Source organism: Sphingobacterium tabacisoli (assembly GCF_017908035.1).
Lineage (GTDB): Bacteria > Bacteroidota > Bacteroidia > Sphingobacteriales > Sphingobacteriaceae > Sphingobacterium > Sphingobacterium tabacisoli.
On sequence record NZ_JAEQMU010000004.1, the window covers coordinates 57,672 to 115,342 of the forward strand.

Annotated in this window: 43 protein-coding genes (2 of these 43 cut by a window edge); 13 read left to right on the plus strand and 30 right to left on the minus strand. The window is 40.7% G+C overall.

The features are described from left to right. The 3 genes from JKG64_RS14655 to JKG64_RS14665 form a co-directional block, all read right to left on the minus strand. Window positions 1-339, minus strand: partial view of a RagB/SusD family nutrient uptake outer membrane protein gene (locus JKG64_RS14655; RefSeq protein ID WP_210355076.1) — the start only. 1,677 nt of this gene lie to the left of the window's left edge; the window shows 339 of its 2,016 coding nt (coding positions 1-339); it begins with the start codon at window positions 337-339; its stop codon lies beyond the left edge, outside the window. 31 nt (window positions 340-370) lie between these two features. Continuing rightward, the gene (locus JKG64_RS14660) at window positions 371-3,847 is read right to left on the minus strand and encodes a SusC/RagA family TonB-linked outer membrane protein (RefSeq protein WP_210355077.1); all 3,477 of its coding nucleotides are present in this window, start codon (window positions 3,845-3,847) and stop codon (window positions 371-373) included. A gap of 248 nt (window positions 3,848-4,095) precedes the next feature. Next, window positions 4,096-5,271 carry a FecR family protein gene (locus tag JKG64_RS14665; protein WP_210355078.1) on the minus strand — a complete coding sequence of 392 codons (1,176 nt, stop codon included), beginning with the start codon at window positions 5,269-5,271 and terminating at the stop codon, window positions 4,096-4,098. Window positions 5,272-5,423: 152 nt separating this feature from the next. Here JKG64_RS14665 and JKG64_RS14670 point away from each other — a divergent pair, with 152 nt between their 5' ends. Then, window positions 5,424-6,455, plus strand: a complete 1,032-nt coding sequence (locus JKG64_RS14670) for a hypothetical protein (RefSeq protein WP_210355079.1) — start codon at window positions 5,424-5,426, stop codon at window positions 6,453-6,455. Between the two features lie 93 nt (window positions 6,456-6,548). Here the strand turns inward: JKG64_RS14670 and JKG64_RS14675 are convergent, their stop codons facing one another. The 15 genes from JKG64_RS14675 to JKG64_RS14745 all read right to left on the minus strand — a co-directional run bounded on the left by JKG64_RS14675 (window position 6,549) and on the right by JKG64_RS14745 (window position 26,408). Continuing rightward, on the minus strand, window positions 6,549-7,451 hold the full coding sequence (locus JKG64_RS14675; protein ID WP_210355080.1) for an alpha/beta hydrolase: 903 nt from the start codon (window positions 7,449-7,451) through the stop codon (window positions 6,549-6,551). Between the two features lie 57 nt (window positions 7,452-7,508). Beyond that, complete coding sequence (locus JKG64_RS14680) at window positions 7,509-8,807, minus strand: phosphodiester glycosidase family protein (protein ID WP_210355081.1); 1,299 nt, start codon at window positions 8,805-8,807, stop codon at window positions 7,509-7,511. Window positions 8,808-8,828: 21 nt separating this feature from the next. Beyond that, complete coding sequence (locus JKG64_RS14685) at window positions 8,829-11,606, minus strand: family 78 glycoside hydrolase catalytic domain (protein WP_210355082.1); 2,778 nt, start codon at window positions 11,604-11,606, stop codon at window positions 8,829-8,831. 12 nt (window positions 11,607-11,618) lie between these two features. Continuing rightward, complete coding sequence (locus JKG64_RS14690) at window positions 11,619-12,761, minus strand: DUF4998 domain-containing protein (protein WP_210355083.1); 1,143 nt, start codon at window positions 12,759-12,761, stop codon at window positions 11,619-11,621. Between the two features lie 11 nt (window positions 12,762-12,772). Next, complete coding sequence (locus JKG64_RS14695; protein WP_210355084.1) at window positions 12,773-13,993, minus strand: DUF4959 domain-containing protein; 1,221 nt, start codon at window positions 13,991-13,993, stop codon at window positions 12,773-12,775. A 26-nt stretch (window positions 13,994-14,019) separates the two neighbouring features. Further along, a complete protein-coding gene (locus tag JKG64_RS14700; RefSeq protein WP_210355085.1) occupies window positions 14,020-15,939 on the minus strand; it encodes a RagB/SusD family nutrient uptake outer membrane protein in 1,920 nt (639 codons plus the stop codon). A gap of 22 nt (window positions 15,940-15,961) precedes the next feature. After that, entirely contained in the window at window positions 15,962-19,321 is a 3,360-nt protein-coding gene (locus tag JKG64_RS14705) for a TonB-dependent receptor (RefSeq protein ID WP_210355086.1), read from the minus strand. A 165-nt stretch (window positions 19,322-19,486) separates the two neighbouring features. Further along, complete coding sequence (locus tag JKG64_RS14710) at window positions 19,487-20,686, minus strand: FecR family protein (RefSeq protein ID WP_210355087.1); 1,200 nt, start codon at window positions 20,684-20,686, stop codon at window positions 19,487-19,489. Window positions 20,687-20,791: 105 nt separating this feature from the next. Then, window positions 20,792-21,346, minus strand: a complete 555-nt coding sequence (locus JKG64_RS14715; RefSeq protein WP_210355088.1) for an RNA polymerase sigma factor — start codon at window positions 21,344-21,346, stop codon at window positions 20,792-20,794. 234 nt (window positions 21,347-21,580) lie between these two features. Then, window positions 21,581-23,257 carry a calcineurin-like phosphoesterase C-terminal domain-containing protein gene (locus JKG64_RS14720; RefSeq protein WP_210355089.1) on the minus strand — a complete coding sequence of 559 codons (1,677 nt, stop codon included), beginning with the start codon at window positions 23,255-23,257 and terminating at the stop codon, window positions 21,581-21,583. A gap of 318 nt (window positions 23,258-23,575) precedes the next feature. Then, window positions 23,576-23,737, minus strand: a complete 162-nt coding sequence (locus JKG64_RS14725; protein ID WP_210355090.1) for a hypothetical protein — start codon at window positions 23,735-23,737, stop codon at window positions 23,576-23,578. 83 nt (window positions 23,738-23,820) lie between these two features. Next, the gene (locus tag JKG64_RS14730) at window positions 23,821-24,003 is read right to left on the minus strand and encodes a hypothetical protein (protein ID WP_210355091.1); all 183 of its coding nucleotides are present in this window, start codon (window positions 24,001-24,003) and stop codon (window positions 23,821-23,823) included. A 122-nt stretch (window positions 24,004-24,125) separates the two neighbouring features. Then, the gene (locus JKG64_RS14735) at window positions 24,126-24,563 is read right to left on the minus strand and encodes a DUF5675 family protein (protein WP_210355092.1); all 438 of its coding nucleotides are present in this window, start codon (window positions 24,561-24,563) and stop codon (window positions 24,126-24,128) included. 205 nt (window positions 24,564-24,768) lie between these two features. Further along, window positions 24,769-25,254, minus strand: a complete 486-nt coding sequence (locus tag JKG64_RS14740; RefSeq protein WP_394370177.1) for a fibronectin type III domain-containing protein — start codon at window positions 25,252-25,254, stop codon at window positions 24,769-24,771. 803 nt (window positions 25,255-26,057) lie between these two features. After that, on the minus strand, window positions 26,058-26,408 hold the full coding sequence (locus tag JKG64_RS14745) for a hypothetical protein (protein WP_210355094.1): 351 nt from the start codon (window positions 26,406-26,408) through the stop codon (window positions 26,058-26,060). A 588-nt stretch (window positions 26,409-26,996) separates the two neighbouring features. Between JKG64_RS14745 and JKG64_RS14750 the strand changes: the two genes are divergently transcribed. Next, window positions 26,997-27,284 (plus strand): hypothetical protein, encoded by a 288-nt coding sequence (locus JKG64_RS14750; RefSeq protein ID WP_210355095.1) that lies wholly within the window; start codon window positions 26,997-26,999, stop codon window positions 27,282-27,284. A 122-nt stretch (window positions 27,285-27,406) separates the two neighbouring features. Then, entirely contained in the window at window positions 27,407-28,012 is a 606-nt protein-coding gene (locus JKG64_RS14755; protein ID WP_210355096.1) for a hypothetical protein, read from the plus strand. Window positions 28,013-28,048: 36 nt separating this feature from the next. On the opposite strand, the gene JKG64_RS14760 is transcribed toward JKG64_RS14755, so the two are convergent. After that, complete coding sequence (locus JKG64_RS14760) at window positions 28,049-29,368, minus strand: TolC family protein (protein ID WP_210355097.1); 1,320 nt, start codon at window positions 29,366-29,368, stop codon at window positions 28,049-28,051. A gap of 562 nt (window positions 29,369-29,930) precedes the next feature. On the opposite strand from JKG64_RS14760, the gene JKG64_RS14765 reads away from it, so the two are divergent. The 8 genes from JKG64_RS14765 (at window position 29,931) to JKG64_RS14800 (ending at window position 39,904) form a co-directional block, all read left to right on the plus strand. Next, the gene (locus tag JKG64_RS14765) at window positions 29,931-30,194 is read left to right on the plus strand and encodes a hypothetical protein (RefSeq protein WP_210355098.1); all 264 of its coding nucleotides are present in this window, start codon (window positions 29,931-29,933) and stop codon (window positions 30,192-30,194) included. A 1,009-nt stretch (window positions 30,195-31,203) separates the two neighbouring features. Then, entirely contained in the window at window positions 31,204-31,392 is a 189-nt protein-coding gene (locus JKG64_RS14770; RefSeq protein ID WP_210355099.1) for a hypothetical protein, read from the plus strand. Between the two features lie 514 nt (window positions 31,393-31,906). Next, window positions 31,907-32,206 carry a hypothetical protein gene (locus tag JKG64_RS14775; protein ID WP_210355100.1) on the plus strand — a complete coding sequence of 100 codons (300 nt, stop codon included), beginning with the start codon at window positions 31,907-31,909 and terminating at the stop codon, window positions 32,204-32,206. A gap of 668 nt (window positions 32,207-32,874) precedes the next feature. Then, window positions 32,875-34,515 carry a vitamin K epoxide reductase family protein gene (locus tag JKG64_RS14780; RefSeq protein WP_210355101.1) on the plus strand — a complete coding sequence of 547 codons (1,641 nt, stop codon included), beginning with the start codon at window positions 32,875-32,877 and terminating at the stop codon, window positions 34,513-34,515. A gap of 311 nt (window positions 34,516-34,826) precedes the next feature. After that, a complete protein-coding gene (locus JKG64_RS14785) occupies window positions 34,827-34,994 on the plus strand; it encodes a hypothetical protein (RefSeq protein WP_210355102.1) in 168 nt (55 codons plus the stop codon). An 88-nt stretch (window positions 34,995-35,082) separates the two neighbouring features. Continuing rightward, window positions 35,083-36,210: a TlpA disulfide reductase family protein gene (locus JKG64_RS14790; RefSeq protein ID WP_210355103.1), complete on the plus strand. Its 1,128-nt coding sequence runs from the start codon at window positions 35,083-35,085 to the stop codon at window positions 36,208-36,210. 225 nt (window positions 36,211-36,435) lie between these two features. After that, complete coding sequence (locus JKG64_RS14795; protein WP_317195850.1) at window positions 36,436-38,622, plus strand: peptidase domain-containing ABC transporter; 2,187 nt, start codon at window positions 36,436-36,438, stop codon at window positions 38,620-38,622. Window positions 38,623-38,626: 4 nt separating this feature from the next. Next, a complete protein-coding gene (locus JKG64_RS14800) occupies window positions 38,627-39,904 on the plus strand; it encodes an HlyD family secretion protein (protein WP_210355105.1) in 1,278 nt (425 codons plus the stop codon). 242 nt (window positions 39,905-40,146) lie between these two features. On the opposite strand, the gene JKG64_RS14805 is transcribed toward JKG64_RS14800, so the two are convergent. From JKG64_RS14805 to JKG64_RS14840, 8 genes are all read right to left on the minus strand, one after another. Next, on the minus strand, window positions 40,147-42,429 hold the full coding sequence (locus JKG64_RS14805; RefSeq protein ID WP_210355106.1) for a redoxin domain-containing protein: 2,283 nt from the start codon (window positions 42,427-42,429) through the stop codon (window positions 40,147-40,149). A 12-nt stretch (window positions 42,430-42,441) separates the two neighbouring features. Further along, window positions 42,442-43,545 (minus strand): redoxin family protein, encoded by a 1,104-nt coding sequence (locus JKG64_RS14810; RefSeq protein ID WP_210355107.1) that lies wholly within the window; start codon window positions 43,543-43,545, stop codon window positions 42,442-42,444. A gap of 36 nt (window positions 43,546-43,581) precedes the next feature. Next, a complete protein-coding gene (locus tag JKG64_RS14815; protein WP_210355108.1) occupies window positions 43,582-44,082 on the minus strand; it encodes a protein-disulfide reductase DsbD family protein in 501 nt (166 codons plus the stop codon). Then, window positions 44,079-45,590, minus strand: coding sequence for a hypothetical protein (locus JKG64_RS14820; protein WP_210355109.1), 1,512 nt, complete (start codon window positions 45,588-45,590; stop codon window positions 44,079-44,081). The genes JKG64_RS14815 and JKG64_RS14820 overlap by 4 nt, the downstream gene beginning before the upstream one ends. A 2-nt stretch (window positions 45,591-45,592) precedes the next feature. Then, the gene (locus tag JKG64_RS14825; RefSeq protein WP_210355110.1) at window positions 45,593-47,020 is read right to left on the minus strand and encodes a RagB/SusD family nutrient uptake outer membrane protein; all 1,428 of its coding nucleotides are present in this window, start codon (window positions 47,018-47,020) and stop codon (window positions 45,593-45,595) included. A gap of 19 nt (window positions 47,021-47,039) precedes the next feature. After that, on the minus strand, window positions 47,040-50,627 hold the full coding sequence (locus tag JKG64_RS14830; RefSeq protein WP_210355111.1) for a SusC/RagA family TonB-linked outer membrane protein: 3,588 nt from the start codon (window positions 50,625-50,627) through the stop codon (window positions 47,040-47,042). A gap of 125 nt (window positions 50,628-50,752) precedes the next feature. After that, window positions 50,753-51,892: a FecR family protein gene (locus JKG64_RS14835; RefSeq protein WP_210355112.1), complete on the minus strand. Its 1,140-nt coding sequence runs from the start codon at window positions 51,890-51,892 to the stop codon at window positions 50,753-50,755. Window positions 51,893-52,025: 133 nt separating this feature from the next. Then, on the minus strand, window positions 52,026-52,604 hold the full coding sequence (locus JKG64_RS14840; RefSeq protein ID WP_210355113.1) for an RNA polymerase sigma factor: 579 nt from the start codon (window positions 52,602-52,604) through the stop codon (window positions 52,026-52,028). Window positions 52,605-52,880: 276 nt separating this feature from the next. Here JKG64_RS14840 and JKG64_RS14845 point away from each other — a divergent pair, with 276 nt between their 5' ends. After that, window positions 52,881-54,146 (plus strand): TlpA family protein disulfide reductase, encoded by a 1,266-nt coding sequence (locus JKG64_RS14845; RefSeq protein ID WP_210355114.1) that lies wholly within the window; start codon window positions 52,881-52,883, stop codon window positions 54,144-54,146. 56 nt (window positions 54,147-54,202) lie between these two features. Further along, the gene (locus JKG64_RS14850; protein WP_210355115.1) at window positions 54,203-55,093 is read left to right on the plus strand and encodes a hypothetical protein; all 891 of its coding nucleotides are present in this window, start codon (window positions 54,203-54,205) and stop codon (window positions 55,091-55,093) included. Here JKG64_RS14850 and JKG64_RS14855 read toward each other — a convergent pair. The 3 genes from JKG64_RS14855 to JKG64_RS14865 all read right to left on the minus strand — a co-directional run. Beyond that, a complete protein-coding gene (locus JKG64_RS14855; RefSeq protein WP_210355116.1) occupies window positions 55,064-55,939 on the minus strand; it encodes an endonuclease/exonuclease/phosphatase family protein in 876 nt (291 codons plus the stop codon). The two genes, JKG64_RS14850 and JKG64_RS14855, sit on opposite strands and share 30 nt — an antisense overlap. 79 nt (window positions 55,940-56,018) lie before the next feature. Further along, window positions 56,019-57,203, minus strand: a complete 1,185-nt coding sequence (locus tag JKG64_RS14860) for an endonuclease/exonuclease/phosphatase family protein (RefSeq protein WP_210355117.1) — start codon at window positions 57,201-57,203, stop codon at window positions 56,019-56,021. A 6-nt stretch (window positions 57,204-57,209) separates the two neighbouring features. Then, window positions 57,210-57,671, minus strand: partial view of a DUF4998 domain-containing protein gene (locus JKG64_RS14865; RefSeq protein WP_210355118.1) — the 3' end only. It continues 1,209 nt past the right edge of the window; the window shows 462 of its 1,671 coding nt (coding positions 1,210-1,671); the start codon falls outside the window, past its right edge; the stop codon is at window positions 57,210-57,212.

The window sequence follows — 57,671 nt, forward strand, 5'->3', positions numbered from 1 at the left end:
GCCGTTTCTGCCATCCCAAAAATTCATATAAGGACTTACTGCATTATTTCCATTATACAACATTAACATGGTATTAGGCATATGTGCGGCATTTCCTCCCGGCATATTCTTTTGATCGTATATGATATCGCCGCCTCCAGTCAGTCCCAAAGTATTATCTGGATTTGTAACGCTAGGGAGACTTGCGTAACAGGTAAACAAGTATTTCTCCGCATTGTACTTATCCTTAAAAGCATCTTCTAAGACCGGCTTATCATCCGGTAAGATGTCTAAGTATTTGTTGCAAGCGACAAATGTCATCAAGATCATCCCTATCGCTATATAAAATATTTTTTTCATCAGCTTAAACTGTTTCTTATCTAACTAGCTATTAAAAGTTAACCTGGACCCCCAAATTGAATACCTTTTGAAGAGGATAGGCCAAACCATTACCACGCATTTCTGGATCCCACAATTTAAAATCAGAAAGTGTAAACAAGTTTGTCCCACTTGCATATATACGTGGACTCACACCTTTGAACTCTTTAATCTTATACCCCATTTCTACCGATTTTAATCGAATAAAGCTTGCCGACCGCATCCAATAATTGCTACGGACGAAGTTGTTACTATTACCAACAGCAGCACTACCTACATCTGGTGATAACCTCGGCCAGCTTGCATATTCATCGCGGTTTGTTTCTGTCCAAAGGTCTTCCTTTATAAAATTCAACATGGCCCGGTTCCCCCTTCGGCCTCCTGAAGTAACATTTACAAAAGGCGCCATTGCATTAGCATCTAGAAAGAATGAATAACGGGACGACCCTTGAAAGAATGCTGATATATCAAAGTTTTTAAAACCAAATGAGCCACCTATTCCATATTGTATTTCAGGGGAGGCAGGGTAACCAATAGGAACTATATCGTATTCATTGATTATACCATCGCCATTGATATCCCTATATTTAATATCTCCAGCTTGATACTGAGTTCCTGAACCTGCGACCATTTGCACCGGAGAATTCAGCACTTCATTTTCATCAATAAATAAGCGTTCAGCGACATAACCTTGCGATTGTCCTACTTTACGGCCAATAACGGATTTCCATGGAGCAAAACCAGTATAATCCAATTCATCATACTCCGTAATTTTGGACGATCCATAGGTAAAATTTCCTCGCAGAATATACCACATACCGTTATACAATGACTTATTATAATTTAAAGTTAGATCTAGTCCCTTTCCTACGGCTGCCCCATAATTGGTTTTAATCTCAGAACCTAAACCGACAATTGAGGGGATATCCTTACGTACCTGAACGATATTGGTTCTGTTTTCGTGATACACCTCGGCTATCAGTGAAAGCTCATCATTCAAAAACCCTAGCTCCATCGCCAAATTGGTTTTATAAGAGACCTCCCAGGTGATCAATGGGTTGGCATAACGCAAGATACTTATAGTAGGGCGCGTAAAGGTAGCATTTGGATTATTACCGAAATAACCTGCATTAGGTCCATTAAGATTAATATTCGATGTAAAAAAGAAGCGGTCTGTATCTTCAACAATAACATCATTACCTACCAAACCATAGGTCCCACGCAACTTAAGTTTAGAGAATACTGGCTTCAATTTTTCAAAGAAAGGCTCATCCGAAACCTGCCAGCCTAAACCTATAGACGGGAAGAATCCCCAGCGATATTTAGGATCAAAACGTTCTGATCCATTTAATCCAAAATTCAGCTCCGCAAAATATTTATTGGAATAGCCATAGGTAAAACGTCCCGCTAAAGCTACATTTCTAGAAGGCAATGAGGAGTCCAAGTTTTTAGGGCTTCCATCCATTCTATCTTTGATAGATCCCACTAATAGGCCTCCCAAATCATGCGTACCGAATTTACGATTGTAAAGCAAGGCCCCTTCGGCATAACCTGTAGCTTCTACAAACTTATTACCAGCAGTATAATCGATATTATCAGAACCACCTTCAATATTTAAATTGGCCAATTGATAAGGGTAAGCATTGGTCGGGTCATAAGTACCTCTAATGTATTGATAATAGAACGGCTTATAACTACGTTGTATATTGAAGCCGGAATACCGAGTAATACTACCAATAAAGCGAGCCTTCAGTCCCTTGGTAAGCGACGTTAGGTCTTGGTGTAATTCCAGCTGTGTCAATAATGTATTATTACGTACATCCTCATAACCCCGCATCACATCTGCATATGGATTAATATAGTCTGGTCCCCCATTACCATAATCGTCTCCCGAATAGTTACCGAATAGAATCCGTTTTAGATATTGCGTGTTGTAATCTGGCTCATAGTACGCTGGAAACAACACCGGATTCGCCATTAAGGATTTACCGTATGTATTCGCGCCACCACTTCCAAATTCACCTATAGGTCCGGTATAATCATCAAAATTGGCACTCACCCGTACCTTAGCCTCCAAAGACTTGTTTAAGTTAAGATTCACATTAGAACGTACAGAGTACTTTTTCAGATTAATATTCGAATTGAACGGATTCTTATTATCAACTTTTAAAATACCATTATCCTGTGAAAAAGATCCTGCCAGATAATAAGTCGCGGCATTCCCCCCTCCTGTCAAGTTAATATTTGTCCGGTGATTCAACGAATGATCGCGGGTCAGCATATCTTTCCAATCCACCGCCGGATATACATTTGGATTTCTATTCGGGTCTTTAGTAAAATCGATCTTACTCTGCGAATAAGTAAGTTCACCATGACGGGTCATACTCGCGATATTCGCATATTCCATAAAACTTACCGGGTCAGCTATATCTACCTTTGTAGTAGGCGTTGACATCGATGTTTCATGTCTGAAAGAAACTTTAACGCGTCCTTTTTCCCCCTCTTTGGTCGTCACTAAAACCACACCATTGGCACCACGAGCTCCATACAATGCCGTTGCGGAAGCATCCTTCAGAATAGAAAAACTGGCTATATCATCAGGATTCAAACGAGAAAGGTCTTTTGCCGTCATCTCTACGTTATCAATCAAGATAAGCGGAGAGGTCAAACCGCTACCGAACGACGTCACACTACGTACGAAAAACTGCGCATCCTCCTCCCCTGGAGCTCCTGTTGATTGATACGCTACCAGTCCTGCCATACGTCCAGCCAAAGCCGTTGTCAAGTTGCTGGAAGGTGACCTTAAATCTTTCACATTAACTGTCGTTATGGAAGATACCACACTCTCTTTATTCTGTCGACCAAAGGCCACCACAACCGTCTCCTCCAGCTCCTTATTATCCTTGACCAATCTGATATTGATCAGCTTGGAAGATCCAACCTTCACCCGTTGTTGGATATAGCCTACCATCGAAAAAATCAATGAATCTCCTTCATTGACCATCAATTCGTATACACCATCGGCAGCAGTATTGGTGCCATTTGTCGTCCCTTTGACCAATACACTCACTCCCGATATCGGGGACTCATCAATTCCATCGGTCACTTTACCTGTGATTATGTGCTGTTGCACGGTTGGCAACTCTCTAATCATAGGTTGCGTTGGGCTACTTATTGTTTTACCTGCAGTTGCCTTTAATGCCTGAGGTTTAACTACTATCGTATTACTTTCCAACTGCCAAGCTGCCGAATGCCCCTGTAACAGCTTTTCCATAGCTTTCTCTATATGTAGACCTTGGATATTTGCTGTGACCTTAGCCTGCGCTAAATCTTTACTCTTAATGAAAAACTCATAACCAGTCTGCTGCTGGATGCTTTTCATGGCCTGCACCAAAGACATACCGTTTGCTTTCAAAGTGATGTTCTGCGCCATCCCATCAGCCCACACTGCTGTAATATTTAGCAAAACAAGTACAACTATCAATTTCATAACTAAGAGCACAGGGTTAACAGAAGGCCTATGTAGCCCTTCAGGTTTTGTTTTAAAAATCATACATTTGTACGGTTTAGATCATATTGTAATTTATTAAAATGAGAAATCTTCTCTTTGCCTAGAGATAATAATTACGATAGACAGCCGAAACAATTTCGGGCAGTGTTAGCGCACTGTCCGTTCTTTTCCCCACTGTCTTCTTTCTTTACTTTCTTTTTTATTCCATAGTAGTTTTTTGTTAGTTTTTAATTGAAGATTAATAATTTATTCCTTTCTCCCCCGCGTTCCAGTCTAAATTTAATTCCACTACTTTCTAGAATATTAAGAACCTCTTTTAGACTTTTACTGCGATTGATACTTGCATATAGGTGTATAGGCTTTACGGCATTGTCGATATTAAAATCAAAATCGTACCAACGACTCAATATTTTAATCGCTTCACGGAGCTCTATTTCCTCAAAAACAAACTGATTATCCTTCCATGCGATATATGGTCCTACATCGACTCTCCTTTTACTAATTCCCTGCTTGTTACTTACACCTTGTTCTCCTGGGAACAACGGTAAGGTTTTATCTGCCACATGCAGTGATACTATCCCTTCTACCAGAGTAGTGTGCGTATCCCCAGGGTCATCAGGATATGCCTTCAGGTTAAACTGTGTCCCCAGCACTTCAACCTGCTGAAAAGAGGTTTTCACTATAAAAGGGGCTTTCTTTCCCTTTTTAGCAACAGTAGACACCTCAAAATAAGCTTCTCCCTCCAGCTCTACCAGTCTATTATCGCCATTAAAGCGTGAAGGGTAGGTCAATTTTGAATCTGCATTCAGCCAGACTTTCGTGCCGTCCGACAGTGTGATCTGATACTGCCCTCCTTTTGGTGTCGATATGGTCGCATGCACTATTTCTGAGTTATCCATTGTCTGAATTAGCGTACCATCCTCATATTGTAATTGATCGTTCAGTACAACACCATGCTGGTCCTGACTCAACTCAATAACACGTCCATCCGCCAGTGTAATAGACGCCCTATTACTGCCGGGAGCCAAATCCTCTATCAGCACAATATCCAACTTATCCTGCTCTAGGCTATAGTAATACAGAGTACTTAACGACAGTACAAGCACTGCTGCCACGTAAGGAATAGCCTTTCGAAACAGCATTATTTTAGACCGTTTATGGATTTTGGCAAATGTCTTATCTAACAACCGATTCCGCCGTCCCACCTTCTCCTCCTCCATAGATAGATTCAGGTAAATCGCTGTATCTTCCAATAGCGTATGGTCATCCTCTATAATCAACAGCAAACTGCGAATAGAAGGATTTTCTTCGGCTAATTCGCTGAATTTAATCAACTCTTCGGCCGTAATAGTTCCCTCTATCTTCCTCTTGATCAATCTCGCGATTTCTGAAGTATCGTACATATTTCTTTCACCTTAATACTACCAATACAAATCAAAAGGAATAACCTTAGTAAAAAAGTGAAATAAATAGTTACAGTAGATTTTAAATCCATAAAAATTGACTATCTCACTAAAAATCAGTATACTTATAAAAAAAACCAATATACTTAGCTATGAGTAACCAATATAAACCAATACAAGCTTGGAAGAGCTTTATATTTTACCCATTCGCAACATTTGTGATCATGGCCGTTTGCTCCTTCTGTGCTTATATCCCACGATTACGTACATTGTCCGGAGAGCTTTACAATCAATTTTTAGCAGATCGTATACAGTGGGCACTACTTTCGTCAATGATGCTTCTTTTCTTCTTTACCTCAGTTGTATTTCTATTAATACCCTTATTTCATAGCCGTAGACCGCTAACCAAAATCACACTCTTCTTCTGGTCCTTCGTTCCTTATTTTTTGTATACCGCTATTTTTGGATATTTATTTTACGACGACCAAAACATTGATCTAGACAAAGTAGTTCCCTACCGTTCCCCTTATTCTCTAAACAAAGAACCTTTCTCTGCTTTAGAAATCGAGTTGACAAAATTGCATCATCAGGGAGATCTAAGCTACTACCTTTACGCCATATCAATTGGTTTTTTGATATTGGCATTGTACAAAGGTCATCGAAAGCATTTTTTGACTATGGTACTGTATATCGCCGATAGACCGAGCTCCTATCCACAAGAGACTACAGCAGCTGTTGATAACAGTGAAGACCTGCTTCATAAAGCAGAAAAACTAGCTAATACTTTTTCAAAACCACCATCCAAAGCCCCCCCTAAAGCCGAGATCGATATCGAAATGTATGCATTCATCTATGGAAAGGGATTCGACTACGTTATTATCAACCAAGGCTTTACTGTACCGATGGAATTCGATGATAAGGAGACCCCAGAAAATTTTTACGATGGTATATTCCTGCACATCAATGACCTCCTTTATATCCGATATGACCATATTATGTTAATAGATGTAAAAAAGAAGATTATCATTATATCTCCCTTGCTTCAGAAGGTATTTGACCAGATCAACAAGGAAAGTGTCAAGAAAAAACTCTTATCGTATAGAGCTATCGGCCAGCCTAAAGGGTACTACAGTATTGCTCCACATTTGGTCCTCAAACTAAAAAAGAAATTCAATATGGAATAATCCTGCATTGCGCGAAGCCATCAGCAGAAATCAACGGTATTATCTGTCGGACAAGGGAACAAATTGGATTAAAGAAAAACAAAATCAGATAAACTAATCTGTCAGTAGTTTAAATAACCAATTTGTACAACGTCCAAACCATTCCTCAAAACTCGGGTTTGTCAGAAATCCATGTTCACCATCTGCGTACAAATGCATTTCTGTAGAAACCCTTTGTTTCTGCAAAGCTTGATAAAAGACAATCGAATTGTTAACAGAAACCACGCTATCTCTAGTAGAATGCACCAGAAAAACTGGAGGGGTATCAGTATCTACATGCAGTTCATTAGAATAAAATTCAATTTTATCAACTGCTGGAGTTGAACCTAAGAGATTCTTTCTGGACCCTAAATGTGTAAGATCAGTGTGCATGCTAATGATCGGATTAATTAATATTGCAAAGTCAGGTCTTAATGATGTTTTTGCTTCGTTGCGAACAAAAGAATGGTCGAAATGAACCGCTGCAGTAGCGGCAACATGTCCTCCCGCAGAAAATCCCATGACACCTATTTTAGTCACATCCACTCCCCAACCGGTAGCATGCTCTCTAACCAGTTTTATTGCCATCTGAACATCCTGCAGTGGACCTATTGATGGATCTTGCAATATTCGTTCATCAGGGATCCGATATCGCAGCACAAATGCAGTTACTCCGAGTTTATTAAAAGCCTTCGCAATGTGTGCCCCCTCCCTTTTGGTAAGCAGTAAATGGTATCCTCCTCCAGGACAAATAATCACTCCCACACCATTCTGTTTATTTTTATCCGGCAAAAAAACGGTCAAACTCGGTTCCGACACAAACTTAGTTATCGTATCAACACTTATATTACTAAAATCCTGCTCTCTATTTTTACTAGGAATAGAATTAGGGATATCTCCAGAATAAAGTGGAACTCGAACCTGAGCTTGAACTCTACAAAATAGAAATGCACACAAAACAAAAAATAATAACCGCATAATCTAAATAGGTCACAAAATATAAAAATCGTTAAAAATATAACTTCAGCCTTTCTACTAATAGACTGTCACTACTGTAGCTACAGCACGTTGCTTTGCCCCATTAGGGTTAGGAGCGCTTGGCGTATCGACCTCTCCCCCTTTTATCAACGGCTTGCCATTGATAAGCATACAGCTCGACCCTCCCCCGTCAAAATGGAGCACATCATAACAACCGAGCTTGACCAATTCTCTTCCCACTTCCTCCCAGGTATATCCTCCCAATCCATCAAAGCCATTGCCCTGATTGACATAGACAATCATTTTGTTATCACTAGTCAGCCCCACAGCGGAGCGTGGTCGATTGGCCGAACCATCTCCTGTAATAAGTTCTTGCTTCATCTTTTCAAAAGGCACAACTTTACCATCTTTAGCAGCAATAGGCCCAGCACCAGAAGCCATATAGGCATTCCAAATACGACCGTTGGCAGGGAAAGCCAGTGAGGGCTTGGACAACGGGGTCTCCCCTTCTATATTTGCGGCTGGAGCAGGATAGGCATAGGTCGGCGCATTGATGCCGTCTGTATACACCCAATTGATTTCCAAAGCTCCATTTCTCTCCATACCGATCGCCGAGCGAGTCATATAATATGTTTTTCCAAGCCTATCTGTCGAGGTTGTATTGTGCCGTACCGTAGTCCCCTCTTGGATCAAGAGACTGACGCCATACATCCCCTGTACATCGGAATACGTAAAATAGCCCGAATTGATAAGAATAGTAGGTTTTTGCGCAGCTGGCAATTGTTCATAAAATAAGGATGGCGTCTTGACTCCAGAGGCTCCCCCAATGACGTTGAACTTATAATCCTTGGCAAGATCTACCAGTGCAAAATAAGCAATCCCTGCCTTTCCCTGCATGCTGATATTCTTGAATAATTTGATGTGCGTAGGCAGCTCACCAAATGATGTATCTTCGGTCCAACCGCTATAATCTGCAGCCTTGGCCTCGCCCGTAATCGTATATATCTGTTGATGGGTATTATTATTGATATTTAATGAATACGGAGCCAATAAATCAAACGTAGACTGTGCTGTATTGAGCCGGACTTTGCCGGCCAGCTCAAAATCCAAACTCATTTTTTTGAGCTGTACCGGATGGGCAAAACTGATGACAATCTTCTTATTGACATCATCGATTTTGACGGTAGCATCGGGATGGTTTTTCACCTTTACATTGATAAAAGGCTTGTCTACCGGAACCCCCTTATTTTTGGTCGTAGTAGGAGTGGTTTCCTCTCCCGTTTTGGACTTGCTGCATGAAACAGCAAGTAAAACTGCGGATAATAAAAACAGTTTAATCACAACATTTCTTTTCATTTTCATACAATTTGACAATCATTAATCTATGTTTTTAAAAATGTATTCTCCAGGTTCTAAGACCATGATACTATATTCCGCTTGCGCCGGAAGGGTACGTACTTTTGCTTTTTGCTGTAAAACTAAGGTACCGTCCTCTTTGGGTATCTTGAGCAATGCTGTGGTGTTGGGAGGCACAGCGATATCGAGCGTAAGATTTCCGTCTTGCCGTGTCCAATAGCTCTTGATGTGCCCCATAGGAGATATAAACTCAGTCTTTGCCCACGCTATATCGGTATCTGTCGCTTTTGGAATCTGTATATCAAAAGTCTTATACCCAGGTGATGAAGACTTAATTCCGGATAGACCATCTATATACCAAGCTCCAGGATAGAGAAATGAACTGTGCAATAAGGAATGTCCCCGAAGATCTTTTTCCCACATTTCCCAAATGGTCGTAGCATCATTGTCACGCATATAGCCCCAACTCGGATAAGCAGTCTGCTTCAGCATACTGTATATCAAATCATTCCGATGTATCGAACGCAAATACTTAAACAATAGGGCTCCACCTGTAATACCGGCATGAATATGTCCCTTCCTTTTGACCAGGATTTCATATTCCAGTTGCTGCTGTACCTTTTTGATATCTTCTGCAGGCACTACTTCGGCCAAGAGTGCCAGGGATTGATTGGACATAGAACCGTCGGCATAGCTATAGTTCTTGTAAAAACGAGCGTTAATCGCTATTGAACTCTTTTCCGCTTGAGCCTGCCATATTGCGGCCTGTTCTTCCTTTCCGATTTCCCGGGCTATCAAGGCTGCTGTACGAAGATTATAAACACGATACAGGTTATTGAAACATATATTCTCTGGTTTTTTATTGTTCATACCTTCAGCGGTGGCGTTAGGCCATAGCCAATCTCCCAAGAAATCCCAGTCACCGCCATAGGGTTTTAAGAGATCATCCTGCACATGTCCCTCCAAAAAATTCAACCAACCTTTGATCAGATCAAAATTGTCCTCTAATATTTGCTTATCGCCATACTGCTGATAATAGCTCCAAGGAAGGGTAACCACAATCCCACCCCAAGCCGGGCCTCCTCCTCCCCAATACGTGGGAGCTGTATGTGGAAGTATCCCCGTATTGAAGACCCGACCACTGCTCGTTTTCTTTCTTGCCCATTGAGGATCATTCATATTCCCGACCATGGGTTCGGTGCCCTGTACATCCTGCCAATCTTCCATCCACTTCGCATAAAAGGACGCCATCTTGTAGTTCAGCATTCCAGTCTCGGTGGTAGCATGTGCATCTCCTCCGTAGCCCATCCGTTCGCGCTGTGGACAGTCTACGATCATCCCACCTAACGATAGATTATCAAAGGTCCAAAGGGTACGATCATATATCCAATTCTGAAGACTGTCTGAGCATACAAAAGAACTAGCCGGAGCATATCCTGTACGGATAGCCCATCCTTTAATATCTTGAAGGCTGGGTTTCGACTCGGCGCCCTTAATCGTGATCCAACGTCCGGAGCTGTAATTGAATCTGTTTTTAAACGTCCCTGCTCCAGAAGCATCCACAATATAGGCACTCCGATTGTTAAACGTCATCTCGTCCTGCCGACGCTCGGAAAACAGAAAATCTATCCGCTTCCCAGGAGCTCCTTTGACATTGATCTGGGTCCAACCCGCAAAATTTACCCCCATATCCACACGGTAATCTCCATTGGGCAATGCCTCTATAGCGACTGGATTTATTTCTCGGAACAAGACATTCCCTTCGACCTGCTGGGCCGACAACTGCACATGAGGGTAATAGACTGTTGCACTTTTCCAGGATCGATCATCGTAACTTGACTGGTTCCAATTCGGGACCTCGAGATTCGCATCGTACACCTCGCCACCAAAGTTGCGCGGTGACCAATTGCCCAGCAGCTTATTGGGACTCGGATGCGTCTTCCAGCTTCCATCGGTCTTAATCACGCCGATGACCTCTCTCGAAGCATTATAAAGGCTAGCTTCTGCCCGTACCATGGCTCCCCGTGGCCTGTCATCTCGCACATAGGGCGCATAGATAGACCAACCTGCTCCTAACCAAAACGAAATCGTATTCGAACCTTTGCGTAACGCTTTACTGATATCGTAACCGATGTAACGGGCTCTCTTACCATGATCTGTCGCCGCCGGTGCCAGTACCGGGTTCCCGATCTTCTGCCCATTGACATATAGCTCATGAAAACCTATAGAGGCAACGAAAATACGCGCATCGGATGGTTGTTCCTCCAGATATATATTCTTGCGGAACCAAGGATCGTATACGTTATAATCGGTCTGACTGGCATCAAAGACTTCGGATGTACCGATCCAGTCAGCAGTCCAGTCGGCATTAGAGAACAGTCCAGTCACCCATTTACCAATAGGGCTAAAATCAGACATCTTGCCCTTTTCATCCTTGACCACTACGCTCCAGTAGTACTTTCTGTCGGGATGTAACTTCTTTCCTGAATAAACGATATGCTGTGTAGCATCTGACTCAACCCATCCGCTGTCCCATACATCGGCCCGACGTTGGCTCAAAGCGACAGAATCCTGACCCACCAAAATCCGATAGGCTGTCTGCCGCTGTCCATAACGACTTCTGTCTGTAGCACGAAGCTGCCAGCCGAGCTTAGGAGTCAAATCATCGATTCCAATGGGATCTGTCAGGTATGCACAGGTGAGTTGGTCAGGAACAATAGATGCGACAGAATTTGCTACCGCCAAGCGAACCTGACAGCAGCAAATCATGATAAAAAGAATAATTTTAAATCTATGCATTATAACTCTTGTTTATAGACCTACAGCTTTCCCATAAGCCTCGACCTCAGCCAGATGGCTATATTTCTGTGGACCAGCGGTCATATAGATTCTAAAATACCGAGCAGAAATTGAGGTCTGCGGAATGAAGACCTGAGGATCATCAATATCTGCAAATGTAAAACTGCCATGATCGGTCCAATCCGTTCCATTATTGCTACTCTGAATAATAAACTTGTTAAAATCTTCTTTATTAAACTTCCCAGGCCGCGCAGTAAGCACGATCTTCTCGATAAGAATCTTTTTCTTCATATCGTATGCCAACCAATGCGGGAAAGGCACCATTGTCCCAGTGTGTTTGCTATGCCAGAATGTATTGACATCGCCATCTAAAGTTTTTTCGGGAGGACCACCTCCTACTGGTATCTGCGCAGTCGCTTCAAAGGAACTCGCAGTAACAGTCCATAAACGACGGTCCAAAGCCATAGTAGGTATCCTACGATCCAAAGCAACACTAAATGTATCAACACTCAATTCGTTCGGAAGAAACAGAGCTTGGTACTGATAGCCGTTGGAGAAAGTATCAAAATCATCAATAAACGTTTTCTTTTCTGTCGAAGGAATTACAACCGTTTTCTCTTTGCCCTGATTGCTACGATAGATGATACGTGTACCGATCATACCATTCTGAGTGTCGGGTGTGCCCCAATTTATAGAAAGCCCCTCATTTTCCAAGATCTTGTCTTCCACAATCACACTATTGGACAGATAAGAACTATAGACCTCGCCATAAACAATTCCCTGCACCTCAAGCGGAACCGAGCGACGCATTTCTCGATCATAGGTATGGACAATGAAGTTATAGTTTCCTTCATTAAGGGGCTGTATACTGAGCGAGGAGGAATCCTTACGTTCTGTGATATCCATCTCGACCGAATCTTTATAATTATTCCAAAACACACGAACTTTATTCACTGCCGGATCTTTCGTATTACGCCAGCCCAAGACGACACGATTGTGTCCCGAATGCGCCACTATAGACTGTATCTTACCTGGGTATTTCGATCCATTAGGAACAACATGCTCCGCATAGATATCGTGCATATCTTTACAGCCTGATATAGCCAACGACACCAATAATAATAGGCATCCAACTAGTTTTTGTTTCTTTTTCATCAGATAGTTTCTCATTTTGTTGATTGTCCAAATAATGATATCTCCGCGATAATAACCTGTCCCCTTTCAGATGGCCCATTATAGGTCTCTAGCGTTCTGAATCGTATAAAACGGACCGGAACCCATGGGTTAGGAATTTCATCCGTAGGCACCAACTCAAAATTCTCCCCCTGCACGTTAGCATAATTGCGATCTTCTGCAGTAATAGCACCAGGGCCTGAGGGTTTCACGGACTCAAACCGACCTAGCAATACCCAATCACCTCCGAACAGATCATCTTTTGGATTGTTGCTATTGGATCCGTAGAGTTCAAACTTCTTGACCATACTCCCCGTGTATTCATTTTTTATCCTTTGATGGACTTTAATACGGCTCAATGTTGCGCTTTGCTTCAAATTGACCGTAAATGTCTGCGGCATGGGTTCTACGTGAGAATTGGCAAAAATATTACTGTTTTCCACATTTGTAATCCCATCCCACAACCCTGTAATGGCATATCTACCGGCATTGCCTTCTGCCGGTTCGAAGCTATCCGACGGAAGATTGAATACACCATAAGGCTTGGGAATCATGTATTCAAATAGCGGAGTCAATGTTGAGACCAGTGTGTCGGAGGTATTTCCCCAACGGTCACGAATATAGCTTCCCACTTTGATCGGCTTAGGATTAAGTCCACTATGGGAGAATACCCCTGCGCTATTTTTACTATAGAATGTCTGCAATGCAGTCCAGTCTCCGTTATTAAGCGTATCAGCAATCAGACAAAATGCAAAATCCTTCATATAGGGGTTTTCAAAGAATAAACGCACTCCACCAAAACCTTCTGTCAATGCTAAGTCATGAAAAGCCTGTCGCACAGGAGCTTCTTCTGGAGCAACCTGAACAACCAGCGGTTCGGACGGCTTCTCATTACGCCCAACACTATACAGTCTGACAGCGTATTCGCCCTGGCGACCAAATCCATCCAACAGTAAGGTATCGGTATACAGCGATGCCTTGGTTTCGCGAATCACACCAGGGCGGATCTCATACACTGCCTTGACGTATAAAAAGTTCTTATCATCAGGCACATCATAGTACAGCACCGCTCCACCAGGCAGATTTTTAACGGTCACATTTTTGACTGCCTGTGGTGCCGGTAGTGTATCGTCTATATTGACAGATGGCTGTTCCTCTTTACAGGACAACAACAGCAGAAGAGGAAGTATATTAATCCAAAATAAATTTTTCATTGTTATTTTTCTTTAAGATCCTACAGCTATCTCCAGCCGATATTCTGTACTAGATTATTATTTATCGTTAAATTAGAAATATTCAAGGGCCAGAAATAATCTTTTACCGTAAACGTCTGTTTGGCCAGCAATACCTTTCTATAAAAATTCTGAGGGGCAGACTGTGTCAGATCCCAAGCCTGAATAGGCGTATTGTAATAATCGGGAGCTGTCTTCCACCTTCTTACATCCCAAAATCGTTGACTCTCGAAAGCCAACTCATTGAGCCTCTCCTGATGAATAATCTGTCGAAGTCCCTTCTGTGACTTGAACTTGGTAGGCACAAGGGAGTAGTCCGTCCAAGCATCTTCTACCTTAGGAATACCTGCTCTTTTTCGTACCATATTTAAATAATCAAGAGCCTTACCTCTATTCTGCTCACTATCATTGGCCTCATTTGCGGCTTCGGCATAGAGCAGAAACAAATCGCTCAGTCGGATCAACGGCCACGGATAAGATACTGTAGAATATGTTGTTATATTAAGCATCGTATTTTGAAAGTGGACATATTTCTTGATAAAATAGCCCGTGATAGGTCCATCGTCCGAACCCCGTTTTTGGTGAACCTGTCCTTTTCTAGCAGCAACAGCATATAGGTTTGTTGGATTAGCATCATCTAAGACCCCTTCTCCATACCAGAGACCAGTATCAAACCCTAGATATGCATAAAACCGAGGCTCTCGATCAAAGTGCATCTTGATGGTCTGGGTCCCCTCTCGCATATAGCGACGGTAAGAAGTTCCGACAGTCTGGATATCGTATCGTCCATTATAGTCCCAGGTTTTGTCTTCGGCAATCGGTAAACCATTTTTAGAATAGAACTGCTCTGCAACTTTAATAGGAGCACCTATTACGTTCTTCAGATACGGTGCATCGGGATACCGTGGGTCAAAACGAGGCACAGCCAATTGCTGGGTTAGATGATGAACACTTTGCGTATTTGCCCATATAATTTCCGAATTCCATCTTTCGGCAAAAGCATTACGCAAGGTAAGCTCCTGCATGGTCACGTCCGAAAGGTTAAATTGTGGATTGCCGGGATATCTATAGAGTTTCATCCCCAACTCATTCTCACATACTCGGACCGCATCTTCACAAGCCGCCAACGCTTTTTCCCACTTAGCCACATCATTGACTTGATTGAACAATTGACGGCCATCTTTATTGACCAAGCCTGCCTGATCGGTATTGCCATTGAAAAGAGGACTCGCCGCTGTAACCAAGATTTTAGCCTTTAGAGATACAGCAATAGCTTTTGTAATACGTCCTAATTCTACTGTAGGATTGGCTACTACTGGAGGTAAAACCGGGATAGCTTCATCCAATAGTTCCACCATATAGTCAAAACACTCATCCACCGTATTGCGAGATACTTTTACCTCCTCGATACCCGCATCGATAGGGAGATTCTGACGTATAATCGGTACCGGACCATACATCTTGACCAGGTAAAAATGGTAATATGCTTTTAAGAACTTAACTTCAGCGATCCATTGGTCTCTCTCCCATGCCTGTAGATCAGCGACATTGTGGATATTCTCTAAAAAGATGTTACAATCACGCAATGCAACATAGAGCTGTCCCCAATAATCGACCAACGTACTAGAAGGGCTTTGAAACCCACGAGCAATATTGAAAGCAGCAAAATTAAAGACGGGTGCATTAGCCGTCTCCAGATTCCAAAGCTCATCCCCTCCCAATAATCCGGGATCTAAAGAGAGCTGTCCTTCTGTCGGCATATACGAATAGCAGGTATACAGAAATTTTTCCGCCTGGTTACGCATAGTAAAGGCATTCTCTAATTTACTCACACCATCGGGCACGACATCAAGATAGTTACAGGAGTTAAACGCTCCCGCTATAAATATTGTAGATAGAATTATATTCCGTATTAATTTTTTATTCATGACGGTATTATTGGTAATGATGTTAGAATTGAACATTGAGGCCGACATTAAACACGCGCTGTAAAGGATATCCAAGCCCATTTCCAGCCATTTCAATATCCCAAAGCTTGAATTTGCTGATCAGCAAAAGGTTGGTACCACTCAAATAAATACGCAGGTTTTTAGCTTTCAACCGCTGCTTCATCTTATCCGAAAGCGTATACCCCATCTCCAACTGCTTCAGTCTTAGAAATGTACCATCCCGCATAAACCAGGTATTGCGAGGCACATTATTACTATTTACATCGGCACTCAACCGCGGCCATAGTGCGTATATGTTCTGCGTGTCCTCACTCCAGTAACTATCTGCATAAGCCTTCAGCAATTGTGTTTGTTTCTGAAATGGGCTGGTATTGGTGGCATCAATCCAAAAAGACTGATTCGAGGCACCCTGAAAGAATGCTGAAAAATCAAACTGTTTATACCCCATAGATAAACCAAAACCATACACAATCTCAGGGACAGTAGGATTACCTATTGGTACACGGTCCAAATCATTGATTTTACCATCTTTATTGATATCGGTATACTTGATATCTCCACCCCCGTATTTTGAATTACCAATCTGTTGGATAGGTGAATTTCGCGCTTCTTCATCATCTACAAACAACCTTTCGGCTACATAGCCCCATTGCTGATTGATAGAGTGTCCGACCCGCGATCGCCATGGTTCATTTTCGTAAGCAGGTTCTTCGTATACTTTATAGGTACCTCTAGCATAGGTAAAGTTTGCACGAGCTGATGTCCAGAAACCAGTATTCCAGTTTTGGGTATAATCCAAACTTATATCTACCCCTTTTGAGTTTGCTTCACCGACATTGGCACGCTGCACGGCCTGCAATCCCATCGTACTGGGGATTGACGATCTGCTCATAAGGATTTTTTCACGCTTCTCGGTAAAATATTCTGTCACCAGGTTGATTTTATCAAAAAGACCTATTTCTACGGCCAGATCCCGTTTATGTGATATCTCCCAACTGATCTCTGGATTTGCATACCTCGATATAGATATTCCTGGCAACCCAACATTCATGTTCAGACCGAAAAAAGCACCTCTAGCCGAATTGGCCATATTTACCTCAGAAAGATAGAAAAACCGATCCTTGGCACTACCGATATTGTCATTACCGACCAGTCCATAAGATCCTCTCAGTTTAAGCTTAGAAAATACCGGACGTAACTCGTCCCAGAACTTCTCATTCGATACAAACCAAGCACCACCTATCGAGGGGAAGAAGCCGTATCTCTTATTCTTCGCAAAACGCTCTGATCCATTATAACCAAAATTGAATTCCCCGAAATAACGATTATCATAGGCATAGGTCGCTCTTCCAGAAACACCAAGATTACGTGATGGCAACGAAAGCTGTAAACTACCAGTATTGGCATTCAGCTCCTCGCGGAGTATACCCACCAAGAGACCGTTAACCTGATGCTTATTACCAAACAATCGACCGTAGTTTAGTGTACTCTGAAAATACAAAGTTGAATTGGTTACTTTGTCGTCAAATGGTTCGGAGTAGCCCAGATATTCAGTTCCTTCTTTATTCATAACGATACTATATTCGCCTGTTGCATTATCATAGCTCGCCAACTGATAATAGTATGGACTATAAGATCTTGCAACGGCAAACTGGGACAGGCGCGAAACATTGGCCATTCCCCGAATGGCTAACCCTTTAGTGATCGATGAAAGATCTTGCCCCAATTCCAGCTGCGCCAGTACCTGTGAACGAGACCGCTCTTTATAGCCTCGCACTGTCTCCGCATAAGGATTAGTATATTGATTATCATAGTTACCAAACATGATATGCTGCAGATGCGCATGCTCGGCATCCACTGGAAAAAAAGCTGGAAACTTGACGGGGTTGGCATGCATGATCATGTCATAAGTTTTTGCTCCTCCCTGCAATGGTCCTTTGTAATCGTCAAATGTACCGCTCAACCGTACGATCAATTCGGTCGATTTAGTAAGATTGACGTTTACATTCGAACGTAGCGTATAGGACTTGTTGTCTATATTGCTATTGAAATTATTACGTTTGTCTACTTTCAGAATACCATTGTCCTGTGCAAAAGAAGTAGCCACATAATAACGGGCCACCTGTCCACCACCGCTCACACTTAGATTGCCACGAGATGTAGAGGTCTTGTCCTTGAGCAATAGCGCAGACCAATCATTTGCAGGGAAAGCAACGGGAGAGACTCCCAGCTGGGTATTTTCAATCTGGGTCTGTGAATAAGGCAAATCCCCTAGAGGATTTCGTGTCAAAACCGCTTCATTACCTAACTTCATAAAGGTTATGGGATCGGCTATTTTAGTCGTTTGAGTAGGTGCTGAACTCGAATGTTCAAGCCTCAACGAAACTTTTGCTGGTCCTTCTTTTCCCTCTTTGGTACTGACCAATATAACACCATTGGCTCCACGGGCGCCATACAATGCCGTAGCTGTGGCATCTTTCATGACGGAAAAACTGGCGATATCGTCGGGCTGTAACCGAGCCAAATCGGTCGTTGTCAGCTCTACTCCATCAATAAGAATAAGCGGCTTATTATTGTTTCCAAAAGTGGTAATTCCCCGAACGAAAAAATCAGCATTGTCCTGTCCCGGTTCACCACTACGTTGATAAGCGATGACTCCTGCAACATTACCAGCGAGAGCCGTTGTCAGATTGCTTGAAGGAATTTTTAAATTCTCTGGCTTTACAGAAGTAATAGAGCCTACCACATTTCCCTTTTTTTGCTTTCCAAAAGCGACCACAACTACATCATCCATTTCATTGGCCTTGTCCGTCATGGTGAGCAGGAGATCCTCTACCTTTTCAACAACTAGAGCTAGGGTTTCCTTTCCTACATAACGGAGCGTAAGCCGATCGCCTACCTGTGCTGCAATAGAAAAGGATCCATCTTTTGCACTAAGTACTCCTCCTGATGTCCCATCATTGAGATGGATAGAAACTCCAGAGATAGGCTTACCATCACTATCTACAACCTTTCCCTTGATTTCCTTTTGCTTTCTTATATTACTCCTATTTTCTTTTGCAACTGGAGCCGGGCTCAGTACGATATTCTTATTATTGATCCTAAATTGAATATTCAAGGGTTCCAAGATATCTTTTAAGACATCCTGAAGAGGAACATCATTGTAAAGTGGGTGTATTTTTGTCGTAGGGATTATCTTCTGATCATAGAGAATATTATAACCACTTTGCTTTTGTAATTCCTTCAAGACGTAGTCTACTTTCACGTTTTTTTTCCGAAGGGTTATTTTTTGTCCAAAGGCAAATGCACTGACTTGCAATGTTGCCGTAAGCAATAGAGGTACAGCTAATGAAAATTTCATTAATACGGATTTGGTAATGGTCCGGTCAGCTGTGTATAATAGCAGACCTAACCGCTTTTTTTTATACATTTGTATTCGGTTGATTAATAATTTAACACGTTAGTTCTCAATCGTAGGTCTTTTGGACCTGCAGGGGTGCTGGTAACATCCCTGCTTTTTTTATCCTTACTTTCTTATGGTTACCCTCCTTCCGTTGATTTTGAATTTGACAGAACCAGTCCATTGGATAGTCTGCAATAGACTTTCGAAACTTTCTAATTTTGAAATTTTCCCAGAAAAATAGACATCCGAAACGTCACTTGCATATTCGACATCAACGTTGTACCAACGTGCAATATCCAACATGACTGATGTCAAAGGGGTATTATCAAAAGCGAAGACACCATCCTTCCAAGCTGTAAAATAATAGGGATCTATTTCCTTTCTCTCGTGCGTACCCGTACGCTCACTATAGATAATCTGATGATTAGGTGTTAATAAATGCTGTTTTGCTTCCGATCCAAAGTTTAGCGCAACCTTTCCCTCTATCAGTGTTGTGGTAATCTGTTCTCCAAAGCTATTTATATTGAATTCTGTCCCTAAAACTTCTACTGTTTGAGACTTTGTCTTCACAAAAAACGGGACTCTTTTACTTCCTTTCTCTAGGCTAGCGACATCGAAGTACGCCTCCCCTTCAAGTTCAACCATCCGCTGTGCGGAAGCAAAGTGTGTAGGGTATTTTAATTTGGAATCTGCATTTAGCCATACTTTAGTTCCATCCGCCAACAATATCGTATATTCTCCACCGCGCGGGGTCACCAAGGTATTATAGGTTTCGTTGATTTTACTTCCTGCATTCTCTTTATCATGGTAAGAAATACCGTCCGCCCCCCGATTCAATATGAGATAACTCCCGGTATGGATAGTATCCCTAGCGGTCTCCCCTTCCAGATTAATAGAGCGTCCATCCTCAAAGATAATGTGCGCTCTCTTGCTACCTGGAATGATAGCCGTATCCAGTTGCGCCAAAGCATACCCGTCCAACGGATTTGAGGGTTTCAAGTGTAGAATGCTATAACCGCCCCACACTACAGCAACCGCCGCGGCCACTGCTGCAATATATTTAAGTTTCTTAATGAAAGGTGACTTTGTCTTTTGTAAATCTTCTTCTACTCCAGAGGTTGTCACGATATTGTGAAACAATTGTTCGCCCTCTTCGGAAGACAATGTAGCAGATGTTGGACTATACAGTTGGTCCCATAGCGCTAAGATATTCTCTTCGATACCAGGTTGGGACATCAATTGATACAATTCATTCCGCTCAGCCGTTGTACACTGATTTTCGCGGTACTGTGTTATCAGATATAATAGTCTTTCTTTATTCAATTTCTTTGAGGCTCTTTCTAGTTAATCGCTTCATCCCAGAAAATGGACTAGTTGGGATAAAAAAAAATACAAAGATTTTTCCTCAGTGGATATTGGAGTAAATACCTACAAAAAGATATAAAGCAATTTTTGAAGTTTAATCCGGACAGATTTAGAAGCTACGATGAGATGATTTTTCACCGTATTCTTTGAGATTCCCATCTGATCGGCAATTTCCTGATAAGAGAGATCCTCCATTTTATTAAGTACAAATACTCGTTGTTGCTGAATTGGTAATTCAGCTATTATTTTTTCTAATGCAGTATGCAATTCATTATTGTAGATGGTCTCTTTGGTATTGTGTGAAACAGTCTCTGTAGCCAATCGGATATCGGCAACACTATTTTCCCGTATTACTTTCTTTCGGAAAAGGGATATCGCAATCCGCTTTGATACAGCAAGAAGAAATGGTAACATGTTACTGTCGTCCAGCAGCCGCTTACGATACAGAAAAAGCTTTGTAAAAGTCTCCTGAGTAACTTCCTCAGCATCGTGCTTATTTTTACAAAAACCATAGGCATAATTGAAAACAGTACGATAGTATTGTTCAAAGATCCGTTTAAATACCTTTTCATTCCCGTTTTGAAACCCGATAAAATCCTTTCCAGAAACTTCTTCCATAGCAAATACCTAACAGAGAATCATTGTTTTTAATTGGTTTTTCTTCCCACGGGCAATCAACTTACCCAAAGCGATAAGACAATTATAATAATTTTTATCTGATAATATCACCATTTTTACTGTAAGGGCTTAATCCCGAAGAATTAGTGTAACAAAAATAGGCACTCAGATTTAAACTAGGGTTGAAACCTTATTAAGTAAATGTTAAGTATTTTAAAGGAAGCCTACAAACTATTACATCATCTTCACAGAAAACTTTTTTGGGCGCACCATAGACTCCTCGTAAACCTTACCAAACCGATCTGTTACTTTTATATTCAGGGTACTATTAGCAGATGTAGCTGTAGTTTTAAAAAAATGTGAAGAAGGCGACGTTACGAATCCTTTGGATGGTATCACATTATCATTCAATCGCATCGCTGTATAGGACACCATATGCAAGGGATCGTAAGCCTCTACACGGTTGACTTTCAACGCAACGCCATTTTCTGTCACGTCCACTTTCCATTTAGGATCATATCCCCAGACGTTGATTAACACCTCATTCTTGTTACCAGCAGTTTCATAACCATGTGTATATTCTTTCATTTTGGCCTCTGTAGTATTAGGTGCAAATTGAGCTGCAGTGATTTTGACTACGTTTAAATCATATGCTCTAAACTGATATTCCTTCGGTTTATCTATTCCCTTATAATACCAATCCATATCCCGGCCATTCATATTCCAAACCATATACCCACCAGGCGAGCCATCCTGCGCAATATGATTACCTGTATATCCATTCTTACCTGTCCACCACCAGGTAGCACACACAGCAGCAATATTGTGTTCCATTAAATTAGGTGTATTTTCAACTCTATAATTAACATGCGTATGTCCAGTAAGCACCTGAACTCTTTTAAAGGGAGCTAACACCTGCATTAATTCTTTTCCATTATCCAACCGAATGGTAGCAGATTGATCCGCCTTTGGTGCATTATTCAGTTGCACGTGCATAGCCAGTACGATTGGAGTAGCTTTATCCTTCACCATCTCAAGATCTTTCTTAAGCCAATTCATCTGCTCATGTAATATACTTGCTTTATAGTTACGTTTTCCAATCTTTCCCTGTCTGCCCCCTTCATTGATATAATCTACATTATCAAGTACTACATAGTGTATTTGCCCAATATTAAAAGAATAGTATGTAGGACCTATATACTTGCGATAAGCAGCTCCACTATCCCAATCCCCCTCTATATAAGGGTCATTATCGTGATTTCCTATAGTATTGAACACCGTTGCATTCAATTTATTCATTTGTAAGACATATTCAGGCAATGCAAAAGACCTAGAATACCAATAATTGTCCCATGACAAATCTCCTAATGTAAGACCATACACCTTCTTACCTTGCGATTGAAGTTCGCCAATACTATTATTGACATCTTTCACGAACTTAGCATACTGCACTAAATCGTCTGTACGGTCCGCTAAATGAAAATCTGTCATAACCACGACGCTATGGTTATCATTATCGACAGGTTTCAATTCAAAATCAACAATCTCTACTTCCTTTGTAGCAGTCCGCAAGTATTTAAAAAACTGTGGCAGATTACTAACCGTACTTACCTCATAATTACTTGGAATGGACACAAAGACATACCCATATTTCTTATTAGAAGCCAGATAATAAACACCGTCCTCATTAGTGGTGGTCACCTCCACTCCATCCGACACAACAACATTGTATAATCCCTTACCGTTACTGCTTACCCTACCTTTAACAGTTGCTCCAATTTGATCAGGAATAGGTTTAGAAACAACTGTCTTATCTACCGAATTCACTACACGTTGTGAACAGCCAAGAATAGAGATACTCATCCATAAACTCAACAACGTCAACGACGCAAATCGAAAAAATGCTTTCATGTACTAATATTTAAGGTTATAGAGCAAATGTAAAACAAATCGAAACTAAAAAACGAAAGAAAACGAAGTTTTATAAAAACAAACCAATACATAACAGGTTTATTACAAAGAAGATCGACAGCAAGAAACAGCTTTGGCACAGTAATGGATATGTATTTAGTATTCATAATTTAGGTTAATAATTGGTTAGTTAAAACTCCTGAAGCTCCCCGCTTCAGGAGTTTTTCTTTGATTAATAGGTTATTGTTTTCTAGAGGGTACATTACGGACAAACAAAAATAACAAGGCCCGATCTCTCGGGCCCAGTTCTGATTTTAGCTAGCGCTTATTTCTATGGAGAAGCTGACTGACGATATAGCTGGCTACCGTTCCTATTACTGCGGTGATGACCGTCTGCAGGATATCCCCCAATGTAACCGAAGCCCATATCGAACACAGCGTACCACCTAGGGTACCCGCCCGGATTTCGTTTAGTTTCATAGTTTTGTTGTTATCGTGTTATCATGTTAACCTGTTATCTTGAAAAACTAGATAACTCGTTCACTAGATAACATGTTCACTACTTAACTTGATAGCTCGTCTGTTCCGACTTCATCAGGATTAACTTCCTTCCTCGTCACTGCCTCCAATATCCCCAGCCCCACAGCGACGTACTTGATAATATTCAATGCCTTTCCCGGCAATTTGATCGGCGCCAGCAGCAACACCTGTACTGCCTGGCTTATTTTTTTGATGATTTTGTTCATATTTTTAATGCTATTGTTATGGTAGTGATGGAAGTTATGGTGGTGATGATGAAAGCCGTTCTTCACCCCAGAGACTCACGACTAGCTCTCCTTCACCTTCCTCACCTCCTTCACCATCCTCACTAAATAATAATTACCATGGCTTCCCCTTTCGCTACCGCCTCCACGACCAACTCATACAACATCCTGTAAGCCTTAGTCGACTCATATACGGCATAATCACCATCGTAGAGCTTAAAATATTCGCCGACCAATAGGCAGCCCTCTGTATCGGAGAAATAGTTACCGATATGGATGTAGACGTATTTAAAATTCGGGACATCCCTGATCTCGATCATACCGCGATGCACCTCCGGGAACTTCCGTTTGTAGCGTGCATTCATCGCTCCATAGGTATTCAGCCCCAACTTATAGTTACCGGCAGGTATCGCCGTCGAGCCTTTTATCTTGACATCCCGCACCGAATCCTCCAATCCATAGAAAAAAAACTCCCCATCGATATAGATCTCAGACAGCGTACTGTTATTCCTCTGTTTAATACGTTTAACTTCTATATGCATAACACTCCGTTTATTGATTTACAATTTGGCCTAGGAGGGTTACGCGTATAGAAAACAGCATTTTAAGTCCGTTTAAACAGATCGAAAAAGTGAAACGGATCCGAGCTGTTTAGGACTTCAAAGTTGTTTTTAGCGTAACCATCCAAGCCTTGATCTTTTGGTCCTTTTCTATCAAGGGAAAAGGACTAGGCCTTGCGGCTATGAGCTACCTTACTAACAACTTCGCCGTATTACTCCAGTCGCCTGCCCCTTTACTGTTGACAGCACGCACACGCACCTCATAATAATGTCCCGGCTCTAAGGGAGCAATGATATTATTCCGTGAAGAGGTTGTGGTGATACGGTCGCTCCATGGTTCTTCAGGAGTCCCAACCTTGCGATAGCAGTACTCATAAACCCGTACTCTAGGCTGTTTCACAAAATTCAGTCGTGCCTGTCCTGACTGGTTCGTATCCGACAGCCGTACATCCTGTACAGCAAAAGGAGCCAGCGATGTCGTAGCAGGTGCATTGGTTGGAAACCCCGAGCTCAACAGCACAGAAAGCTTCCCATCTGCCACCGAGTTGACATAATACCCCAGCTTCTGTAAAATAGATACCAATGCCGGGATACTCTCATCCTTTATCGCTGTATCCTCTGGCGACCCACGCTTACGTGCCGCGGCCAGTTTTGTCGAGAAATCATCCAACACATCCTGTACATCTTCCAGAGCAGGTGTTGGCGTAGGAAAATTTGCATTTCCCGTCATAGCAGCCAGAATTGTTGTTGCCACCATCAATAGTTGATCATCCAGCATACCGCCGAATCCAATCAGTGCTTTCATTTTTGTAGCCATGTTTATTTTTTAATGTTAAAATGTTAGAGCGTTAGATAAGGTCGAGAGGGCGGAGCTTTCTCACTCCTTAACTCTATAACCTCTTAACTCTCTCAACAACACCACAAACATAGCATCACAAAACACCCTAAATGAAAGCGTTAGCGTGTATTAGCGCATAATAAATCTTAGGCACACAATTGTTATAACTCGCGCTAATTGGCGCTAATAAAATTTCAGGAATACACCTCTGAACATATTAAAATGAGGAAAACAGACGCAAACTGTATTCAGTACACACCGTACCGAATACAGTAGCTACCATACAGTATGCAGTAGCTTGTGTGCTGCGCATAGTACAGCGCATACGGACTACAGTACAGCGCGTACTATGATCAATATGGAATGTGCTGCAATGGGAACGCGGCGTATAGCCCACAGTACATCAGGTACTGCATACAGTAACCGATGTACATTAAGCAGTATGCCAGCTATCGTAATCGATAGGATAGCTACTGATTACAGTAAGCGAGCTACCGTAAACAGTAGCTCACTTACTGTATACCGTCCGGGACGTACGGAGGCCAGTACAGGAGCTACCGATTTCAGTACGTATGCTATTTTAGGCAGAACCTATAGAATCCACGTCCAATCGCTACATAGTGAAAGCGATCTGCTCCCTACCGATGTCCCTTCCTGCTCTTCAGTAGTTGCTTTGCCAGTTCCCGTGCAAAGAAATACTCCGTCTTGCCCAACTTCATCGGGTTGAGCTTCTCATCTGCTACGTAATTGCGAAAGGTAGCATCTGATATACCCAACTTCGCCATCACATCCTGCTTAAATAGCAGCGGCTGGTCCAACAGCGACAGTAGATCACGGTCGAGAATCTCGCCCATCTGTAACATCAGGTCTTCCATAATACCGGCGCGCCGTTGAAGCAGCTCCAACTGCTCCTCCTGCTTCTGAAGGATAGCCTGTTGGACCAAAATAGTTTCGTGCTGTTTTTCTGACAAGTCATTGGTTCTGGTCACCTCGATGACCAGTTGCTGGAGTAAATTTTCCATGGTGAGGTAAGGACATGCACAGTCAAAGTCCGGCCATAGCTACTATGCGGTACAACAAAATTTAAGTCTTTATCAAATTTATAATCAGTTGAGATCAATCTCTATCATCCATAATCCAGATACTGTACCCACAACTACCCCCTCCCCGATAACATAATAATAATCAGCAAATTAAGATACATATTTTATTGTTAAGATAATAATAATTTAGTAGCTTAGCTTTGCTATTTAGCATAGCCAATTTATAGCTGCTCTCCTGTACTATTAGCCGATCCCGATTATATTCCCCAATTCACACCTTATGGTCAGGTATTTTAGAACATTAGTACCCAGTCGATCACGACACTGCCATTATCGCTATCTATTGGCGGTATGCTTCCTGATGTACCATCCATTCGCCAACCGTGCCCTTACCTTCGATGTCACCGGGGCATAGGTAGCAATAATCCTCCTCTGCCCTTTTTCACTTTCTATCATCATTATCCGATACGGATCCGAAAGTCCGCCGTAGCGGATAGATATTGCTATACAGTGATCAATGACAACACAAGCACAATGGAAAGACTAACAGAATATCTCAATAAATATGGTTTATTATCTGAGGATATAAAAGTATATCGACACGAGACCTATCATATCCTCAAACAACATGAGTTAGAGCTTACAAAGGTGTCCCTACGGATCCCAAATCTTGACCGTAAAGAACGGTTGATGTATTTATGCGATCAGCTTCCCGAGACAAAAGATCAAATGACTGTCAGGCAACTCTGCTCTTTATTAGGCTATACCGATGACCGTCAATATTACAAAGCGTTGGATTATTATCACAACCTACGATCTTAACAAATTCGATCTACTTGTATTTGTCGGTTATAACAGACGTCCAATCATCGAAACCCAAATATCTTTGTATAAACAACGTCATCAAAGAAAACAATCTATTTTCACAATAAATACATAGAGTTGTGGCTAAGAAAAAAGGAAAAGAACAATCAAGTCTGGCAACTTATCTTTTAAAGAATTTTGAAGGAGATTTAAGGGAATTACATTTATTTACGGGCATTCCATATAATAAATTAACCAAAGGAGTAAATAACCAGCTTCATCTCGATTTAAGAGATTTTCTTCTTATTGCATTAGCTGTTAGACCAGATAGCCTTAATTCGATGGCAACAGAGGTCTTTTCCAACTTTCAAATACCTCTAGAAGAAAGTAATTCAGACAATCTTAGTATTGCGAATAAAAATGTTGACACCATAATTGACTCATTAGTTGACGACAACAACTCCGTGTTTGACAATTTTATGTTGTTACATATGAAGAGCAAGCAGCAACTTTCCAAAATATCTGGTTTCGGTGTTAATGTTATTAGTAGCTTAATGCTACGGGAATCTACAATTACGTCGAAATTGATAGCTGTTAAGTTTTATAAGTTATGTCAAGCACTAGAAAGGAATTTTGAGTATTGGGCTAGAAAGATTTATCCAGATTTGGAGTTAACAACCGAAGAAGAAAGAAAAGCTCTCGGTGATAATTTCTACAAAAACCAACCTATCACAGAAAATGAATAAAACTTAGGAAGGTCAAATTAGCTCATGACTGTCTTACTACTTCTCCCCTCTCAACACCTTAATCACCTCTCCATTGTACATCAGCGTATATTTGGCCTTGATCACGTTAGCCTCGGCAACGTTATAATCCAATAAAGCCTTATTGTACTCCATAGCGGTAGTCACACCGATATCATAACGCTCCTTCATCGCATTGTAGTTCTTCTCTAGTGCAGCATTTTGCACCTGTAGTACCTGATATTCTTTCGCTGATTTGTAGTACTCTTGAACAGCCAAGGTCAGCACCTTCTCCCGTTCTACCTTTGTCTTATGGAGCTCAGATTGCTTGTTCTCTAGGTCAAGCTTCAGTCGGTGGATATTATTCTTGGTCTTGAAGGCATCGAATACAGGCACACTAAGCGACAATCCAAAATTAAGATTCCGGTTCTGATTGAGCTGATTAAAAAAGGGCATGTAGTCGCCTGTCAAATAGTCCTTGCGCTCGGAAGAATAATTCGTACCGTATCCGCCCGAAAAACTGACCGTGGGATAGTAAGGTCCCTTGGCATATTTAAGATTAAGCTCCGATTGTTTTAAAGATAGCTCGGCAAGTTTGATAGTCGGATCAAGCATAAACACCGCTTGGTTCTGATGCAATAACACTTGATTGCTTAGCTCGAGATTAGGGTTTTCTATAGAAAGAGAATCAGTAAGAGACAATCCAAGCAACTGTTTTAGAGCGACTACACTATTGGTATAAGAGGTCATATTCACTATTCTAGTCAGTTCACTACTCGCCACCTGGCTCTCCGCCTGAGCCACATCCACCAGTGTATTGGTCTCGAGCTGAAACTTGGTCTGTTCCTGATCTAGCTGCTGCTGTGCAAACTGTAACTGCTTAAGGCTCGTCTCGTGCAATGACTTATTAGCTGCTGCCTCAAAGTACTTGGACAACAATTCCAGTTTGAGGGATTGTTCCAATCTGTTTTTCTGCACCTCTTTGCTTTCCAGTCCTATCAGTGATTGTTTGAGCTTATTTTTCAAAGCAAATCCCTGAAACAGTGTCGCCCGGGTACTTATACTAGCATTGGCCGAATTAGACCATTTATTACCCGTGATCAGCTGCCCTGCCACCTGGTCAAAAGCAAGACCTAGGTTATAGCTATGGCCTGCACCAAAAGAAAGCGTAGGGATATAAGCATTCTTGGCATCCTTGACATCCACCTCCGCCAATAAGATATTGATATTAGCCTGACGGATATCCTCATTCTGTGATTGTAGCAATTCGAGACACTGATCTAAGGTCAGCTTGGTCTGCGCTTGCATAGATTGGGTGAAACAAAAAAATAAAAGAATCAACAATAGGTTTTTGGACATTTATTACTTTATCTATCTTTTGGCTTATTTGAACAGTATCTTCGGTTTACAGTATTTGCTATAAACATTTCAATATAGCTATTTTCCCTGAAAAGCAAATAATTTCACAATAAATATTAAAATAATTTTGAACAACTAATTAAAGTCAATAACTTTAGAAGAGTAACCATCTTATAAACAAAAACCTATGGGAATATCAAAATTTTTCTTTGGGAAATTTCAGTTTTATATCTCTATGAACAGGCTTATCAAAGCCTGTCTAATTTACATACTAATAAAGTCTCGATCATTTCAATATAACAAAGCTCCTGAATAAATTAAAAGCTCACTCTTACTGATTCGCTTTAGTAAGACTCAGTGGGATAACCATATTTCACAAAACAGTCTCTGACAGAAAAAAGCCCAAGCCGGTTGCAAACGATCTCGGGCAAAGAGAGCTCACATATTCTCTCTTATAGTTAACAAGCAATCTAAAGTGAGTAGATCGCAAAATACTAACATAAAATCTAATCAAAATGAATTGTCTTCGACAATCCATAAGACTAAAAAAAACTAAAAACTTATGAAAAAGATTTCATTTAAAAATCTAGAGAACTTGGAAATTGAAAAACTTTCCAAAGAAAATTTAAAGAATGTTTTTGGAGGAGTCAGTAATAGTGATTATGCCAACACAGCCAGACACGGCGAGGTATGTAGGACTCATGCTGATTGTCCACCGCTACATGCTTGTACAAGAATGTCAACTGGGCCTGCCATATGTTGCGATAGTAATGACTTTCACGGCACTGGACCTCATCCCCACCCAGCTTGTAGAAATATTGATTAAGCATTTAAAACTAGGCTCATATAGTGAGCCTAGTACTCATATTGCATTTGTCAAGTTAGACCATCTTTTACCAATAATCCCTTGTCCTTTTTCTTCGTCAAAAGCAAGTTCCAAATTATAGTTATGCTCAGCCCCAAACGAAAGCGTGCATATATAAGCATTTTTCACATACTTTACTTCCACTTCTGCCTATAAGATATTGATATTAGCCTAACAGATTATCTCATTCTGTGATTAGAGCAATTCGAGACACTGATCTAAGGTCAACTTGGTCTGCGCTTGCATAGATTGGGTAAAATAAAAGAATCAACAATAGGTTTTTGAACTTCTATTACTTTATCTTTTTTTTGTTTTATTTGAACAGTTTCTTCAGTTTACAACATTTGTCATAAACATTTCAATATACCTATTTTCTCTTAAAAGGAAATTATTTCTTAATAAATGTTAAAATAATTTTGAACAATTAACTAAAGTTGATAACTTTAGGGGAGTAACCATCTTATAAACAAAAACCTATGGAAATATCAAAATTTTTCTTTGGGAAATTGCAGTTTTATATCTCTATAAACAGGTTTATCAAAGCTTGTATAATTAGTCTCTTAATCACGTATCCATCATGCCAATATAACAAAGCTCCTGAATAAATTAAAAATTCAGTCTTACTGATGCGTTTTAGTAAAACTCAGCAGGATAATCATATTTCACAAAACAGTCTGTGACAGAAAAAAGCCCGAGCCGGTTGCAAACGATCTCGGGCAAAGAGAGCTCACATATTCTCTCTTATAGTTAACAAGCAATCTAAAGTGAGTGGATCGCTAAATACTAACATTCAAATCTAATCAAAATGAATTGTCTTAGACAATCCATAAGACTAGAAAAAACTAAAAACTTATGAAAAAGATTTCATTTAAAAATCTAGACAACTTAGGTATCGAAAAAATGTCTACTAAAGACTTAAAGAGTGTAACTGGAGGTTTAATGTGTCCTAACGAGCTTATTCTATGTGGCGATGTCTGTATGCCTCCTGAATTCTGTGATGACCAAAGTGGTTGCTCAAACTCTAATTGTACTGGAAGCTGTCGCACGTCGAATGGTGCTGCAGGAAGCTGCCGTAAAACTAGTTCGGGAATTTGCAAGTGCGCCTCAGCAAGTTAAAACCAATTTTGATCCAGTATCTTCAGATACTGGATTCTTTTAACAAGTTCGTCTAGACATTTACAAAAAAAATTACTAGAAACATCATTCATAATATTATACCCTGAGAAGTAAATAAATTCTGAAAAATTAATTAAAGTTGATAATTTTAGGGGAGTAACCATCTTATAAACAAAAACCTATGGAAATATTAAAATTTTTCTTTGGGAAATTTCAGTTTTATATCTCTATAAACAGGCTTATCAAAGCTTGTATAATTTACATACTAATAAAGTCTCGATCATTTCAATATAACAAAGCTCCTGAATAAATTAAATGCTCACTCTTACTGATTCGTTTTAGTAAGACTCAGTGGGATAATCATATTTAATAAAACAGTCTCTGACAGAAGAAAGCCCGAGCCGGTTGCAAACGATCTCGGGCAAAGAGAGCTCACATATTCTCTCTTATAGTTAACAAGCAATCTAAAGTGAGTAGATCGCAAAATACTAACATACAAATCTAATCAAAATGAATTGTCTTCGACAATCCATAAGACTGGAAAAAACTAAAAACTTATGAAAAAGATTTCATTTAAAAATCTAGACAACTTAGGAATCGAAAAAATGTCCAGGGAAAAATTAAAGAGCGTAAAGGGAGGGGAAACTGTTAGTCTATTTTCCAGCTGTATGGCATATTGTAACTGCCCAGCTGGATATGTTCAAACAGGAAGCCAATATATTGTAGGGATAGATTGTGAAATGGGCTCTATGTGTATGGCCAAAGATTACTTTGGAGTAAAATGTGAAGGAATATCGGGGGCTGAACTAAATTGTTCAGATAAAGTACAACAATATTGTATTCCATTGGAAGACTAGCAAATAATGAGAACAATAACTCTATTGCTCTCTGAGCAATAGAGTTAGAAAAAATAAAAAACATATGAAAAAGATTTCAATCAATGATTTAGGAAATTGGGATATCGAGATATTATCTAGAAAAAACTTGAAAACCATCATGGGAGGAAACATCTCCTGCCCGCCAAATCAACATTACGACGATGTACTTCAAAATTGTGCATGTAATGCTCCGTACATTCCGTGCAATGGGCAATGTGTAGCTCCAAGTGATTGCGATAATATCACTCCATGCAGTGCCACGGCTACTTGTGGATCAGCACCTCCGGTTACCTGCCATGGCACATACGACTGTGTAAAAACTGATGGATATTTGGTCGCTTGCACACATGAGAAAGGCACTACGGTTGTCAAATGTCCCGGTGTAATTTAACAACCTCACCAAATATAGAGCAACTATAAATCAGGATTTTTGCTGTCATCGTATCGACAACAGAAATCCTGCTATGAGTAAGAAGGTAAAGTGAATCAGAATAAAACTAACATTAAAATACAGCGCTATACATTAACTCCAATAAGAAACTTAAGAATAAGTTCAAGAAAAACAAAAACACTTATTAAATAAATTTTGAATAATCAAAAATCAACTATATCTTTAGTATAATAACCAATACGCAAAATATAAACCTATGGGACTATTAGACATTTTCAATAGCAAGAAAAAAAATGACCTATTTAATACATGTAGTTTTTTGTTAAACAACCTCAAAGTAAAATTTACAACAACAGGGCTTTTCAATAGCCTAGAAGAGCATGTGGAACACCCTTCTATACTTTCACTGAAAGATACAATCTCAATCTATGGTATTGAATCCGCCGCAATCAGGAAAGGAGAATATAACTACAGTGATTTCGAAACTCCATTTATCTGCTCTATACAAAAAGAAGGTTGGTCAAACCCCAACTTTACAATAGTTACTAAAGCTGAAGGTGATGAAATGGAGTATCTTGATCCACTTTCTAATTCAATTCAATATATTTCCCAAGAAGAATTTGGAAAAATAGATAAAAACATCATTCTACTGATGGATACATCAACGGCTAAGGATGAACCTAACCTAGAATTGAATCAAAAAAAGGAAAACTCTTTAAAAACATCAAAACGAGTACCGATCTATTTAGCAGCCTTCGCACTGATCACGTCAATAGGTTTTAGTCTATCCTCTTCTTTTGGAATACAGAATGGAATAGGAATAGGTTACATTCTTTCTTCTTTCATTGGCTTAGTTGCATCCTGTTTACTACTATGGCACGACGTAGATGCTCACAATCCTTTTATCAAAGAAGTTTGTGGCGGTGGCAATAAAAAGGCAAATTGCAACGCTGTATTATCGTCATCCAATGCAAGTTTTTTAGGCATGAGTTGGTCCATATGGGGATTTGCTTATTTTGCAACTTTCTCCACCTCCCAGATACTATTCCCTGCTAATGTAACCTTTATATCCCTATGGTCCATAATCTCAATTGCAGCAACACCTTACATTATATTTTCGCTGTATTATCAATGGAAAATAGTAAAACAATGGTGCCCCCTATGTATTGCTGTACAGGCTATATTAGCTATCAATGCAATTATTGCAACTTTGTTTATCACCAGCGCTTCTTTTTCTGTAGCAGGAATAACACTTCATAGTATAGCAACAATTCTCCTACTTGGTTTACTCTTTCTATTTATTGCTTACCTAGCCATCCCAATACTAAAAAGCGCAAATGACAGCAAGTCTTATCAAAAGAAATGGAAAAACTTGAGATACAATCCAGAGATATTCAATGCTTTATTAGATAAATCTGAAACAGTCAATTATCCGGTAGAGAATATTGGTATTGTAGTAGGAAACCCCAATGCCTCCAATGAGATCATAAAAGTCTGTAACCCATATTGCGGTCCCTGTTCTAAAGCACATCCAGAACTGGAACATATTGTCAATTCGAATAATGATGTCAAAGTACGTATTATATTCACAGCGTCTGGAGAAGAAGATGACATAAAAACACCTCCAGTAGCACATCTTTTGGCTATACAACAAAAACTTGGAGCTGAAACAGTACACACCGCCTTGGACGATTGGTACATGGCTCCCAATAAAGATTATGAAGCCTTCGCGAAAAAATACCCGATGAATGGTGAATTAAAGCAACAGACTGAAAAAATACAGGCTATGCGAGACTGGTGTAATAATATGAAAATAAGAGCCACTCCTACCATATATATTAACGGAAGAGAATTACCAGACAGCTATAGTATCAAGGAACTAAAAAATTTCTTCTAGAGGATGTTCGAGCCGGTTGCAAACGATCTCGGACAAAGAGAGCTCACAATTTCTCTCTTATAGTTAACAACGTGATCTAAAGTGAGTAGATCGCAAAACACTAACATATAAATTTATTAAAATGAAAAAAATTTCAGTGAAAGATTTGGGCAATTTAGGAATTGAAAAATTGCCTAGGGAAAGTTTAAAAAGTATAATTGGAGGAAGTTTAACATGTTCAGTAAATGAACATTGGTCAGATTGTATCAGCTCCCCCGGAGCTGGTGGTTGTTTAAGCGGATGCGAATGCGACCAAGGCTATATACGATGTAATGATGGTACTTGTGTTCGTCCAGAATATTGTGATGGAGGGGGAGGGGCTACATCCTGCAGCACAACATGTCATGGTGGAGGTTCAGTCTCAATTACAGATTGTAATGGAGACTGTAGTTGTCGAGATGGAGTATCTTGTACTTGTTCGGGTCCAAAGAACACATTAACTAAGACCTGTTAAGAACTAAATCCCGTAAATTAAGCCATCGATTCAACGAAGGAATCGATGGTTATCTAACTAAGAGCAATTAACAAATGAAATCGAACTTCTTCTTAAGTATTTTATCCTCTATCTTTTTTCTTTCCCCAAAGTATTCTCTATGTGGGCAGGAACCTCACTTTCACATCAAAGGCCATATAGATGGTGTACATGATGAAATGATTTATTTAGAAGAGTCCGGTTATTTTTACTCCCTATTAAATACTGCGAAAATCGTAGATTCATGTAGGATTAACGAAGGACATTATGAATTTAAAGGCGTCTATGACCGACCTTTTCTGTATTCAATAAAAATCCCTAGCCTAACAAGAAAATTTTATCAGTTTATATTGGAACCTGGTATTACTGTTATTGAAAGTAATGTAGATAGATTTTACGACAGCAAGATTACAGCTACTAAGGAAAACATCCTGTATGAAACATGGGAAAAGGAAAGAGAACAATATAAATTTCCAATGAATGCACTTATAGATTCAATCTCTAAATATGGAATTGATTCGACAGATTCTGATATTTTTTATCAAAAATATGATTCTATTAATAATGTACAGAAAGCTTCCGCTATCAAATTCATAAAAAACAATCCAACTTCATTTGTTTCTTTAATGATTCTATATAGTATATTAACGATTGATGATGACGAATCAGCTAAAAAATATTTTGCTTTCCTTTCACAGGACTTGAGGGAAAGTGTTGAAGGAAAATTAGTAGAAGATAAAATTAATGCTTCTGTGAATTCCCTAAAAAACAAAAAAATGCCTCCTTTTGAAATGGAGAATTTTGTTGGAATAAAAATATCTTCAGATCAATACAAAGGCAAATATTTGATTATTGACTTTTGGGCGACATGGTGCTCTCCCTGTATAGCGAAAATGCCTGAACTTATAGAAATACATAAAATACACAAAAATCAAATAAAAGTTTTATCTATTTCTCTAGACAGAAATTTAGAACTCTGTAAACAAAAAGTCAATGAGTTAGGAATGAATTGGGACAATATTTGCGATACACAAGCAGGAAGAAGCCCGACAATAATAAACTATAATGTTAAGTCAATTCCTAGAATATTAGTCTGTGATAAAGAAGGTATTGTTATCTATGATTCGGATATTGATAAAAAAGAAAGTCTTAAAGATTTTATTGCAACACTTAATCTCAATTAAAATACTCATGCTTAACAAAGCACTATCTCCTATAAATCTCTTTAACCTTGTAACTGGATTGCAATTGTTAAGTTTTCTATTCTTAAGAATTTAAAAAAATCGAATTCTTATTTTTGGTTCAACGACAATCATAAATCATGACAAATAATTTGAACAATTTTCAACTCATATTACGAAGGTATTTCAATAGCCTCTAAATTAAACTTAGATATTTAATTGATATTTGTGCTAAAACGCTTCCCCCACTATAAACAAATGGACATGATGGACTGTGGTGCCACCTGTCTACGTATCATATTCAAATACTACGGACAGCAGGTATCCATCCATAGGATCCGTAAGCTATGCCAGACCACCAAGAATGGGGTCAACCTGCTTGGTATATCCGAAGCCGCTGAAAAACTTGGCTTCCGCACCTACGGTGTAAAATTAAGTCTCGAACAGCTTAACCAGATCGAACTACCGGCTATCTTACACTGGAACCAGAACCATTTTGTGGTACTCTATAAGATAAGAAGAGGTAAGTACTATATATCTGACCCTGCATCTGGATTGGTAACTTATACCGAAAAAGAGTTTGCCAAGAACTGGTTCTCCACCAAAGAACTACATGAAGGACTATCATTACTACTGAGCCCCGGTCCCGATTTTTATCAGATAGATGAAGAAGAACCTGATCTAAAGTTAGGCTGGAGTAAGATGTTTACTTATTTCTACAAATACCGAAAGCTTTTTATCCAGCTGATATTGGGTATGGTGCTAGGCACACTCCTATCGTTGATCGCACCGTTCCTGACCCAGTCGGTGGTGGATATCGGTATCAATACCAAGAACATCAGTTTTATCAACCTGATCCTGATAGCACAACTGATGCTTTTTGTAGGCAGTACTGCAGTATCTTTTATCCGGTCCTGGATCATGCTGCACATCAGTACGCGTGTCAATATATCGATCTTGACCGATCTACTGATCAAGATCATGAAGCTACCCATGAATTTCTTTGATTTAAAGACACACGGTGATATTATGCAGCGTATGTCGGATCAGCAGCGTATAGAATCCTTCCTGACCGGAAGCACGCTGAATACGTTATTCTCGCTGGTCAATATGCTGATATTTGGCTCGTTGCTTATCGTTTATAACGGAACCATCTTCATGGTATTCCTTATCGCTACTGCGCTGTACACGCTATGGATACTGGCCTTTATGAAGTATAGACGGGAGCTGGACCATAAACGCTTTAAGATCGCTTCGGAGAACCAGACCTATATGGTGGAGATGATACAGAGCATGCAGGATATCAAACTCAATAATGCACAGAAACAAAAGCGTTGGGGATGGGAAGCGCTACAGGCTAAACTATTTAAATTTAAGGTGGAAAGTCTAGCCTTATCGCAGTATCAATCTGTCGGCTCTATGGCTATCAATCAGGCTAAAGGAATCCTGATCACCTATATCTCCGCTAAAGCGGTAATCGATGGGGACATTACTCTTGGGGGCATGATGGCCATACAGTATATCGTGGGCATGGTATCTAATCCGGTAGAATCCCTGCTCGGATTCATGCAGTCCTATCAGGATGCGAAGATCAGTCTGGAGCGGCTCAATGAGATCTATGAAACGGAGGAAGAGGAAGATTTTCGTAAAGATTATCTGACTAAATTGCCAGAGGATAGAACCATTGAACTACGTAATCTGACATTCCGCTATTACGGTGCGGGCAACGAGCCTGTCTTTTCTAAACTGAACCTTTCCTTTCCATCTGGGCGCACGACAGCAATAGTCGGTGCCAGTGGTAGTGGAAAGACGACGATACTGAAGCTTCTGCTCCGTTACTATAACCCCGAGGAGGGAGAGATACTGGTCGGGGGGAAACGATTGGATCAGATCGATTTTAGCTTATGGCGGGATAGCTGTGGCTCGGTACTGCAGGAAAACTTTGTCTATGCGGATACCATCGAGCGTAATATCGCTATCAATGATGAATTCCCGAATGAAGAGAAGGTACAGAATGCAGTACATATAGCGAATATGGAAGAGTTCATCCAGGATGAGCCTTTTGGACTGGCCACTAAGATAGGTACTGCGGGTAAAGGAATCAGTCAGGGACAGCGTCAGCGCCTGATGATAGCCCGGGCGGTATACAAGGACCCTGCTTTCATTTTTCTGGATGAAGCGACGAACTCGCTCGATGCCAACAATGAGAAGCAAATCGTAGAGAAACTGGATCGGTTCTTTGATCAGCGTACGGTGATTGTGGTAGCACACCGACTCAGTACCGTGCGCAATGCGGACAATATCATCGTTCTGGAAAAAGGGGAAGTGGTCGAACAGGGAACGCACAGCGAGCTGACTGCGAAGAAGGGGAAGTATTATGAACTAGTTAAGAACCAACTGGAATTAGGGAACTAAGAATATGGCTAAGAAAAACTATATAGACGAGGATATACATTCGGAGGATCTACAGGAAATTATTGCAAAACCGCCCTCCTGGCTTCTACGGAGAGGTATTTCGTTTATCCTTTTAACGATATTGATGATTATCGGCCTTTCGGTATTCATCCGCTATCCGGAGATGGTGCCGGTATCTATGAAATTCAACACGAGTAATGCTCCGAAAGCTTTGGTCAGCAAGGTCAACGGAAACCTGGTCGGTATACTGATAAAAGAAGGACAATGGATAGAAAAAGGAACGGATGTAGCCTATCTGGAAAGCATAGCCGACCATAAGCAGGTCATTGATATACTGGAACGTCTACGCAAAATAAGGAACGAAGGCACCTCTATAAAGGATCTGGAAAACCTGGTCTCTCCTACCGAAATTGAGCTCGGTGAACTGCAGAGTAGCTATCAGAACTTCTATCTCTCCTATCTGAACTATAAAGCGGTAAACCGGGATGGTATATTTCAGAAAAGAAAGAACTTCATACAGAATGAGGTGCAGTATGTCAATGATCAGAACAGCCGTATCAAGCAGACCTATGATCTTCAGAAAAAAGAACTACAGCTTGCCGAAGCAGAATATGACAAGTACAGGTTACTGGCCGAGAAGAAAATCATAAGCCCATTGGAACTGCAACAGAAAGAAGCGATACTTCTTGCTAAAAGGCAGGCTATACCACAGATGGAAAATACCCTGATCGGAAATCAGAGTAGTCTACTGGCTAAAGACAAAGAGCTATCGGAAATAAACAACCAGATGGTGGAAGAAGAAAAAAAGTTCTTTCAGTCCCTGAACACGTTTATCTCGGATGCCGAGAACTGGAAAAAACAATACGTGATCAGTACACAGTCCGATGGCTATCTGGTCTATGGTGACTTCCTACAGGAAAACCAATTGGTCAAGACGGGGGATGTCCTATTCTATATCAACGCGGGTAAGGATGATTATTATGGCGAGGTCCTGCTACCCCAAACAGCTTCCTCGAGAGTCAAGAAGGAACAGGAGGTATTGATTAAAGTACGCAGCTATCCCTATCAGGAATATGGCTACCTGAAGGGTAAGGTGGATTATATTTCTGACATTCCGGTCAAGGACAGCTTATTCTTTTCTAAGATCACTCTCCTGCGTACCGACCAGGATTCGGTCATCAAGCTAAAACCTGGGATAATGGCTGATGCTGAAATCATAACGGAGGATCAATCTATATTCAAAAGGATATGGTTAAATCTAACTAAATCGCTTAAATTTTAAGCTATATTACAAGAAAACAGATGCTAACGATCAAAGCCATTACACCATCGAATCTCGCAATTAAGCACTTCTACTAAAAACAAGAAGGAGATAACGAAAATATAAAAGCCATCCCAAATTTACTTCGGGATGGCTTAGAATAATATTATGAGGTGCTGTTAAGCTCCTCGTCAGTGATGCTCTAATCTACAAATAGGTCGATTGTGCTTCAAAAAAAAGGATAACCCAATGCAAGAAAAACCCTAAAACTTAAATACCTCTTTTAGCTTGGCATCCAAATCAGCATCTGTACCTGCTCCGCTGGCATAGCGCCCAATGATTACGCCATCGGGACCGACCAGGATCTTGCTTGGCAAAGTATGAATACCATAGGCTTCGGATTTGTCTTCCGACTTGTCATAGCGGCCATTTTCCATTTTCTTGAGACCACGCAGCACATGTTTCCAGACACCTATTTTGTCCTGCTCTACGGCTTTGCGCCAGGCCGCATGATTGCTGTCATCATCGGATACGCCGATAATCTCAAAGCCTTTCTTTTTGTACTTGCTGTAGAGTTGTAGCAAGTGTGGATTACCCTTGCGGCAAGGCACGCACCAGCTAGCCCAAAAGTCAATCAATACGTATTGTCCTCTATAGTCCGACAGCCTTAGTAGCTTTCCATTGATATCCGGTCCCGAGAAATCGGCAGCTATTCCACCCGGAGATCCCCCTTGTAGATTCTTGATTTCGTTCTTCAGTTCCTGTCCTGCGGCAGAATTCCGATTCTCATCGTTCATTTTACCATAAAAATCTTGAAGTTCTTCGAGGCTCAGGCTACTGAAATAGCCCCGCAGACGATTCGCTGTGATGATGGAGTTGGGGTGTTTGCGCATATAAGCCAGGTTTTTCTCCTGCATCGCTTTGTAGTAAGGAGCCATGTCCGCGCGCAATTGCTCACACTCTTCCAGTTTGGCATTTAATACTGCCTCGTTGGCTCCCTCTTTTTTAAGCTTGCCATAGGCCATACTTTTCTTATTGTATTCCTCGCTTATCGGCTTTAACAGATTAAGTTCTTCTGAGGTCAGGCTATTGAACAATACATTTTCATCCTGAACCTTCGAACCTGTTATGTTGAAAGCCTTCGGTTGGCCAGTATCTCCCGTGAGGCTGATAATGCCGGGCTCAACATAGAAACTCAAATAGCTGTCAAAGGATTGTGGAGCGCCTTCCTTATCTTTGATATAATAAGCCCTCGCCTCGACCGGCGATGCGATTTTGCCAATGTAGCTAAAGACGCCGTTAAAAATGCGTACACTGTCCTTGACGGTCTTTCCATCGGCACCTTCATACTGGATATGGAATGCCGTAGCCTGCCCCGTATTCGCTACCTTACCTGTGAGTACAAAGGTGTTTCTATCTAGCTGCGAAGTGCCCAGTAATTCCTCTAGCTTTTCCTGGAGTTTGTCCCCTCTCAGATTTTTTGCGATGATAGTTCCGTTTGGATCGATCAATAGATTAGAAGGAATCGATTTTATATCGTATAATACGCCTACCTCATTTTTCCATCCTTTCAGATCAGAAACATGTGTCCATCGCAGATTATCGGTATGTATTGCTTCCATCCAACGGTTATGTTGGCCTGGATTATCAAACGATATGCCTAATACCGTAAAATTCTTGTTCTTATATTGTTGATAAGCAGCTACCACATGTGGATTCTCCACTCGACAAGGCACACACCAGCTGGCCCAAAAATCGATAAGTACGTATTTACCTTTGAAATCACTCAGGGAAATTAGCTTGCCCAAGGTGTCCGCCTGCGCGAAGGGCAAGGCAGTACGGCCTATCCCAGTCAGCTTTTCCGTCTTGATACTGTGCTCGATGTTTTTAACCGGTATATTGTTTTTGGCCTGTGGACTTACCTGTTGCAGCAATTCATCTACGCTAGCTAGATTATTGCGATCGCGCAAACTGAAGAACATAGGGTAGGCTATGCCGGGACTTTTTTTGTGCTTCAACACAAAGACCTGGTCCAACTCCTTTTGTTCCGCATTTTTAGCATCTATAGCGGCGCGTAATTCGGTTAGCTTGTCAGTCTTTTTGCTGGCTTGGGCCTCCTCGTATTGTTTGTACAGTGCATCGAGACCTGTCGCCTTGGGACGATTCTGAAATTGATTGTAATAATCGGCGAGCTTACCGCCAGCGAATTTCGCTTCTTTAATCTCGGCTGTCTTGCTATTGATCGTTAGTTTACCTTTTTCCAAATAGAGGAATGCTCCATTCATCTGACCGGACGCATCTCGCTTGCCGACTTGTAGGATATAAAAATCGCCTTCCCCCTCGGGAATGTTCAGCTCAAATTTGAACCCCTTGTCGGTTTGCTGTACCGAATCCTTTTGCCGATTAGTCAGTCCCGACAGGTAGATCCATTCGTCTTTTGCTAAGCCACCGAGTTTACCACTGATTAGGGTATTCGGTTGTTGCGCAAATACCTGTCCTGCTAGGGTGAAGACGGCTAAGGATAATGTAATTAGCTGTTTTTTCATGAGAATTTTCTTTTAATTCTTTTTTAGCTTACCGAGCTTCTCCTTGTACCCTTCCACAGTATAATCAAATACCCGGCCTTTATATTGATCATCCTTTAGTTCTTCCTGCCCTTTGGCAACGGCCTGCTCCAATGTAGAAATAGCACTATTAATATCCCCTATTTTAACATAGGCATCCGCTACTTTGTCTAGAATCATGGAGTTTGCACTAGGGTTACTTTTTAACCAATCAATAGCCGTTTGATAACTACTTTTGTCAAGCCCATCCTGTTCCAATACCATCATAGCAAGACTCGGTTTAAAATTTGGAGAATCTTTCAACATAATATCAGCATATGCAAAAGCTTCCTTCTCCGACTTTTTTGTTAGCAATGTCTCAAACATTCTCGACTGTAAAGCTCCTTTTAGATACGGAATTTCTTTCGTACCATCTTCAATCGCTTGTGCTAGCTTTTCGAAATCAGCCACATCGGCGGCATCTTTGACCGCCTTGAAGATCCTATCCATCTGTTCATTCTGCTTATTTGAAGCCTGCTGTCTTTTTGCATAAACACCTTTAAACCCTTCTATGTCCCATGTCCCATTGACAAGACTATCTAAAGGTCCATCCAGCTTAATTGGGTGACCAATCCATTGTATGACGCCATCTTTTATGACAATAGTCGATGGTATTCCCTTCTGCCCTGCGGCCAACAACCATTTGTTGCCCATATGCTGTGCATTATTATCTACAATAACATTATAAGCCATGCGGTCCCCACTGGCATTTACAAATTTTTCGACTGCTGGTATAGCGGATTCATACGGTTGATCTTTGTTTTTCTCCCATACATTGACACCTACTATTTTTGCCTTACCTTCGTACTTCTTAGCCAGTTCAGACAGATGTGGCATAGCCGCAATACATGGACCGCACCAGGTAGCCCAGAATTCAAAAACATAGACCATATTCTTCTCACCCATCGTGAAAGGAGTGCCTTTGATCCATTTGGAGTACTGTAACTCCGGGGCCTTATCACCGACCGTCAATACTGCTGCATTACCCGTTTGTGCAAAAACCTGGGATAGCTGCGCTAACCCAAGGATTAATACTGTTAATATTGATTTTAAATTCATATCATTTGATTTTAAATTACCCTATATGAGTTCGTTTTAATTAGACTTGAGCTCTAACTTCACTTCTACCGGAGGAAGACATTGCTTATGATCACAGGTTTGGTAATATAACCCGGTACTGATTAGACTTCCCTTTTCCGCCTTGCCTGCTACCTTCTGAACAAACCATGCCCCTTCTTCATGGATCAGCACATTGGGATCACTTACGTAACCAATAGGATCGCTACACTTCCACGCTCCTGACTTGACCAATCCCTGAGGTAGGATTAGTAAGTTTTTCAGTTGTACATAGGGTGCATTGTCTGGTACATATTGGTAAATGTGCCATTCAGGAGCCATACGAACCTTCACGATGACAGCTAGACTATCACCTTCAGAAACTAAAGTCGCCTTGAGTGCAACAGGATCACGTTCCGTAGGCTCATCACAAGGGAGCATCGTTATTGCCATAGCAATTTTCTGATCCAAAATCGATTGACTTCTAGTATAAGGAACCAGTACAAAAAATAGGACTAAAAAACTGAAAATCGTTTTCATAGGCTATATGTATCTACCATAAATCTGTAACCATCGGTCTCGGTGAAGAAGAGCTTTTTTCTATTTTGTGAAAGCCAGTTTTCCCAATCTTTGGCCGTTGTAAAATCCTTCGCCGTATAGCGTTTTAATACCCGAAGTGCTAAATCGCTACGGTCTCCTTTTTTTAACATCGCTATACAAGCGTCCAGAAGTCTGACATCGTGATTGGAGATCCCTATCTGCTGCACATCTTCGTCTATGGCATAGGTAAAAAACTCATTGGGATCACAATACATATAGTTTATATTTTCGTTCATGTATTTCTGATAAGCCTCAGCATCTGTACCAAATTGGTCTGCCCATTTGCCCATTCGTCTTTTTAAAAATACGTCTAACCCTTCTATTTTTTGATCACGACCTGCATACTGCAATTGTTGTTCTTCTTCAGAACTCAATTGCTCACCTGATGCCTTTTTTGTATCGAGACGTTTTCGTGTTTCTGCATTCAGCTTATTAAACGCTGTCATCGAGGCCACATAATCATCATAACTCTCCTTGTTCGTACCAGCAATATTCTCCCGGATGTCATCTGTCGTTGCCATACGATCATTGTATTTTCGTGCAATAGGAGTCCGTCCTTCAAACTGCGCCATGTAAGCTACGGTATTCACAAATACCTTCTTCCCTTCCTCGGTCATTCCTTCCGGTGATGCTCCAAAACCCCATAAAAAGAAATTACCATGTCGGCCAAGTGCTACCGCTCCCACATCTTTCTGGCACACACCACTGGAAATAATCTCCGTATCGGGTGACTCGCTGAATCTATTCCCTCTAGACACTAAACCAATTCGCGTATCTCGTGAGTCTAAATAACCACTTTTATCCACGCGCCACATGGGCAATTCTTTCGGAAGGTTTTTCCCAGAAGCATAATGGAATACGCCTTCTGGAGTCGGTTTATTGACAAAGGTTGGTGATACCTTTTCCAAAGGGCCTTTAAAGATAGCATGATTGCTCTTCACGTGATGAGCGTCTGCATCTAAACACAGACACAGCCAGTCTATTTTCAAGCCTATAGCACGCCCCATCTGATCGGATGTGCTGGCGATAAATACCACAGGTTTTGAAAAGTCATCTGGCAGGTACTTTGCCGATTTGTAGACGCGCTTGCCGTCAGCGCCGACTTCATTGACTGCGGGCTCAATTGGTGTCGTCGGGAAGTCGAATATCGTCACATCATAAGCTTCGGAATCCGACGTTTTCCAATCTCTTACATCCATCGTTTTGACTTCAGAGAAGTAAGTAGACAACAATTGCCTAAATGCAGGCATACGAATCGGATATTCAGCTTTGAACCCCGCTTCCGACATGCCCCCGGGCCCCATACGCCCCTTGTCCCAGGTGGGCATGGGTTTAGACGGATCGTAACCTACAAATAAGACTTTAAGTCCCTTGACTGTTGACTTTTGTGCTCTTGCCCCTCCAAACGGGAGGGTAAGGACTAGTATAAATAATAAAAAGTTTTTCATAATTAATAGTTTTGTGTCAGCTCCGGATTAAAACTAGTTGCATTCTGCGGAAAAGGATAGACCCACAATGGTGAATTGGGTTTCAACGTATAGGTATCGCCCAAAATAGTTCTTTTCAATACGGAAGCAAACTCGGGCTCAGTATTCCAGCGCTTCAGGTCAATTAGATCTTTCATCGTATTAAAATTTTCACTTCTTTGCAACTGCTTCAAGAGAGCAAATACCTCCATCTTACTTGAAGCCGTAGATGCAGTATATTTGTCCGTTAGTATCCTTTTCTTCCGAATATTTTCCAACTTTTCTTTGGCTTCTGTCAGATTCTCAGCGCGCATTAAACATTCGGCTTCAGTAAGACGCATATCTATTGATGTAAGACCAGCACCGCTGACCTCCGAAGAGGTCCCTCCTAATGCCCATACTGCTTTCTCGCCAGGCATACCAAAATATGAACTTCCTGAATCTCCGGGAAATGGAATATTGACTTGGGTAGGCATATAATTATAGAGTACCGAATTCGGATCAAACTGTGCCAATAACTCTGGGTAATACCAAGTAAGGTACATAACGGACGGGGTAATAAAGAGATCTTCCTTGCTAGAGAATGTTGGTCTTGCCCAACCTTTTGGATTTGGACTGACGCCTGTAACCGGATAGTCGACCAGCATATTATTGTGGTTGTCAATTTGGCTATTAATAGCAAGCGATGCTCTAGCTGCGACCAATGCCTGATCAAACTTACGCATAGATAGGTGGACTTTTGCCTGCACAGCATAGGCAAACGATTTGCCTACACGTTGCTGATTTGTACCCTCATCCAATAATGCGTCCAGTTTGAAAGCATTATCAAGATCTTTAAGTATAAAATCATACACCTCTGCTACCGTATACTTTTTTGCCGGCTCCAAAATCACATCCGTTTCCAATACATACGGTACCCCACCATCCGTAGCAGCTGTAGTAGGATTATAAGCTTTCGCAAATATATTTACAGCCAGGTAGTGAAACCATGCACGCAGCACGTATGCTTCTGCTTTATAACGATTGGCTAATAATCGATCTCCTTTTGCTACATCTGCACGAGCGATGACGGGATTACAAGTCTTTCCGATGACGCTATAAATTGGTTCATAAATATTACAGCTAGGCCTTAACGCCGCACGGTCAATACTTTCATCCCAAAACACGACAGCATAATTAAAGGTCTTGATAGGTTCCTTTTTTAAGATCCCAATATTTAAATTATAAATTCCCGCAGTCAATGGGGCAGTCCTAACTACGCCAAAACCGGAATAGGGATCATTTAATAGTAAATCAAGATCACTTGCTGTATTCAACAGGTTTCTCCCCTTAGGTTCAATTTCAGTAAATTTTTCACAACTGCTAAGTGTGCCAACTAAAGCAAAAGCTATAACATATAGTATATTTTTCATCTTTTTGAACTCTTAATTATTAAAAATTAAAGTTAACTCCAAACACATAACTTGTAGGTAGTCGGATACCCACTGTCTCTGGATCAATACCGATCTTATTGCTCTTCCATAACGCAGGAAGGTTGTTCATCTGAAAACGCAATCTCAAATTATTTAATCCTATTCTAGTCAATGAATTGCGTGGCAGATCATAGCCCAGAACAAAGTTTCTTATTTTTAGAAAATCGGCGGCATGAACAAATATATCAGTAGCGTTTTGGACAGCTGGTTGCGTACCTCCAGAGTTGTTGTACTGCCATATTCCCGGAATATTTGTATCGGTATTAGTCGGTGTCCAAGCATCCAAATACCAAGACCTAACCGGCGAAGCTGACGGTGAACCATTAATTTGAACTTGATTAGCCCGTAGATGATGTCCACCGTAATAAACCATCATTAGATTTAAACTTATACCTTTCCAGGAAAATTGATTTTCCATCGCATAGGTATATTTAGGATCTGCTTGCCCTGTAAAATAGACAGATCCTGGCGTGGCAACTTGGATTCCTACTTCAGGAATAATACGCCCGTCTTCCGCATACCAGGATTGCACCCCTCTGTCAGTAAGTCCAGCAAACCGGTAAGAAAACAACGAACGTACTGGATAGCCTTCTTTGTAGCCAATATTGACAACCTGATAAGCGCTATTGGCTTGAATCTCGACCCGGGTCACTTCATTCTTATTCCACGATGCGGTACCAGAAGTAGTCCAAGAGAACGCATTTCTGTCTTTCGCACGGAACCAATCGTAAGCAAGTGTTAACTCCACCCCTCTGTTTTTTAAATTGGCCATATTCATTACTAGACTACTGAATCCTTTTGTTACCTCCAGCGTCTGATTGGAGAAAACTTTCTCACTTTTTTTATCATACCAATCAATAACACCTCTTAATCTAGAATCAAACAACATAAATTCTGCACCAATATTGATTGTACCTGTTCTTTCCCAGGACAATGCTGGATTGCCCGGACTTTCGATAGTTGCTCGGGGCAGTCCGGTATTAATATTTGTCTGGCCCGTTGTAGCCGTCATATAACTTGTTGCACCTTGATAGATATTTCCGGTATAGCCGTAGCTCGTCCTTAATTTTAATAAATTGATATCCTTGTAATGGCTCATAAAACCTTCATGGTGTAAATTCCAACTTGCACCAAAAGAGCCAAATGGAGAGCCCCGGAATTCAGTGGCCAATCCATATACATCGGCAAAGTCTTTCCGAATAGATCCAAATACATTGTACCGTCTATCGTAGGTATAAGTCATGTTGGCATAACCAGACGCATTTCGACGTCGCACCTCTGTTAGGTTGTTTCCTCCTGCATTGAGCGTCATCGCATTATCAATCAATGGTGTAAAAATAAACTGTCTTGCTGGATAGCCTGGCGCATAAAAGCTAGTGTTGTTTATGCTCCAAAGCTCATTATAATTTACATTGGTGGTCGAGTGCGATTGCAGTTGATCGTCCCAGCCTAAGTAAAGATTTCGGTTACCTTTTGAGTTTGTCTCTCTAAATTCAACACCTGCAAGCACATCTATATGGTGAATATCTTTAATAACCCGACTAAAATTCACCTGTCCACGCGCAGTCCAATAATCCCCCTGCATATGTTCTGTCGCCAACTTGCCTCCTGTTTGTGGGAGCATGTATCTATACGTTCCATTTGGATTTTGTACAGTATATACATTTCGCATAAGGCGCATGACATAGCTATCAGACTCCGTATTGTTAATCACAGATTGACGGTTTACCTCATATACATATTGCGTGTTGAATGTCAACCCTTCTAATATTTTAAACAGGAACTCGCCATGATAACGGGTATTTTGTCTCTCGATTTTATGCTTGTTGAGGTTGACTTCATCTAACAAGTAATAATGCATGGGTCTCAAAGCCTTATTGTCTTCTACCCAAGTTGCATAGGGGTTATAGTAATGAGTCCATCCCGGTGAAATATTCGCTTGTGTACCATCTGGATTAAATAAGCTGTAATAAGCCGGTAAACTAAATGGGTCCATTATATTTTCCACATAATTACCTCGGCGTTGGGTAGACCGCTGGAATATATTATTTACACTAAAATTAATCGTCAACCATTTTGTCATATCATACGTCCCTTTATAGAAAGCATTGAGCTGGTGATCGCTATCAGATATTTTACCGGTATTATCCCCTTTGTAATTGACCACCAAATTGGATTGAAAATTATCGGTCCGGTTTCTTACAGATAAGTTATGCATTTGGAGCACCCGCTGTCTGAGTAAATTATCAGCATAATCCTTGGCAAAATTCTGCGTTCTGTATTGGGCTAACCGACTGTCCAGTTCATCTTGCTGGATTAATCCTTTCTTTAGCTGATAATGCGCATACTGAATAGGTGTTGGATTTAAACCAAAACTCCCTGTACCCTTTAGCGCATTGTCCATTGCTGTCAACTGAGCTGCGGCATTAGGCGCTTCGTTATACAACCATTTGAAATACTCATTCTCCTTATCCACCTGTTGCGCTGGGGTCATATACCAATTGTCCGCATAATCAATGTTCTTCTTTTCCCAAACTGTAGTGTTTGAAGAAACCTCGATATCAATTTTATTCAAATCTTTCGCCTTTTTCGTAGTTACAATGATAACTCCATTGGACGCGCGGGCACCATAAATAGCCGAGGCTGCCGCATCTTTAAGGATAGTAACTGACTCTACATCATAAGGATTTAAATCTTCGTAAGCCATCTCAACAGGAAGCCCATCGACAACTAATAAGGGTCTACTTTCGGCAAATAATGTCCCTGTTCCACGAATCATAATCCGGTCCCCGTATTTTACCAGACCAGCCACACGACCTTCCAGATTATCCATGATATTCGGAGTGAACCTGCTATCCAGCTGATCGGACGTCACCGTAGTAACGGCGCCTGTTGCCCTTTCCCGAGCAATTTTTTGATATCCCGTATTTACGACAACTTCATCAATATCCCCCAGTTTAGCAGATAATACAACGCTCATATTTTCAGTCGCTCTCAGGGTTAAATCATTATATCCGATAGACTTAAATTGCAATGATGCACCTTGTGACACATTCGACAGTGAAAAATAACCACGGTCGCTCGTAGATGTCCCTATTTTAGTTCCGACAATATGCACACTAACACCAGATATCGAATTGCCAAGACTGTCACGGACAGTTCCTGACACATTAATCACCTGCTGCTGGATAGGCTGCGAACCAGGCTGTTCATCAATTACAATCTTAGGAGCGCTACGTAATACAATATTTTTCCCTTCTTTTTTATAGGTGATATGTTGCCCACTTAAGATGTGATCTAAAAAAGGCTTTATAGGCATATTTACTACATTCACTGATATTCGACGTGTCTCAGAGATAATGCTGCTACTTCCAGAAATAACATAACCTGTTTGCTTCTTTACCTCCGAAGCGATTTCTTTGATCGTTAGATTTTTCTTATTTAAGGTTATAGTCTGCGAATAAATGGATGCATTCACATGTACCAGCCCAATCAAAATAAGTATAATGGTAAGTTTCATCACACGTATAAAGTAATGTATTTTCATTATTTTTGCTTTGGTTTGAATAATTCGTTAGTTGATATTTTTTGAGCCATTTGAGGGAGGTGTTGGTCGCACTTCCCTTACTTTTGAGACGCTGGTTCCAAACGTCATTAACTTCTTATTTTCTTCTATAGAGCTTTATTTGAAATAATTAACTTTCTATCCATCGAAACTTTGTAGTCCAACTTTGCACTTTCCAATAATTGAAGTACTGTAGCCAGATTATCGGACTTATAGGCCTGTCCAAAGAATGTTCCCTTAGGGATTTTTCCTTTATAAACGATATCTAGGTCATACCAGTCACTGATCTCCTGCATAATTTCTGTAAATGGCTTATCATCAAAATTAAACAAACCCGACCGCCAAGATATCGAAGCCTCTACGTCAGTTTCTTTTATGGTCATGTGAGAACCACTTACATAAGACTCCTGGCCAGGAAGAAGGAGGGTGTACTTATCATTTGCACTAGGGGCAACCTGTATCTTACCTTCTAAAAGGCTAGTGCGCTTTGCTATATTGGGATATGCTTTAACATTGAAATGTGTACCTAAAACTTCTATTTTTTGACCTTCACTCTGCACAATGAATGGCGCTTTTTTATTCTTAGCTACTTCAAAGTAAGCTTCACCTTTTAAATATATCTCGCGTTTGCTCCGTCCATACGGTTGAGTAATCGTAATTTCGGATGCTGTATTCAACCAAACTTTGGTACCGTCTGGAAGTGAAAAACTATACGTTTGCCCTTTTGCTGTTGTAGCAGTCAGTTTATCATATTCTACTGATGAACCATCTTCCACCGCACTACCGTCATCATATCTCAAACTACCATCGCCAATTACGACGCCTTCCTGAAGATCACTTAATGCTATTGTTTTTCCATTGGAAAGCGTAATCGTCGCACCATTTCCTTTTGAGTTACTGATATCTTCTGTTGGAATGGTAGCGAGAACATCACCTACCGTCTGCTGCTGCAAATCGGTATAAGACCACCAACAGAAAAGAATAATAACAGCTGCCGCAGCTGTAATCCCCATCCGAAAGTATACCTTTCGGATACCCGTCTCTTTTTTAACCCTGTTTTTATGAGCTAAATAGGAATCCATCGCTTCTGCAATCCGTTGGGTAGACGATTCTATCTCTTCTCTAGAAACCTCTGTATAACCAGATTTATAGTCATTTAAAAATCCAGCTTCAACAATTGCATTTTCATTGGAGGTACTACTCCCTTCAATATATTTATTAATTAGACTTTCAGCGTTGTCCTTCATCTATTTTTTTGGTTAGCAATACAGAATATAACGGCTGTATACAAGTAAGTCAGCTAACTAGGGCTTAGGGCCTAAAAAATAAATCACTTTTTATAAAAAAAACAACAATACACTGACATAGAAACGATTAAAATCATAACGATTGGAGAAGATAAAGCAAAATAGCACTTAGAGGCAACTTGCCTCTTAATATTTTAAGTGCATGATTGATGTGATTCTTAACCGTTTTTTCTGACAAATTTAATTTGCCCGCTATTTCTCGATGTGATAGACCCGCATTACGGCTCAACTCAAACACCTCTCTCATTTTGTCGGGGAGCTTCGATACTTCCTTTTCAACGAGATTGATCAACTCCTTTTCATTCAAATATTCATCCACACTATAATCAACTTCATTGATAAACTTTTGAAAAATTGACACGTAATCTGATCTGATTTTTTTGTGTGCGACAAGATTTAGGAATTTATAACGCACAGCTGCGTACAGATAAGATGATATTGTTCCTTTTAACTCTAACCTCTCGGCATTTTCCCAAAGTGATATAAAAACGTCTTGTACAAGATCCTCGGCTTCGCTTATATCATGGGTCATATTTTTCGCGAATGAATACAGTACCCTCTTATAGCGTTCAAATAGCTCTCTAAACGCTTCCTGATCTCTCTGCCTTAACAGCGACGCTAGCTCACTATCTGTAGTATGACCGTAATTCATAATTATTAGGCTTGCAATATAATGTAAATCTGCGTAACTAAAGACTGAAACTATGTTTGACATGCTCCATTTTTTATATCAAAGCTCTTTCATTATTCATAATTTTAGCTAAAAAAAAAGAAGATAGAAGAATTTACAACGTATATAAATCAGAACTACAGGGGATATCGTTCCAAAAAATAACAGCATATTAACACCTATATCTCATACATGTAATGCTACTGTATTAGATTTGAGATAGAATAAAGTACACAATCTATCAGATCTAAATTATAAATGAAAGCAAAAATAACGAGAACATTAATAATCATAATAAGATTGCTTCTGACCCAATCTATACATGCACAGCATATCTTCCTCCCTATCCAACAAAAAACAGGATTTGGTCCATTCCCCCCAGACAATAGCAATGTTATCTTTGCACCAGATAAAACACACCCCGCATACGAAAGTTTTGCCCAACTAACTTATAATAATATTCCGTCCGATTGGTCAAATGTTAAGAAGGGGGTAATTATGTTTGACATGCTTCAATTTTTGTATCAAAACTCTTTTACACATCTTGACCCTAAAATATACCAGCAATTTAAAACTGAACGAAATTTCAAAATCAATGATGATAATCTATCTCAGGAACCAATTGCCTGTTTTGTACGAATTGTATTTGGGACATCAGCGGATGGTCAGGAGGTGTATCTGTTAGATAAAAACCAAAACGGAGACTTTGCTGAGGAGACGGTGATGAAACTTGAAACACTAAGCCTACAAGAGCCTATAACAGATCTCGAAAGTAAGCTATCAACAACGTATTTTGACACCAGCAAAGGAGATAAAACTATCCGGACCCCAATTCCTCTATTGATTTTCAAGAACCGATTTGGTTACGCATACAGTATCCCCAGCTATCATGAGGCACGCTATAAAATCGGTGATATGATACATACCTTATATGCCAGTCACCAGTTTTGTTTTCCTGACTACTGGGTATCCGATTTGGTAGTAGATACAAATAAGAATAATATCATACCGAAGTCCCGCACATTTGTATTGGGCGACCGAAAATATAAAAATACGGGAGTCGATGTCAGAACAAATCAGCTGACACTCCTGGAGGTCGATCCGAACAGTAAAGATGCTAACCTGAGCAATTTTAAACATAGGGACATCAGTAGTAAGAAAACCATAGACATCGAATCCTTGAAAGGAAAGTATATACTATTGGATTTTTGGGGTTCCTGGTGCGGACCGTGTCTAGCTCAGCTACCCAAGCTCGCGGAAATATACCGCAAACTCGATCGGTCAAAAATAGAAATAATCGGTATTGCCGGAAGAGACAAGTACGAAGAGGCCTACAAAGCTATAATGAACCACCAGATTCCTTGGCAAAATATCCTTGATGACCAGAATAATAAGCTAACCGAAATTTATGGCATTGTCAAATATCCGACCTGTATATTGATAGACCCAGAAGGTAACATCGTCGAAAAAGATATTGCGACACATGAGCTGATAGATGTACTGTTCAGACGTCAATTGTTTTAGATCGAACCTTTGTGGAAATGTTCCCATTTTAGCATCCTTTTAAAAAGGGGATAAATATGAAAAGCATACCGTACCGGTTATTAATCCTAATCGTTGGTTTTATTTTTGGCAACTGCTCTCATCCGAATACGGCACAGCAAAAGCTTCTTCCTTCAGAGGATACGAAACAACAAACTTTTATAGCGTACAATAGAAACCGGATACCAGTACCTCAACTATTAGATAGTATCGACGAACAGCGGATAACAAGTAAACAACTCTTCCTAGGTGAAAAATTCTTCCGCGATAGTATAAACAACAGATTACTTGCTATAAATATAGCATATCCAATATCCAACATCTATCTGGTTGATTCTCATGAAACCGATAACCTTCCTGTATTTAAAGATTATGTAGGATATTTTAAAGACGGAATATTTCATGGCGCAGCTAAATATCAAACGGCTTTTCATCAGGATTCCTTCTTACTCGAGTATAATCCACAATCGGGAAACCTCTCTCTACAAATTGACAGTCAAAAGGAAAACTATTCTCAAATCACGCTAAAAGATTTTTCGGCCCTATTTGAAAGAAGAATATCTTCTTTCATCATAGATGAGTCTGATCCGGGTTTTAAGAATATCTTTGACCGCGGTAAACCTAAATCCCGCGGCTTTAGAATAGATATAGATGAATTGCCCCTTTCAGAACGAAAAATCATTTATCCTAACGATTATTACTATGAAGCTGTCTTACATACCAATGGTACGATAGATCTGCTGGAGAATAATGCTCCACAACAGCCAAATAGTCGTTACTACAACGAAAAGATAATAAATCAGATCATCCCAAGAGAAGTAAAAACAAGAAGACTCCAACCTCAACGTATCTTCGGCCTACCAATAAAAACAAAAATTCGGCTGAGAGTAGAATTTTACTTAAAACCGAACCCAACAGGATATAGGTAAATGATCCGAAGGGTAACGATTGTCCCCATATACATCCGAATACACTTCGTAGTCGGATACTGCAGTAGTTTTGTTCACAAAGATATAATCTATGCGTCCCCCTGGCTCCCCTTGAAAGACACCACCCGGAAAAGCAGTTCCTACCTTACCTTTAGTACCATTGACTGATGCCTCATAGCTATCCGCAAATACCGCTTTCATCGCCCCTACCTGACTACTGCTGGGCTCTGAATTGAAATCCCCCACAACCAGCACAGGATATGTGCCTGCTATCTCTTGAATCTTGCGTACCATAAGGGGACCTGACTCCCGTCGAGCGATCTCATTACGCCAATAGAAATGGGCGTTAAAGAAATAGAAACTCTTGCCACTTTTTTTATCTTTCATCTTGGTCCACTGGCAGACGCGGCGATCGGTAGCATCCCAGCCGACACTCGGAACATCAGGTGTCTCACTGAGCCAGAAAACGCCAGAGTCTAAAAGCTCAAAATGAGCCGTTTTATAGAGTACTGCGCAGGTATGCAGCTTACCATCCTTACCGCCATAACCTACCTCTACCTTAACAAAGCCCGGCAATAGCAGCAACAGCTCCTGCATTTGTGTGACACTTCCCTCCTGCGTACCCAGCAGGTCAAAGCTGTGACTTTTGATCAGGTCGGAAAGTGGCTCCTTGCGCAAAGCCCAGGCATTGCCCGTCTTCTGATCTGCGACCGCGTCGTACCGAATATTATAGCTAGCCACCTTAAACTGTGTTAAACCATTATTACCCTGACGCAAATAGCTATTGGGACCTTTACAACCCAAAAAAATAATCGATAGAATTAAGTATAATAGAACTCTGTACATGACTGTTATCTAAATGTGCTTATCCGAAAAAAGGGTATGTCCGAAAAGTCTGACATACCCTTTAGAAAACATTATTTCCCTATTTCACAGCAAAGTGCATCAGAAATGGATAGTGATCCGAAGCTAAATTGGTATAAGGATCCTGGAGTATCTCTGCATAATCGCACTGCTGCGAAAGCATATCCGAGAGATAACTGTAATCGAGTCTGAAACCTAGAAAATCAGCAGCTAGGTAATCTGAACGCGTAGGAAAACTCGCTTTGTAAAAAGTATTTCCATTCAACGTAACAGCATCCTTAAAACCGCTATCTTCAAAAAGATTCATCGTACGATAATCAAAAGGAACACGGGCTGGACGGTATTTTTTCATACTCGCCGTCCAGAACTTGGAACCCAATAGCTGCTCATCAACAGGAGAGATCGAATTGAAATCACCCGAAATAAGAACCGGACCATTCGTAGTCTTCATTTTTGCCTGCGCTATAACATGCTCTGCTTCTTGCAAAACCAGATCATTGCTCTGGGATGAGAAGTGTACAGCAAATATATTGAGTCCCGATGTCTCTGCATTGATATAACCGTGTACACGGTAAGGAGAGAATTTACTCGTGATAAATACCCGCTCTATATTTTCAATCTCCTGCTTGGAAGTAATTCCTGTAGGATAGCCATCCTCTTTGAGCAATACGCTGAAGTCGTGTCCATAAGTTTTGGCTAACGCGCTAAGGTCTCCATGTTTAAAACTAACCAGCTCCTGAAAAACGATGACATCGGGATCCAATTGGGATACCCAGGTTGTAAACCGCTCCATATTCTCTTTATTCTTCCACTCGAAACCATCCTTAACATTGTAGGACAGTACGGTCAGCCCCGTCTTCGGTGTAAGGACGATCGGCACTGTCTTAACATCTGGCTTCAGCACCACATCTTTATACACGGGGTTGTAGCCTTTCTTCAGAACAGTAATCCGAGCCTCGGTCTCCACAAATATCTTATACGGAAGCTCCCCTTCGGACACAACAGCATGTGTCCGGGGCACCAGCATATTGATATCAGGTCGTTTCCTGGAGATAATAATTGTCGCCTCACCAGCGATACGCTCATTATTCTCATTGACCAGCTGTACCAACACCTCAGTAGAAGCTACTTTAGAATCCTCTCCCGGAGTTGGCCCGGAATCCTTACTGCAACTGCTACCAATAAATAAGAGCACACAGGCGTAAAAAAACAGGGCTATGTTTTGCTTATGAATAAGTCTCATCATCTCGTATTAATTTTTTGATAGTCTAAAGTTGGCAAAATGATAGATGATATCTTTTGCCGGTTTATACCCACCTGTAATAGCAGGCTCTCCCCCCATGTTGATGACAATAACACGGTTGTGCTTGCCCTTCATCTGGCTTATATCGATTTTCATATCGACCCATTTTCCAAGTTGGCTATCCGTAAGTTTATTGGCATTTTTATCAGGCTGCCACAGTTCCTGTCCATAAGGATGCTCTGTCGGGAATCCCCAGATTCGATTCATAAAACGAGGCCAGATCGCTCGATAATTGTCGTACACACCTGGGAAGAAACTTTTGTCCTGAGAAAAAACTTTAAATTTCAAATAAGGATATAGTTCCGAGTTAAACTGATAATCTAAAGGAAGCTTGAAAATAAAAGAAGCGGCACGATCGCGGAGCGTTACTTTCATCACGTTACGCAGATCACTGCCTGCTGGAAAAGTGGT

What these genes read in the sequence shown, in the direction of transcription:
- JKG64_RS14660 (WP_210355077.1), bottom strand. Translation starts at nt 3,847, where the DNA reads ATGAAATTGATAGTTGTACTTGTTTTGCTAAATATTACAGCAGTGTGG.
- JKG64_RS14665 (WP_210355078.1), bottom strand. Translation starts at nt 5,271, where the DNA reads ATGTACGATACTTCAGAAATCGCGAGATTGATCAAGAGGAAGATAGAG.
- JKG64_RS14670 (WP_210355079.1), top strand. Translation starts at nt 5,424, where the DNA reads ATGAGTAACCAATATAAACCAATACAAGCTTGGAAGAGCTTTATATTT.
- JKG64_RS14675 (WP_210355080.1), bottom strand. Translation starts at nt 7,451, where the DNA reads ATGCGGTTATTATTTTTTGTTTTGTGTGCATTTCTATTTTGTAGAGTT.
- JKG64_RS14680 (WP_210355081.1), bottom strand. Translation starts at nt 8,807, where the DNA reads ATGAAAAGAAATGTTGTGATTAAACTGTTTTTATTATCCGCAGTTTTA.
- JKG64_RS14685 (WP_210355082.1), bottom strand. Translation starts at nt 11,606, where the DNA reads ATGCATAGATTTAAAATTATTCTTTTTATCATGATTTGCTGCTGTCAG.
- JKG64_RS14690 (WP_210355083.1), bottom strand. Translation starts at nt 12,761, where the DNA reads ATGAAAAAGAAACAAAAACTAGTTGGATGCCTATTATTATTGGTGTCG.
- JKG64_RS14695 (WP_210355084.1), bottom strand. Translation starts at nt 13,993, where the DNA reads ATGAAAAATTTATTTTGGATTAATATACTTCCTCTTCTGCTGTTGTTG.
- JKG64_RS14700 (WP_210355085.1), bottom strand. Translation starts at nt 15,939, where the DNA reads ATGAATAAAAAATTAATACGGAATATAATTCTATCTACAATATTTATA.
- JKG64_RS14705 (WP_210355086.1), bottom strand. Translation starts at nt 19,321, where the DNA reads ATGAAATTTTCATTAGCTGTACCTCTATTGCTTACGGCAACATTGCAA.
- JKG64_RS14715 (WP_210355088.1), bottom strand. Translation starts at nt 21,346, where the DNA reads ATGGAAGAAGTTTCTGGAAAGGATTTTATCGGGTTTCAAAACGGGAAT.
- JKG64_RS14720 (WP_210355089.1), bottom strand. Translation starts at nt 23,257, where the DNA reads ATGAAAGCATTTTTTCGATTTGCGTCGTTGACGTTGTTGAGTTTATGG.
- JKG64_RS14725 (WP_210355090.1), bottom strand. Translation starts at nt 23,737, where the DNA reads ATGAAACTAAACGAAATCCGGGCGGGTACCCTAGGTGGTACGCTGTGT.
- JKG64_RS14730 (WP_210355091.1), bottom strand. Translation starts at nt 24,003, where the DNA reads ATGAACAAAATCATCAAAAAAATAAGCCAGGCAGTACAGGTGTTGCTG.
- JKG64_RS14735 (WP_210355092.1), bottom strand. Translation starts at nt 24,563, where the DNA reads ATGCATATAGAAGTTAAACGTATTAAACAGAGGAATAACAGTACGCTG.
- JKG64_RS14750 (WP_210355095.1), top strand. Translation starts at nt 26,997, where the DNA reads ATGGAAAGACTAACAGAATATCTCAATAAATATGGTTTATTATCTGAG.
- JKG64_RS14760 (WP_210355097.1), bottom strand. Translation starts at nt 29,368, where the DNA reads ATGTCCAAAAACCTATTGTTGATTCTTTTATTTTTTTGTTTCACCCAA.
- JKG64_RS14765 (WP_210355098.1), top strand. Translation starts at nt 29,931, where the DNA reads ATGAAAAAGATTTCATTTAAAAATCTAGAGAACTTGGAAATTGAAAAA.
- JKG64_RS14770 (WP_210355099.1), top strand. Translation starts at nt 31,204, where the DNA reads ATGTCTGTATGCCTCCTGAATTCTGTGATGACCAAAGTGGTTGCTCAA.
- JKG64_RS14775 (WP_210355100.1), top strand. Translation starts at nt 31,907, where the DNA reads ATGAAAAAGATTTCATTTAAAAATCTAGACAACTTAGGAATCGAAAAA.
- JKG64_RS14780 (WP_210355101.1), top strand. Translation starts at nt 32,875, where the DNA reads ATGGGACTATTAGACATTTTCAATAGCAAGAAAAAAAATGACCTATTT.
- JKG64_RS14785 (WP_210355102.1), top strand. Translation starts at nt 34,827, where the DNA reads ATGATGGTACTTGTGTTCGTCCAGAATATTGTGATGGAGGGGGAGGGG.
- JKG64_RS14790 (WP_210355103.1), top strand. Translation starts at nt 35,083, where the DNA reads ATGAAATCGAACTTCTTCTTAAGTATTTTATCCTCTATCTTTTTTCTT.
- JKG64_RS14800 (WP_210355105.1), top strand. Translation starts at nt 38,627, where the DNA reads ATGGCTAAGAAAAACTATATAGACGAGGATATACATTCGGAGGATCTA.
- JKG64_RS14805 (WP_210355106.1), bottom strand. Translation starts at nt 42,429, where the DNA reads ATGAAAAAACAGCTAATTACATTATCCTTAGCCGTCTTCACCCTAGCA.
- JKG64_RS14810 (WP_210355107.1), bottom strand. Translation starts at nt 43,545, where the DNA reads ATGAATTTAAAATCAATATTAACAGTATTAATCCTTGGGTTAGCGCAG.
- JKG64_RS14815 (WP_210355108.1), bottom strand. Translation starts at nt 44,082, where the DNA reads ATGAAAACGATTTTCAGTTTTTTAGTCCTATTTTTTGTACTGGTTCCT.
- JKG64_RS14820 (WP_210355109.1), bottom strand. Translation starts at nt 45,590, where the DNA reads ATGAAAAACTTTTTATTATTTATACTAGTCCTTACCCTCCCGTTTGGA.
- JKG64_RS14825 (WP_210355110.1), bottom strand. Translation starts at nt 47,020, where the DNA reads ATGAAAAATATACTATATGTTATAGCTTTTGCTTTAGTTGGCACACTT.
- JKG64_RS14830 (WP_210355111.1), bottom strand. Translation starts at nt 50,627, where the DNA reads ATGAAAATACATTACTTTATACGTGTGATGAAACTTACCATTATACTT.
- JKG64_RS14835 (WP_210355112.1), bottom strand. Translation starts at nt 51,892, where the DNA reads ATGAAGGACAACGCTGAAAGTCTAATTAATAAATATATTGAAGGGAGT.
- JKG64_RS14840 (WP_210355113.1), bottom strand. Translation starts at nt 52,604, where the DNA reads ATGAATTACGGTCATACTACAGATAGTGAGCTAGCGTCGCTGTTAAGG.
- JKG64_RS14845 (WP_210355114.1), top strand. Translation starts at nt 52,881, where the DNA reads ATGAAAGCAAAAATAACGAGAACATTAATAATCATAATAAGATTGCTT.
- JKG64_RS14850 (WP_210355115.1), top strand. Translation starts at nt 54,203, where the DNA reads ATGAAAAGCATACCGTACCGGTTATTAATCCTAATCGTTGGTTTTATT.
- JKG64_RS14855 (WP_210355116.1), bottom strand. Translation starts at nt 55,939, where the DNA reads ATGTACAGAGTTCTATTATACTTAATTCTATCGATTATTTTTTTGGGT.
- JKG64_RS14860 (WP_210355117.1), bottom strand. Translation starts at nt 57,203, where the DNA reads ATGATGAGACTTATTCATAAGCAAAACATAGCCCTGTTTTTTTACGCC.